General features: G+C 45.1%; 51 protein-coding genes, 1 tRNA gene and 1 pseudogene (1 of these 53 running past the window's edge). 50 read left to right on the plus strand and 3 right to left on the minus strand.

The window, feature by feature from the left end:
• Positions 1-1483: FAD-dependent oxidoreductase (locus QZV24_RS01330; protein ID WP_294519006.1), on the minus strand; the 1483-nt coding region annotated here is incomplete at its 3' end.
• A 577-nt stretch (positions 1484-2060) separates the two neighbouring features.
• Here QZV24_RS01330 and QZV24_RS01335 point away from each other — a divergent pair.
• Entirely contained in the window at positions 2061-3761 is a 1701-nt protein-coding gene (locus tag QZV24_RS01335; RefSeq protein WP_294519009.1) for a carbon starvation protein A, read from the plus strand.
• Positions 3762-3997: 236 nt separating this feature from the next.
• On the opposite strand, the gene QZV24_RS01340 is transcribed toward QZV24_RS01335, so the two are convergent.
• Entirely contained in the window at positions 3998-4540 is a 543-nt protein-coding gene (locus tag QZV24_RS01340) for an ECF transporter S component (protein ID WP_294519012.1), read from the minus strand.
• A 190-nt stretch (positions 4541-4730) separates the two neighbouring features.
• Between QZV24_RS01340 and QZV24_RS01345 the strand changes: the two genes are divergently transcribed.
• The 42 genes and pseudogenes from QZV24_RS01345 to QZV24_RS01540 all read left to right on the plus strand — a co-directional run bounded on the left by QZV24_RS01345 (position 4731) and on the right by QZV24_RS01540 (position 48614).
• A complete protein-coding gene (locus tag QZV24_RS01345; protein WP_294519015.1) occupies positions 4731-5417 on the plus strand; it encodes an aspartate/glutamate racemase family protein in 687 nt (228 codons plus the stop codon).
• 80 nt (positions 5418-5497) lie between these two features.
• On the plus strand, positions 5498-6331 hold the full coding sequence (locus QZV24_RS01350) for a M15 family metallopeptidase (protein WP_294519017.1): 834 nt from the start codon (positions 5498-5500) through the stop codon (positions 6329-6331).
• A gap of 147 nt (positions 6332-6478) precedes the next feature.
• Positions 6479-7012, plus strand: coding sequence for a hypothetical protein (locus QZV24_RS01355; protein ID WP_294519021.1), 534 nt, complete (start codon positions 6479-6481; stop codon positions 7010-7012).
• 130 nt (positions 7013-7142) lie between these two features.
• The gene (locus tag QZV24_RS01360; RefSeq protein ID WP_294519024.1) at positions 7143-7925 is read left to right on the plus strand and encodes an ADP-ribosylglycohydrolase family protein; all 783 of its coding nucleotides are present in this window, start codon (positions 7143-7145) and stop codon (positions 7923-7925) included.
• Between the two features lie 155 nt (positions 7926-8080).
• Positions 8081-8578 (plus strand): nitroreductase family protein, encoded by a 498-nt coding sequence (locus tag QZV24_RS01365; protein WP_294519026.1) that lies wholly within the window; start codon positions 8081-8083, stop codon positions 8576-8578.
• 110 nt (positions 8579-8688) lie between these two features.
• A tRNA-Pro gene (locus tag QZV24_RS01370) sits at positions 8689-8765 on the plus strand.
• A 129-nt stretch (positions 8766-8894) separates the two neighbouring features.
• Positions 8895-9200, plus strand: a complete 306-nt coding sequence (locus tag QZV24_RS01375; RefSeq protein ID WP_294519029.1) for a TIGR04076 family protein — start codon at positions 8895-8897, stop codon at positions 9198-9200.
• Between the two features lie 94 nt (positions 9201-9294).
• Positions 9295-10749: a PTS transporter subunit EIIC gene (locus tag QZV24_RS01380; RefSeq protein ID WP_294519162.1), complete on the plus strand. Its 1455-nt coding sequence runs from the start codon at positions 9295-9297 to the stop codon at positions 10747-10749.
• Between the two features lie 33 nt (positions 10750-10782).
• Positions 10783-12243, plus strand: coding sequence for a beta-Ala-His dipeptidase (gene pepD, locus QZV24_RS01385; protein WP_294519032.1), 1461 nt, complete (start codon positions 10783-10785; stop codon positions 12241-12243).
• A 212-nt stretch (positions 12244-12455) separates the two neighbouring features.
• Positions 12456-13316: an aminotransferase class IV gene (locus tag QZV24_RS01390; protein ID WP_294519035.1), complete on the plus strand. Its 861-nt coding sequence runs from the start codon at positions 12456-12458 to the stop codon at positions 13314-13316.
• A 145-nt stretch (positions 13317-13461) separates the two neighbouring features.
• Positions 13462-14220, plus strand: coding sequence for a LamB/YcsF family protein (locus QZV24_RS01395; RefSeq protein ID WP_294519038.1), 759 nt, complete (start codon positions 13462-13464; stop codon positions 14218-14220).
• A 230-nt stretch (positions 14221-14450) separates the two neighbouring features.
• The gene (gene pxpB, locus QZV24_RS01400) at positions 14451-15131 is read left to right on the plus strand and encodes a 5-oxoprolinase subunit PxpB (RefSeq protein ID WP_294519041.1); all 681 of its coding nucleotides are present in this window, start codon (positions 14451-14453) and stop codon (positions 15129-15131) included.
• Positions 15128-16171, plus strand: coding sequence for a biotin-dependent carboxyltransferase family protein (locus QZV24_RS01405; RefSeq protein WP_294519044.1), 1044 nt, complete (start codon positions 15128-15130; stop codon positions 16169-16171). Before pxpB ends, QZV24_RS01405 begins: the two co-directional genes overlap by 4 nt.
• A 17-nt stretch (positions 16172-16188) precedes the next feature.
• On the plus strand, positions 16189-17001 hold the full coding sequence (locus QZV24_RS01410) for a putative hydro-lyase (RefSeq protein WP_290657657.1): 813 nt from the start codon (positions 16189-16191) through the stop codon (positions 16999-17001).
• 40 nt (positions 17002-17041) lie between these two features.
• A complete protein-coding gene (locus QZV24_RS01415; RefSeq protein ID WP_294519049.1) occupies positions 17042-17917 on the plus strand; it encodes a DUF4392 domain-containing protein in 876 nt (291 codons plus the stop codon).
• A 186-nt stretch (positions 17918-18103) separates the two neighbouring features.
• Positions 18104-18394 (plus strand): Asp-tRNA(Asn)/Glu-tRNA(Gln) amidotransferase subunit GatC, encoded by a 291-nt coding sequence (gene gatC, locus QZV24_RS01420; protein WP_027397042.1) that lies wholly within the window; start codon positions 18104-18106, stop codon positions 18392-18394.
• Positions 18395-18410: 16 nt separating this feature from the next.
• Positions 18411-19880, plus strand: coding sequence for an Asp-tRNA(Asn)/Glu-tRNA(Gln) amidotransferase subunit GatA (gene gatA / locus QZV24_RS01425; RefSeq protein ID WP_294519051.1), 1470 nt, complete (start codon positions 18411-18413; stop codon positions 19878-19880).
• A 2-nt stretch (positions 19881-19882) separates the two neighbouring features.
• Positions 19883-21325, plus strand: a complete 1443-nt coding sequence (gene gatB / locus QZV24_RS01430) for an Asp-tRNA(Asn)/Glu-tRNA(Gln) amidotransferase subunit GatB (RefSeq protein WP_294519053.1) — start codon at positions 19883-19885, stop codon at positions 21323-21325.
• 140 nt (positions 21326-21465) lie between these two features.
• Positions 21466-21999, plus strand: a complete 534-nt coding sequence (locus tag QZV24_RS01435) for a TlpA disulfide reductase family protein (protein WP_294519055.1) — start codon at positions 21466-21468, stop codon at positions 21997-21999.
• A gap of 5 nt (positions 22000-22004) precedes the next feature.
• Positions 22005-22136, plus strand: a complete 132-nt coding sequence (locus QZV24_RS10555) for a CD1871A family CXXC motif-containing protein (RefSeq protein ID WP_363137725.1) — start codon at positions 22005-22007, stop codon at positions 22134-22136.
• A gap of 163 nt (positions 22137-22299) precedes the next feature.
• Positions 22300-22995 carry a 4Fe-4S binding protein gene (locus QZV24_RS10560; protein ID WP_363137727.1) on the plus strand — a complete coding sequence of 232 codons (696 nt, stop codon included), beginning with the start codon at positions 22300-22302 and terminating at the stop codon, positions 22993-22995.
• Positions 22989-23147 carry a hypothetical protein gene (locus QZV24_RS01440; RefSeq protein ID WP_294519058.1) on the plus strand — a complete coding sequence of 53 codons (159 nt, stop codon included), beginning with the start codon at positions 22989-22991 and terminating at the stop codon, positions 23145-23147. The genes QZV24_RS10560 and QZV24_RS01440 overlap by 7 nt, the downstream gene beginning before the upstream one ends.
• A gap of 181 nt (positions 23148-23328) precedes the next feature.
• Positions 23329-23994, plus strand: coding sequence for an amino acid ABC transporter permease (locus QZV24_RS01445; RefSeq protein ID WP_294519061.1), 666 nt, complete (start codon positions 23329-23331; stop codon positions 23992-23994).
• A 6-nt stretch (positions 23995-24000) separates the two neighbouring features.
• Positions 24001-24714, plus strand: a pseudogene (locus QZV24_RS01450) (amino acid ABC transporter ATP-binding protein); the annotation flags it as partial.
• 428 nt (positions 24715-25142) lie between these two features.
• Positions 25143-26024 (plus strand): ABC transporter substrate-binding protein, encoded by an 882-nt coding sequence (locus tag QZV24_RS01455; protein ID WP_294519064.1) that lies wholly within the window; start codon positions 25143-25145, stop codon positions 26022-26024.
• A 120-nt stretch (positions 26025-26144) separates the two neighbouring features.
• Positions 26145-27764 (plus strand): dicarboxylate/amino acid:cation symporter, encoded by a 1620-nt coding sequence (locus tag QZV24_RS01460; RefSeq protein WP_294519067.1) that lies wholly within the window; start codon positions 26145-26147, stop codon positions 27762-27764.
• Positions 27765-27954: 190 nt separating this feature from the next.
• Positions 27955-28719, plus strand: coding sequence for a glucosamine-6-phosphate deaminase (gene nagB, locus QZV24_RS01465; RefSeq protein WP_294519070.1), 765 nt, complete (start codon positions 27955-27957; stop codon positions 28717-28719).
• 16 nt (positions 28720-28735) lie between these two features.
• Entirely contained in the window at positions 28736-29410 is a 675-nt protein-coding gene (locus QZV24_RS01470) for an N-acetylmannosamine-6-phosphate 2-epimerase (protein ID WP_294519073.1), read from the plus strand.
• Between the two features lie 31 nt (positions 29411-29441).
• Complete coding sequence (locus QZV24_RS01475) at positions 29442-31022, plus strand: PTS transporter subunit EIIC (protein ID WP_294519076.1); 1581 nt, start codon at positions 29442-29444, stop codon at positions 31020-31022.
• A 275-nt stretch (positions 31023-31297) separates the two neighbouring features.
• Entirely contained in the window at positions 31298-32842 is a 1545-nt protein-coding gene (locus QZV24_RS01480) for a DASS family sodium-coupled anion symporter (RefSeq protein ID WP_294519079.1), read from the plus strand.
• Positions 32843-33019: 177 nt separating this feature from the next.
• Complete coding sequence (locus tag QZV24_RS01485; RefSeq protein WP_294519082.1) at positions 33020-35089, plus strand: polyribonucleotide nucleotidyltransferase; 2070 nt, start codon at positions 33020-33022, stop codon at positions 35087-35089.
• Between the two features lie 130 nt (positions 35090-35219).
• Positions 35220-36548, plus strand: a complete 1329-nt coding sequence (locus tag QZV24_RS01490) for a cytidylate kinase family protein (RefSeq protein ID WP_294519085.1) — start codon at positions 35220-35222, stop codon at positions 36546-36548.
• A gap of 102 nt (positions 36549-36650) precedes the next feature.
• Positions 36651-37286: an SH3 domain-containing protein gene (locus QZV24_RS01495; protein WP_294519088.1), complete on the plus strand. Its 636-nt coding sequence runs from the start codon at positions 36651-36653 to the stop codon at positions 37284-37286.
• A 16-nt stretch (positions 37287-37302) separates the two neighbouring features.
• Positions 37303-38088, plus strand: a complete 786-nt coding sequence (locus QZV24_RS01500) for a L,D-transpeptidase (RefSeq protein ID WP_294519090.1) — start codon at positions 37303-37305, stop codon at positions 38086-38088.
• Positions 38089-38209: 121 nt separating this feature from the next.
• Positions 38210-39052, plus strand: coding sequence for a DUF3737 family protein (locus QZV24_RS01505; RefSeq protein WP_294519093.1), 843 nt, complete (start codon positions 38210-38212; stop codon positions 39050-39052).
• Positions 39053-39062: 10 nt separating this feature from the next.
• A complete protein-coding gene (locus QZV24_RS01510; RefSeq protein WP_294519096.1) occupies positions 39063-40466 on the plus strand; it encodes an MATE family efflux transporter in 1404 nt (467 codons plus the stop codon).
• Entirely contained in the window at positions 40463-41632 is a 1170-nt protein-coding gene (locus QZV24_RS01515; protein ID WP_294519099.1) for a MalY/PatB family protein, read from the plus strand. Before QZV24_RS01510 ends, QZV24_RS01515 begins: the two co-directional genes overlap by 4 nt.
• Before the next feature lie 40 nt (positions 41633-41672).
• Positions 41673-42095, plus strand: coding sequence for an ATP-binding protein (locus QZV24_RS01520; protein ID WP_290657372.1), 423 nt, complete (start codon positions 41673-41675; stop codon positions 42093-42095).
• Between the two features lie 69 nt (positions 42096-42164).
• Positions 42165-42464, plus strand: a complete 300-nt coding sequence (locus QZV24_RS01525; protein ID WP_290657370.1) for an STAS domain-containing protein — start codon at positions 42165-42167, stop codon at positions 42462-42464.
• A 70-nt stretch (positions 42465-42534) separates the two neighbouring features.
• Positions 42535-44748 (plus strand): SpoIIE family protein phosphatase, encoded by a 2214-nt coding sequence (locus QZV24_RS01530; protein ID WP_294519104.1) that lies wholly within the window; start codon positions 42535-42537, stop codon positions 44746-44748.
• Between the two features lie 20 nt (positions 44749-44768).
• Positions 44769-46628, plus strand: a complete 1860-nt coding sequence (locus QZV24_RS01535) for a condensation domain-containing protein (RefSeq protein WP_294519107.1) — start codon at positions 44769-44771, stop codon at positions 46626-46628.
• Positions 46629-46709: 81 nt separating this feature from the next.
• Positions 46710-48614, plus strand: a complete 1905-nt coding sequence (locus QZV24_RS01540) for a methyl-accepting chemotaxis protein (protein ID WP_294519110.1) — start codon at positions 46710-46712, stop codon at positions 48612-48614.
• Between the two features lie 71 nt (positions 48615-48685).
• Here QZV24_RS01540 and nadE read toward each other — a convergent pair whose 3' ends face one another.
• Positions 48686-50572, minus strand: coding sequence for an NAD(+) synthase (nadE, locus tag QZV24_RS01545; protein WP_294519112.1), 1887 nt, complete (start codon positions 50570-50572; stop codon positions 48686-48688).
• A gap of 196 nt (positions 50573-50768) precedes the next feature.
• On the opposite strand from nadE, the gene QZV24_RS01550 reads away from it, so the two are divergent.
• The 7 genes from QZV24_RS01550 to speB all read left to right on the plus strand — a co-directional run.
• Entirely contained in the window at positions 50769-52058 is a 1290-nt protein-coding gene (locus tag QZV24_RS01550) for a DUF2939 domain-containing protein (protein ID WP_294519115.1), read from the plus strand.
• Between the two features lie 30 nt (positions 52059-52088).
• Positions 52089-53585: a DNA methylase gene (locus QZV24_RS01555; protein ID WP_294519118.1), complete on the plus strand. Its 1497-nt coding sequence runs from the start codon at positions 52089-52091 to the stop codon at positions 53583-53585.
• Positions 53582-53824 (plus strand): hypothetical protein, encoded by a 243-nt coding sequence (locus QZV24_RS01560; protein WP_294519122.1) that lies wholly within the window; start codon positions 53582-53584, stop codon positions 53822-53824. Before QZV24_RS01555 ends, QZV24_RS01560 begins: the two co-directional genes overlap by 4 nt.
• Positions 53825-54040: 216 nt before the next feature.
• Positions 54041-54841: an adenosylmethionine decarboxylase gene (gene speD / locus QZV24_RS01565; protein WP_290657354.1), complete on the plus strand. Its 801-nt coding sequence runs from the start codon at positions 54041-54043 to the stop codon at positions 54839-54841.
• A 10-nt stretch (positions 54842-54851) separates the two neighbouring features.
• The gene (locus QZV24_RS01570) at positions 54852-56300 is read left to right on the plus strand and encodes an aminotransferase class I/II-fold pyridoxal phosphate-dependent enzyme (RefSeq protein ID WP_294519126.1); all 1449 of its coding nucleotides are present in this window, start codon (positions 54852-54854) and stop codon (positions 56298-56300) included.
• A gap of 10 nt (positions 56301-56310) precedes the next feature.
• Positions 56311-57165, plus strand: coding sequence for a polyamine aminopropyltransferase (speE, locus tag QZV24_RS01575; protein ID WP_294519128.1), 855 nt, complete (start codon positions 56311-56313; stop codon positions 57163-57165).
• On the plus strand, positions 57152-57671 hold the 5' portion of the coding sequence (gene speB, locus QZV24_RS01580) for an agmatinase (RefSeq protein WP_294519131.1). Its footprint extends 359 nt past the window's final position; 520 of the gene's 879 nt are visible here — the first part of the coding sequence; the start codon lies at positions 57152-57154; the stop codon falls past the right edge of the window. Before speE ends, speB begins: the two co-directional genes overlap by 14 nt.

Here is a 57671-nt window from a genome sequence, read left to right on the forward strand (position 1 = left end):
TACTTACATAACTTCTGATGTTTTCCGGGATTTCCTCCCAGCGAATGTTGTTGGGGGAAATTCCTTTTTTTATGCCCCAGGCGGCGGCAATACCAGCAGCTTCGCCAATGCTCATACAGGTGAGCTGAATGCGCATGGAGGCCTGCAGGATAAAGCTGGCGCTGATGCAACGGCCGGCCACAATAAGATTTGGTACCTCATTGGTAATGAGTGAGCGATAAGGTATTTCGTAATAGGCCCCCTTAGGCAGCTTTTCACTGACCTTTTCTCCGTGGGCATCAATAAACCAGGCAGTTCTGGCTACTGCATCCTTAAACCGGGCCTGATTGTGGTAATCGTCCTCGGTCATATAATATTTGCCCTTTATACGCCATGATTCCCTGGCTCCAAGCATAGAGGCTTCCTTGGCCAGATAAGCATTTTCGAAACCTGGCATATGTTTTATGAAATATTGGCTGATACGATGAATCATTTTGCGGCCAGCCCGCACACCCCGACTGTAGGAGAGGGGGTCAGAGGCGCTGAATTCCAGTGGCAGTTCTGGACAGTTCATAGATACATAGCCCGGTTTGCCTACAATGGCAAAGGCTTGCATATATTCGGCATCTTCCTCGGTAAGCTCACCGGATTTTATGCCATCAACCATAAATTTTTCTAATACAAATTGCTTGGTCCGATGCCTTGCTTCGGCAAATTCATAATGTGGAGGACGGGTAGGGCAGAAGTCGTCACCTAGCTCCAGGGTAACATACTGGTACACCCGCTCCAAATCGATACCGCCCATTTCAAAGCGAAAGCTCATGGGTTGATTTTTGCCGGTTTTTTCAAAACCACATTCACTGGGAACATTGGCACAGCGGGCTAAAATAGCGTCGCCGGAACAGTCGATAAAGGTTTTGGCTTTTACTGCCATCAGACCGGCAATGGTTTGGACAATGCAGATAGAAATGGAGCTGCCATCCATAATTACATCCACCAGGTTGGTGTTGTAGAGGATTTCTACTTGAGCCTCCTGACATAGCTCATCATAAATCAGGCTCATAACCTCCGGATTGGTCCATATCCCCACCTCGCTTTTATCGTTGTGGTCATCGTAGTCAATACCATACGCTCCAAGGCGTTTCTTAACTTCCCGAACATAATTGGTGTCACTGTCCGGAGCCCAAGTGGTCATACATGGGATAACATTGCCCATGGTCTGTAGACCACCCAAGGTGATACCTTTTTCGATGATGACAGCCGAAGTACCATTTTGACTGGCTGTATAGGCTGCTGCTACCCCGGCCGGACCGCCGCCCACTATACATACATCAGCTTCATAGAGCAGGGGGATGCTTCGTCCGGCGTAAGCGATACTGCCCTTAGCCTGAGCTGTCGAAAAAGCATTATTACCGGTGTTGTTCGTAATGGGGGCTAGCATCAGTCCAGCGGCTGCTGCACTGGATATTTTCATAAATTCCCGACGGGACATCTTAAGTTTCATAATACTACCACTCCCGCTAAAAAAATTGTTGAGTACATCATATCAAATTTAGCAGTGGATAACAAATGTGTAGCAGTGTACACTGTGAGCGGACATAAACGGTTTTTGTCCTTTATTTAGGCAAAATTAGGGAATATTTGTCTATGATTTTTATGCGTTAATAGAAAAATATTACATTTTTTAAAAAAATTCTTGACCTGTAAGTGTAAAGGTGTTACTATATGTCACAACGAAACAACACAAATGCAAAGACTCAGGACGCGAGTGCAGATGTAGAGCTTTTCAGCGAGCTTCAGTATGGTGTGAGTGGGGCAAAGCGGATTCTGTATTTTATCACCTGTCAGCAGAGGACTGAACGCAGTGCGTATTGTGACTGTAGTAAGTTGCTCCGGTGTCTTCACCGTTATCAAAAAGGACAGATGTTGGTCTGTTATAAAGTGACTGCGTATTATATGCAGTAAGAGAAGTGGTACCGCGGAGTTAATCCTTCGTCTTCAAGAAATTGGGGATGAAGGATTTTTTGTTTGGTGTTGTTGGGCCTATTATTTCTAAATCACAAGGAAAGAAGGAATTGATTATGAATGGTTTAATGGTCGTTGGTTTTGCGATTGCATTCTTTGCTACTGCCTACTTGGTATATGGTAGGTGGCTGGTAAAGACTTGGGGGGTTGATCCTCTGGCCAAGACACCGGCTCATCAGCTGGAGGATGGTAAGGATTATACTCCTGCTTCTAAATTTACGGTTTTTGCCGATCAGTTTTCCTCCATTGCCGGCGCAGGTCCTATCACCGGTCCGATAATAGCTGCCATGTTTGGCTGGCTGCCAGCTCTTCTGTGGCTGCTGATTGGCGGGGTGTTTTTCGGGGCAGTGCAGGATTTTACCGCATTGTATGCTTCGGTTAAAAATCAGGGGAAATCCATGGGGATGCTGATTGAGGAGTATGTTGGCAAAACCGGCCGTCGTCTGTTCCTGCTGTTCTGCTGGCTGTTTACGCTGTTGGTAATCGCCGCTTTTGCAGATATTGTGGCCAACACCTTCAACGGATTTGCCAAGGATGGCAGTTTGGCTGTACCAAATGCTTCAGCTGCTTCTATATCTATGCTGTACATCTTTGTGGCCATCGCCTTTGGTTTCTTTATTCGTAAATTCCAACCAAAAGAAGGAGTTAAGCTGGCCGTTGGCTTTGTATTGTTCCTTGCTATGATGGCAACCGGTATTGCATTCCCAATGTATTTCGATGCTACTGTTTGGCGTTATGTGGTATTTGGTTATTGCTTCGTTGCTTCCGTGCTCCCTATGTGGCTTCTTATGCAGCCACGGGATTATTTGTCATCCTTCCTGCTCTTGGGGATGCTGGCCGGAGCTATTATCGGTGTTCTGGTAGCCAATCCTACCATCAATATGCCGGCCTTTGTTGGTTTTGAAGTGAAGGGCCTCAGTCTGTTCCCAATTCTGTTTATCACCGTGGCCTGTGGGGCTGTTTCCGGTTTCCATAGTTTGGTTTCTTCCGGCACTTCTTCCAAGACTATCGACAATGAAAAAGATATGCTCAGTGTTGGTTATGGTGCTATGTTGGTTGAATCCCTTTTGGGGGTTGTGGCTTTGGTAATTGTTTGTTCCGCCGCTACTGATGGGGTATTGCCAAGTGGTACACCTTTCCAGACCTTTGCCGGTGCAGTAGGTGGGTTCTTTATGATGTTTGGCCTGCCTAAGCATGTGGCTGTATGTTTTATGACTATGTGTGTATCTGCTCTGGCCATGACTACTATCGATTCAGTAGCTCGCATCGGCCGTATGTCCCTGCAGGAATTATTTGCACCTGAGGAAGGGTCTGAGATGGGACTTGTGGCCAAGTTCTTCAGTAATACTTATGTTTCTACCACAGTTACCCTGATTTTGGCGTATATGCTTTGCCTGGCCGGTTATATGAATATCTGGCCTCTCTTCGGTGCAGCTAATCAGCTGCTGTCTGCACTGGTACTTATTGCTTTGGCAGTATTCCTTCGTACCACCGGACGGAAGGGTTGGATGCTTTATGTGCCAATGACCTTTATGTTCCTCGTAACTATGAGCGCATTGGTTCTCAGTGTTATGGGAATTTACAACAAGCTGGGGACTGACAGCTTCGTATTTATGGTAGATGGACTGCAGCTGATTATCGCATTGGCACTTATGACATTAGCGGTTCTGGTAGTTGAGCATTGCGGTCTAGAACTGTTTAGCAACAAGCATAAAGAGCTGGAAGAAGAGGAGAATGAGCCGGTGGCTAGTGTATAACGAGCTTTAAGATGTCCCCCACCTCTTTAGGTGGGGGGAAACAAACTTTAACAGCTGGCGAGCACATCTCCCAGCTCGTTGAAACGCTAATTGGAAGATTTTCCTTCTTAAAGAAGAAAAATTTGAACAATGGCGTTATAATGTGTATTATTAGTTGGTAATATTAAAATTGACCCCCAATGTCAGGTTGTGCCTGATGCTGGGAGTCAATTTTTTTATGGAGAATTATTCAGTGACTATTTTAAATTTATGGCTTTTTTCAGAGATGGCAGAGCCAACAGGGCGGCAACGATATTGACCAGGCTCTTTACCAGCAGACCGTAGCCGGAGGCCAGACCGGCAGCCAGGCTATCGTAAATCAGGGCTCCAAAGGCAACATAACCTGCCGTCATCCATAAGGACGCAATCACGAAGGCGATTGCAGTCTTGATGTAACTAAATTGAGCTTCATCTGGCTTGGCAATTACATATACAATGTAGGCCATAATGAATTTAATAAATAGAGTAGGCATTATCCAAAGATAAAAACCACCTATAAAATCTGCCAGAGCGGAGCCAATGCAGGCCGCTAATAAGGCCGGGCGCTTGGGTGCCAACAGTGCGATGAGGAAAATAGCTGCATCGCCTATGTGGGCATAGCCAAGGGGAATAGGAATTTTCGGAATAAAGGTCATTAGGAATACAATGGTACTCATAATGGCACAGAGACATAATTCCCTGGCAGTAAATTTTAATCCGGCAATGGGTTTGTTTGGGTTTTCTTTTAGTAAACTTGACATGACTATCACTTCTTTCTTGCTTTGTAAAATGTCATAATCCCCATTGGGAAGAGTATAACATATTAAAAAGATAGGTAAAAGGTTTTTTTTGTTTTTTCGGCATATTTATTGTAGTTTTTGCTGTACATGGTGTATTTATGGTGTTATTCTGTAGTAGTGGTTAAAATCTTATAAACGAGGGGGATAAGAAATGAAGCGTATAGGCATTATTGGCGGTATGGGGCCTATGGCATCGGTGGATCTGATGAAAAAGATAATTTTGGCAACTGATGCAGCAACTGATCAGGAGCATATTCCCATGCTTTTGGACAATAATACACAGGTCCCGGATAGAACCAAGGCTATTATGGGACAGGGACCATCGCCTGTACCGGAAATGCTGGCCAGCGCCAAACGACTCGAGGCTGGTGGCGCTGATTTTATTATTATGGCCTGCAATACGGCTCATTATTTTTTGCCGGAAATATTGCCAAAGTTGAATATTCCCGTGGTTTCCATTATTACAACTACAGTTGACGCTGTAAAAAAGCGGGGCTTTAAGAAAATCGGCCTGCTCTGTACCAGTGGCACGGCCCGTACTGGTCTGTATCAAAAGGCTTTGGAAGAAAATGGAATGGAATGTATTTCCCCTGTTGGCGAGGAACAGAAGCTGGTGGATGCCATGATTTACGATGGGGTTAAGGCAAATAACCTGAACTATGATATCAAACCGGTGGAGAATTTGTTGGCCAAGATGCAGTCTCAGGGGGCTGAAGCCTTTATTTTAGGGTGTACAGAAGTGCCGTTGGCGGTGGAAATGTATCATTTGAAGGGTGTATTTATTGACGCTACGGATGAGCTGGCTTTGGCGGCTGTTAAACTGGCCAAAGCAGATTAAAATTATTATCTGAATTTAACGACAAAAATCCGTAGCTGTTATTACTAATAATATTTTTTGTGTAAAAATGGGGAATTAAAATGAGGATAAAAAACAGACTTACAAAACTGCTGGTTGGGATGCTTTTGGTTTCAGGAATATCGATGCTGCCACAGGTTTCTGCTGAAATCTGTTATGGGGCGGAAGTGACGGCCGTAACCGAGTTGCGCAGCACTTCACCATCGGATTCAACCGGCTTTGTGGTTTTAGCTGATGTGGTGCCGGATATTGTTCAGGAAATCCGTTATTATTCGACCTATAATTTTGTAGGGGACAGAATAGACGGTTATACTCAGCCGGTGGCTCTTATGACCCGTGAAGCGGCTTTGGCACTGAAGGAAGTTTCGGATGATGTAAAGGCCCAGGGATATCGCCTGAAGGTGTTTGATTCTTATCGTCCACAAATGGCTGTAGATAATTTTGTCAGATGGGCGAAAAAATTGGATGATAAACGGATGCGGCCGTATTTTTACCCTGATGTAGATAAGACCAGACTGTTTGCTGATGGCTATATTGATGCCAAATCCGGTCATAGCCGTGGTTCGACCATTGATTTGACCCTGCTTGATATGAAGACTGGCAAGGAAGTAGATATGGGTGGTACCTTTGACCACTTTGGCATAGAAAGTCATCCGGATTTTTGTGGCAATCCGGATACCTGTCAATATACCGGTAAATTTGAAGGCAAGGAACCGGCGAAGGGAAAATTGACGCCCCGGCAGTTTAAAAACCGGATGATTTTGCGGCAGGCCATGCTGCGCCATGGTTTTAAACCACTGACAGAGGAATGGTGGCATTTCACCTTGGTAAATGAACCATATCCGGATACTTATTTTACTTTTACTGTTGATGATATGCGAAATGCTCAGAAATAACTTAATAGTAATAGTTTAAAGGAAAATGACTAAAGCTCCACGAATATTATCCGCTGAGATATGTTTGTGGGGCTTTTTGATTGGGGGCTTATATATGCCGTTGGAAATTGTTCGAAATGATATTACAAAAATGCAGGTGGATGTCCTTTGCTATCAGCCGGACAAGGCGGATATCCGGTAGCAAAGGCTTGGCGAATTGCTTTTCAGGCGTGTTACGATTTTTGGGAGGAAGATGGGGATATAGATATTTTATTTGCTGAAAAAAAGATTGATGTGTTTAATATCGGTGTAAAATTATTTGATGAGTATTTTCACACACCGGGAGCTGCTAAAAAAGATGATTGGAAAACCGAGGCCATGCCAGATAGAACGGAAACTTTTATTCTCCAGCGCACAATAACTCAGGAACAGATGGATATATTACGCCTTGGGAATATACCGAAAACAATGGATGACAAGTGGTTCTGGTATATGGAAGGCAGTACACTTTTTGCCCATCGTAGTTGGACTGGATTTTGTATATATGAAATAACTTTTGGCACTGATGGACATCATTTTGTCAAAGTAAACAGATATCCTAAGCAATATAAATGTACCAATATAGGAGAAGATACGGAAACATTGAATATGTTGCTGGATTGGTGGACACAGCCAAAATATGATTACTATAACGAGCTTTAAGATGTCCCCCACCTCTTTAGGTGGGGGAAAACAAACTACAACAGCTGGCGAGCATATCTCCCAGCTCGTTGAAACGCTAATTGATCAGGTTGGATTTCTGACAATGAGGACGATGGGGAGGCGTGATTATATGTATGGTGCGATTATAGGTGATATGGTTGGGGCTCCTTTTGAGTTTGATAGAGGGAATAAAACAAAAGATTTTGTGTTATTTAGTGATAAATCCCATTTTACGGATGATACTGTGATGTTGATTGCCGTGGCAGAAGCGTTGATGGATACCAGATATATGAATGATGAAGTCATAAAAATGACCTTGGTGGATTCTATGCGGAAATGGGGAGCTAAATATCCTAATGCCGGTTATGGTGGTATGTTCAGACAGTGGTTAATAAAAGAAAATCCTCAGCCGTATGGCAGTTTTGGTAATGGCTCCGCAATGCGGGTATCGGCAGCAGGGTGGCTAGCTGCCAGCTTGGAGGAGGCTCTGCATCTGGCCAAGCTGACGGCAGAGGTAACTCACAATCATCCGGAAGGAATAAAAGGGGCCCAGGCAGTGGCTGGAGCAATTTATTTAGCTCGGACCGGTGAGTATAAGGAAACTATAAAGGTATTTTTGACTGAGAAAATAGGCTATGATTTATCCCGCACATGTGATGAGATAAGGCCAAACTACCACCATGATGAAACTTGTCAAAAATCCGTGCCGGAGGCCATGACAGCTTTTTTGGAAGGACAGGATTTTGAAGATGTCATCAGGACTACAATATCCTTGGGTGGCGATACTGATACCCTGGCCTGTATATCCGGCAGTGTGGCCGAAGTCTATTATGCTATTCCTGATGAATTGTTAGGTGAGTGTAGAAAAAGGTTGCCAGAGGAAATGCTGGAAATAATTGGAAGATATAAATGATTGTGTCAAAGAATTATGCAATGATATAGAAAGGACCAGAGATAGTGCGTCTCTGGTCCTATTTTCGTTGGTTCTTTAGGCAGTATTGCAGGATTTACAAAAATATTAGCGAATAGAGAAAGAAGAGAGGTGTTAAATGGCAGGAGGTATATTGAATGAAAGAAGTTTTTAAAAGGGTAAGTATTCGCAAATACGAAGACAGGGAAGTGGAACCGGAAAAGATTGAGAAAATTCTTCGGGCCGCTATGACCGCTCCGTCAGCCGGCAACCAGCAGCCGTGGGAATTTATCGTAGTAAAAGACAAAGAGGTAATTCGCCAATTGTCGGAATGCAGCCAATATGCCGGATGTGCCGCCAATGCCCCGGTGGTTATTGTTACCTGTCGAAAAACAGATGGCTTGATTTTTCCGGAATTGGGTGATATTGATTTGGCCATTACTACAGGTTACATTCTGTTGGAAATAACCTCGTTGGGCCTTGGGGGAGTTTGGCTGGGGATAGCCCCTGTACCTGAGCGGGTGGAAAAGGCAGACGAGATTCTGGGAATTGGGGATAAGCTGCATGCCTTTGCACTGGTTCCGTTGGGATACCCGGCGGAAGATAAGCAACAGCAGGATAGATTTGATGAGAGTCGGATACATTATGTAGAATAAAATGCCTGTGGATAGGCTTTTATAATAATAAGTATCAGTAAAGTATTGGAAATTATATCAAAGTGTGGTACAATCTCTTTCGGAGATATTTATGGTATCTTGTGTGCAAACGGGATGTAGCACAGTTTGGTAGCGCGCATCGTTCGGGACGATGAGGTCGCAGGTTCGAATCCTGTCATCCCGACCATTTGAGGATTAAGCCGGCTTTTTGGTGAGTCGGCTTTTTATTTTGCCAAATAAAAAAGGAAAAAGGGAAGCCCCCGCGAATATTATCCATCGAGGTGTTATTTGCGGGAAGGTTTGAATGGAGGACTTTATGAAAAAGGTTAGGATTACGGTGATGCGCAAAGCCTGTTATAAGGATTTGATGGAAAAATACGAAAATCCTATCGAGCATGCCTGTGATATAGACGAAGGAGCGGTTTTCGTGGCTGATGGTTGGCAACGGCCGGAAGGGATGTGTGAAAGTGCCTGGGAAACGATGTCTCCCTTTGTAATGGCTCTGGCCCACGGGGCAGAGAATTTTTATGACGGCTGGATGAAAAATCCTCGTTCGGCAATGATTTCCTGCAATGATGGCTTTCGGCCAGTGAGCTTCCTGTTGGAGACTGTGGAAGAATAGCCTGTGTAAATGAACCGTATATATAAATATGGTTTCAAATATGAAAGGAGATATACAAGTAATGAAATTTCTTCAAAAAATAGGCAAGTCACTTATGTTGCCTGTCGCGTGTCTACCATTGTGTGGTATTCTAATGGGGCTGGGATATTTGTTATGCCCGGCTTCTATGCAGGGTGGTGAAATAACCGGCATGGTGCCTACCATTGGAATGTTTTTGGTAAAAGCCGGTGGAGCACTAATTGATCATATTGCATTGCTGTTTGCTGTGGGAGTTGGCGTGGGGATGGCTGACGACCAAAATGGAACAGCTGGACTTACGGCATTGGTTTCCTGGTTGATTATTACCAGTCTGCTTCAGGCGGATTTTGTGAAGCTGCTTTTGCCGACTATTGCAGATCAGCCAGCAGCATTATTGGCTTTTCAGAAGATTGAAAATCCGTTTATTGGTATTTTGGCGGGTATTATTGGTGCCCATAGCTATAACCGGTTTAAAAATACCGATTTGCCGGAATGGTTGGCTTTCTTTAGCAGAAAGAGAAGCACCGTAATCGTTTCCGGCTTGGAATCCATTCTGGTTGCGGCAGTTCTTTTCTTCGTATGGCCGATACTGTTTGGGGCATTGGTAGGCCTGGGACAGGGTATTGCCGGAATGGGAGCTGTAGGTGCTGGTATATACGCTTTCCTCAATCGCCTGCTCATTCCTTTGGGGCTTCACCACGCCCTTAACAATGTATTCTGGTTTGATACCATTGGCTTGGGGGACCTCACCCATTTCTGGGCCGGGGAAACCGATGCGGATGTTCCTTGGTCACTGGGTATATATATGTCCGGTTTCTTCCCATGTATGATGTTTGGTATTCCGGGTGCGGCTCTGGCTATTGTTCAGTGTGCCAATAAAAAGCGGAGAAAGTATGTTATGGGCATTTTGGGTTCAGCCGCATTGTGTTCCTTTGTGTGCGGTATTACTGAGCCGTTTGAATTTGCCTTTATGTTCTGCGCACCGTTGCTTTATGTGGTTTATGCCTTGCTGTATGGTTTGTTTAGCTATGTAACTGCTTTGGTAGGCTTCCGGGCTGGGTTTTCCTTCTCAGCGGGTGCTACGGACCTTCTGTTTTCTTCCTCCCTGCCGGCGGCGCAGGATACTTGGCTGATTATACCATTGGGCTTGGCGGCATTTGTGATTTTCTATGTTGTATTCCGGGTGCTGATCAGCAAATTCAACCTTCCTACGCCAGGCAATGAGCCGGATGGCACTGATGCTGAGACTGTTGAAGATATATCGGATGCATCCGTTGAGTCTGCTGATGTGGTGGAAGGGGTAAATATTGCTTCCGTGTTTGCCGGGCTTGGTGGAAAGGAAAATGTCCTTACTTTGGATAATTGTGCCACAAGGTTGCGTTTGGAGCTGAAGGATGACAGCCTGGTGGATGAGAATAAGCTGAAAGAGGCCGGGGCCAAAGGCGTTATGCGAATGGGCCAAAACAGCATACAGGTGGTTATTGGTATGAAGGTGCAGAAGGTAGCCGATGTTATGCGGGGACAGCTGTAAGCAAGAGATAGGAAAAGGTGGGAATTAACAATAATGTTAGAATGGACCGATGATAAAATAATTGATGGTGTGCTGGCGGAATTTGAACAGCTGGCCAAAATTCCAAGGCAGTCCGGTCACGAGAAAGCAGTCAGTGATTATCTGGTTAACGCTTTTAAAAATTTCGGTTGTCAGGTGCAGCAGGATGCAGTTTATAATGTTATAGCTGATTTGCCGGCCAGTCCGGGGTACGAACAGAAACCGGTGATTATTTTGCAGGGGCATATGGATATGGTGTGCGTGGCAGCACCGGGAGTAGGGTATGACCCGTTAACGGATCCGATTAAGCTGATACGGGATGAAAAGTTTCTGTCAGCGGATGGCACCAGTTTGGGGGCCGATGATGGCATTGGTGTGGCTGAAGCCCTGTTTATAATGAAAAATATTAAGGATAAGGACCACGGACCATTGCGGGCCATTATAACTGTGGATGAGGAACAGGGAATGTCCGGAGCCATCAATCTGGACCCAAAGTTTCTCACTGATGCCGCTTACCTGATCAACTGCGATTCGGAAAATTATGATGAGCTTACAGTGGGCAGTGCCGGCAGCGTAAATATTGATTTTAATAAAACAGTTAAATTTGTAAAGCCACATGGAAGGAATGCCTATAAGATTTCCATCAATGGCCTGAAGGGGGGCCACTCCGGTATGGAAATAAACAAGGGGCGGGCCAACGCTATTCGTCTTATGTCTATGCTGCTGCATTCACTAAATAAGGCCGGGATTGAATATGAACTGGCCAGTATTGCCGGTGGCAAGGCCCGCAATTCCATACCGGCCGAGGCTCATGTGGTAATAACAACCAATGGTAATGGAGCTGATATTTTACGGATTATAGACATTGCCGACAAGCAATGTGTCGATGTCTATGACAATACTGACAAGGATATTTCCTTTGATTTTGTACGAGCTGATTTGCCGGCGCAGGTTATGACTGAAGAGGACAGGGACAGCATAATTAACCTGCTGGTTTCTCTGCGTAGCGGTGTATATGCCATGTCCCAGGTCTTACCGAAGCTGGTGGAAACTTCTGCCAATTTGGGAATGATTTCCCAGACAGAGGATTTAATCAATATAAAGTATATGCCGCGTTCCTCCGTTGACAGCAAGCTGGACGATTTTGCGGCACAGGCCGATATCTTGGCTGGTCTTACTGGCTTTACGGCGGATATTGACAAAAAAACACCGGGCTGGAAGGAACGACAGGATAGCAAGCTGGCAAAAATTATGCAGGAGGTTTTCCAGGCACAGAATGGTAAGCCGATGAAGGTGGAATCCATTCACGCCGGGCTGGAATGTGGTTGGCATTTGTTGAAAAATCATAATCTGGATGTGGTGTCCATTGGCGTGAGTACCTATGATATTCACAGCCCGAAGGAACGGCTGGAGCTTTGGACCATCGTGCCTCAGGTAAAACTAATTGTTGAAACACTAAAACGACTATACAATTAAATTTTTAACTAACTAACTTAAAAGACTATTGTATTACCTAGAAAATACAATAGTCTTTTTTACTAAAACATAATTTACATAGAAATGTATTTTAATGTATTTATGTATACATGTAAAGATTTTTAAAAAAGTATAGTATTATAAAAAAACAGATGGTATAATACCAAATATAAATTATTGTTCCCTAATATTTTTATTTATGGAGGGATTACATGTTTAAAGAATTAGCTTATTACGATGGGAAACTTGGTACGCCGGAAGAGGTCATGGTTCCTTTTAACGATCGTTCCCATTTCTTTGGCGATGGTGTTTATGAGGCTACCCCGGCAGGCAATCATGTTCCGTATCTTTTGGAGGACCATCTGGACAGATTTTATAGCAGTGCCAATGCCATGGATATCAAAATTCCAATGGAGAAGGATGAACTGAACAAGCTGCTTCGGGATTTAACCAAACAGGTGGAAGGCCACACGCACTTTGTGTATTGGCAGGTTACCCGCGGTATTGCTGCTAGAGATCATGTTTATGCCAAGGATATGGTAGGTAAGCTTTGGGTGTATATCCGTCCTTCCAAGATTGGTGATATGGAAAACCCTATCAAGGTACACACACATGCGGATTTACGCTTTGAATATGGTAATGCTAAGACCCTGAATTTGTTGCCGGCGGTTTTATATTCTCAGGAGGGGCATGATAAGGGCGTTTCTGAAACCATTTTGCATCGCAATGGTATTGTTACAGAGTGTGCTCACAGCAATGTATCCATTCTCAAGGATGGTAATTTGATTTCCCATCCAAATGATCAGTACATTCTGCGGGGGATTGCCAAGACACATATGATTCAGGCCTGCTATCGGCTTGGTATTCCGGTGTATGAGCGGGAGTATACATTAGATGAATTGATGGATGCGGATGAAATTTTGATAACATCCTCATCAAACTTTATCCTGTTTACAGATAATGTTGATGGTAAGCAAGTTGGTAATAAGGATCCCAAAACCAGAAACCGTATCAAGGATGAGCTGATAAGAGAGTATTTCGCTTATACCGGCTGCACCAAGCTTAACGGTTGATATTTGAATATTTGAGCAATGAGGCTCAAAAAGCACGGTTTTAAGAGCCAATCTCGGTACTTTGTCGGTGATTGGCTCTAATTTTATATTTGGAACAATATTTTATACTTGGAACAATAATTTTGTTAACATTTTGGAGGCTAAAATGAGTACAGTGGATTTGAATTGTGATTTGGGGGAAAGCTTTGGTGCTTATACCATTGGGATGGATGAGGCGGTTATTCCCTTTGTTACATCGGTAAATGTGGCTTGTGGCTGGCACGCCGGTGACCCGCTTATCATGGATCGGACGGTGGCTCTGGCCAAAAAGCATGGAGTAGCGGTGGGTGCTCATCCCGGCTTTCCTGATTTAATGGGATTTGGTCGTCGGCCAATGACCGTAACTCCTCAAGAGGCCGGGGCATATGTTAAATATCAGGTGGGAGCGTTGCAGGCTTTTGCCCAGGGACATGGCTTGGCATTACAGCATGTAAAGCCCCATGGAGCCCTGTATAATATGGCCGCCAAGGATGAGGGGCTGGCTATCGGCATTTGCGAAGCCATAGCCTCGGTGGATAAAAACTTGATTCTCATGGGATTGGCGGGGTCGGTAATGCTGGAGGCAGCGAAAAAGGCAGGTCTGAAAACCGCCAGTGAGGTGTTTGCTGACCGGGCCTATAATGATGATGGTTCTTTGGTCAACCGGAAGCTGCCGGGAGCTGTTATTCATGACCCGGAGATAGCTGTACAACGGGCGGTGAAAATGGCCAAAGAAGGCAAGGTTATCAGCATCAACGGCAAGGAGATAAGCATAACAGCTGACAGTATTTGCGTGCATGGCGACAATGCCCAGGCAGTGGAGCTGGTAAAGAGCATCCGTCAGGCGCTGGAGGCAAATGGCTTGACTGTAAAAAATTTTGGATAACCCCCTCCGTCACTGCGTGACACCTCCACCAAGGGAGGCAAGTAAGAGTGGAAGCGTGACACCTCCCCCAAGGGAGGCAAGTAGGAGTGGAAGCGTGACATCTCCCCCAAGTGAAGTAAGTCAGAGTGGCAATGGCACCTCTTGTTGTAGCAATGTTTTTAGCAAAACTTGTTCCCCCTGGGGGGAATACAAAGGGGGGGACCACGATTCCCAATAAAGGAGCATTCCTTATGAATAATGTGAAAATTCTTACCTGTGGGGACAAGGCTATTTCCGTGGAATTCGGTCAGGAGATCAGTCTGGATATAAATCATCAGGTTACGGCGCTGAAAATGCTGTTGGATAAAGCCTCTATTTCCGGCATAGAGGAAATGGTGCCCACTTATTGTTCATTGATGATTATATATGACCCTTTGGTACTTAATTATCTAACCTTAAAAGATAAACTGGTGTGCATGCTGAAAGATTTAAATTCAGTGGAATTGCCGGAAAAACAGGTGATAGAAATCCCAGTGGCTTATGGGGGGGAATACGGTCCTGATTTGGCAGAAGTAGCAGCGGCCCATAATATGACGGAGGAAGAAGTCATAAAAATTCATTCAGCACCGGAATATCCTATTTATATGCTGGGATTTGTAGCTGGGTTTCCATATTTGGGGGGGATGGACAAGTCTATTGCTACCCCACGAAAACAATCCCCACGCCTAAAGATTGAAAGCGGTAGTGTGGGTATTGCCGGAGAACAGACCGGTATCTATTCGGTGGAGTCGCCGGGAGGGTGGCAGATTATTGGCCGTACTCCGTTAAGACTCTACGATGCTGACCGGGAGAAGCCGGTATTGCTGTCAGCTGGTCAATATATCAAATTTAAGCCGATAACCGAGGATGAATTTAAGGCGATGGTGGAATGAATGTAAAGATTATAAATGGTGGATTGATGACAACAGTTCAGGATATGGGGCGCACGGGCTATCAGGCCAGTGGTATGCAGGTATCCGGCGTAATGGACCAATATTCAGCGGCTATTGCCAATGCCTTGGTGGATAATGATAAATATGCGGCGGTGCTGGAAACTACCTTTTTGGGCCCGGAACTGGAAGCCGAGTCGGATTGTCTGGTGGCGGTAGCAGGCGGAAGTCCCGACATACTGATCGATGGACAGGCCGCTGACTGTTATCGGTCTTTGGTACTTCGTAAAGGGCAAAAACTGAAATTCACTGGTATGAACCACGGTATGCGAAGCTACATTGCTATAGCAGGGGGCTGGGAGGTTCCGCCGGTTTTAGGCAGTCGCTCCACCAATTTAAAGCTAAAGATAGGTGGACTGGATGGCCGTAAGCTGGCAGCGGGGGATGTTCTGCCCGTGGGTGAGCCATCCGGGATTGCCAGGGAGATTATTGCTGGAACAAAACCGGCCCGGATTACTACCATGACGCAGCAACCAGGTGATGTGACTGATATAAGGGTGGTCTTGGGACCACAGGATAATTATTTTGACGATGAGATAATAAAGAAAGTATTTGGCAAAAGTATTTATACTATCGCCAACGAGTCGGACCGGATGGGGTATCGGCTGGAGGGAGAACCAATAAAACGGCGTGATGCAAAGGATATGATAACCGACGGTATTGTATTTGGTTCAATCCAAATTCCACCTAATGGCCAGCCTATAGTGATGATGGCTGATCATCAGACCACCGGCGGATATCCAAAGATTGCCACTGTTATCAGTGCAGATTTGCCAATATTGGCCCAGTGTACGCCGGGGATGAAAATCCGCTTTTGTATAACCAGTGTGGCAGAAGCCCAGACGATATACATCGAATATGTGAAAAAGCTGGCTGCCCGGCTAGAGGAAATACACCATTCCGCTGTAAAACAATCTGCTATTAAGAATTTCAACTTAAAAATAAATGGGCAGCTGTTTCAGGTGTCTGTGGAAGAAATCTAAATGAGGAGGGGCCTTCTATGTCAGAATACGCCGATATGCGGCCGGAGGATATTTGGATAAAGATAAGAAACGGGGAGATAACCGGGCAGACCTCGGGAATGGCCAATGGCTATGCCCAAGCTAATTTGGTAATACTGCCGGAAAAATACGCCAAGGATTTTGAGGCGTTTGCTAAGAAAAATCCGAAGCCTTGTCCACTGTTAGAGGTGATCCATGGTAGTAAATTCGTCAAAGATATGGGTGAGGGAGCCAACATACTCACGGATATTCCTAAGTACCGGATTTTTGAAAATGGAGTTCTCACTAAAGAAGTGACCGATGCTACGCCTTATTGGCAGGATGATTTTGTTGTGTTCCTGATTGGTTGCAGCTTTTCCTTTGAGGAAGCGTTGATGAAAGCCGGCATCGATGTGCGTCATATTTCCATGGGGCGAAATGTGCCAATGTTTAAGACCAATGTGATGTGTGAGCCGGCGGGAATTTTTGAGGGAGAACTGGTGGTCAGCATGCGTCCGATGACTCCTCAGAATGCCATGATTGCTGATGAAATAACCGGACGCTTTCCGAATGTACACGGGGCCCCGGTAAATATTGGCCACCCGGAAAAGCTGGGCATAAAGGATGTATTGAAGCCTGATTATGGAGATCCGGTGGAATTTAAGCCCGGGGAAATTCCGGTGTTCTGGGGCTGTGGCGTAACCCCGCAGGCGGTTATTGAACACGCCAAGCTGCCGTTGGTTATCACCCACGCTCCGGGCTGTATGTTTATCACCAATAAGCTGAACAGCGAAATAAATGATTTTTTGGAGAGCAAAAAGCAGAGTAAGTAAGGGTTTTAAGGCGAGCAAGGAATAGTAAGGAAGTGTAAGTATGGCTTTTTTCGACAAACTGGACAGTATAATGCGGGAGGACCCAGGCAAACGGGGATTGATACCGTCTTTGCCGGCCAATCCGGTGGCAGAGCTGAATGAGGCGCTAGATGGGACCAAACGGGTGATTTTGCTGACAGGCTTTCCAATTCGGTTGGCAGATGACAAGTATATTGGTGAGACCGACGGTCCGCTGGGGACGGCCAATATTGCGGCATCCTTGGAAAAAATGGGGGTAGATATATTGCCGCTTACGGATGATGAGGGCTTTAAGCCATTTACCGCTGCCTTGAAGACGGTTGGCTGTAAAACAACCCCAGTACTGATTCCAGCCATTAACACCGATGAATTTATCCGGCAGCAGCTGGATGAGTTCAACCCAACCCATGTGATTACCCTGGAGCGGCCGGGAAAGGCCCGGGATGGTCATTATCACAATATGCGGGGGAATATAATCGATGATATGCTGGCTGATACCACCATTATTATTGAGGAAGCAAAAAAGAGAGGAATTACTACGATTTCTGTCGGGGATGGTGGCAATGAAATCGGTATGGGGGCCTTGCGGGAGGCTATTGAGGCTCATGTGCCCCATGGCGAAGTGATATGTGCCAGTGAGTGTGCCCAGGTTTCGTTGGTCAGTGGTGTGTCCAACTGGTGGGGCTGGGGCATAAGTGCTCTTTTGTCCCTAAAACATGGTAAAAATCTCCTGCCGGATAAAGAATTGGAGATGGATATGATTAAAGCGGTAGTGGCGGCTGGCAGTGTGGATGGCTGTACCAAGGAGAATGTTATTACCGTGGATAATTTGTCCATGGAGGTGCATCTGGATATTTTGAACAAGGTGCGGGCCGCTCTGGCAGAGGAACTGGGCTGAAATCGCAGCTGAATTTGATAATTGTTTATGTTAGCTCCTGACTTCGGTCGGGAGCTTTTTATTGTACGATGTTTCTGTTGCGGGTGATTTTTGTTCAGTGGTTTAAATTAACGGCATATTATGATATAATTACCCCTGTGTGTTTATATGAAATCTATATCAATATATGATTTGGATGGTGATAAAATGAAGGTTACCAAGAAAGATATGGAAAATGTCGCAGTATTGTCCCGTCTGGATATTCCTGCTGACAAGGAAGCTCAGTATACCCAGCAGCTCAACGATGTTCTGGAGTATTTTGACAATTTGAGTGCCGTTAATACCGACGATATTAAGCCACTGGCCCATGTATTGCCTATCAGCAATGTGTTCCGTGAGGATGTGGTGAAGGAATCCCTTGATCGTGATTTGGCACTGTCCAATGCGCCACTGAAGGAAGATGGCTATTTCAAGGTTCCAAAGGTATTGGAAGACTAAACGAGGAGGCAGTACTGTGAAATTATTTGAACAGCCAGCACATGTCCTGCATGACATGCTTGTTAATAAAGAAATAACCTCTCTTGCACTTACTGAAGCCGTTTTGGCCCGTATTGACGAGGTGGAGGGTGATGTAAAGGCTTATCTGACTATTACCCGGGATGAGGCTATTGCCCAGGCCAAGGCCGTGGATGAGAAGATTGCCAAGGGGGAGACTATTTCCTTTTTGGAGGGTATCCCTGGTGCCATCAAGGATAATATCTGCACTAAGGGAGTAAAGACTACCTGTGCCTCCAAGATTTTGCAGAATTTTGTTGCACCGTATGATGCAACGGTTATGACTAAACTTAAAGAACAGCATCCGGTTATTATCGGTAAGGCTAATATGGATGAGTTTGCCATGGGCGGTTCCACCGAGAATTCCGCCTTCCAGAAGACCGGTAACCCATGGAATACGGAGTGTGTTCCTGGGGGGTCCTCCGGTGGTAGTGCCGCAGCTGTGGCCGCTGGTACAGCTATCTGGGCATTGGGCTCTGATACCGGTGGTTCTATCCGTCAGCCGGCTTCCTTCTGCGGGGTGGTTGGTATGAAGCCGACCTATGGCCGAGTATCCCGTTACGGTCTGGTGGCCTATGCTTCCTCTTTGGACCAGATTGGACCAATAACCAAGGATGTGACCGACTGTGCCAATATTTTGAATGTTATCTGCGGTCGGGATGAAATGGATTCCACCAGTGTAAATGAAGAAGTTCCGGATTTCACCAAGGCTCTGGTAGAGGATATAAAGGGCCTGAAGGTGGGTATTCCAAAGGAATACTTCGTAAAGGGTATGGACCCTGATGTAGAAAAGACCGTTCGTGAGGCTATTGATAAGCTGAAGGAGCTTGGTGCTGAAATCGTGGAGATTTCCCTGCCAAATACCGATTATGCGATTTCTACATATTATCTTATTTCCCCGGCTGAGGCTGCTACCAATCTGGCCCGCTATGACGGTGTAAGCTATGGTGAGCGGGCTGAGGATGCTGCTGACTTGGTGGAGATGATGACCAAGACCCGTACCCAGTATTTGGGTGAAGAGGTTAAGCGGCGTATTATGATTGGTAACTATGCCCTTAGTGCTGGTTACTATGATGCATATTATCTGAAGGCCCTGAAGGTTCGTCGCCTGATTAAGGAAGACTTTGATAAGGCTTTTGAGCAGGTGGATGTAATTGTATGTCCTACCGCACCAACTCCTGCCTATAAAATCGGTGAAAAGATTTCCAATCCATTGGAAATGTATTTGCAGGATGCCTGCACGGTTCCTCTTAATTTGGCAGGTCTTCCGGGAATTTCTGTACCATGCGGTTACAGCTCTGACAATATGCCTATTGGCTTACAGATTATTGGTAAGGCCTTGGATGAGGAGACAATTCTCCGGGTGGCCTATACTTATGAGCAGAGCCAGTCATTCCACAATGACCGGGCTAAGTTGGGAGGTAACTAAGCATGAGCTACGAAGCAGTTATTGGACTTGAAATCCATAGTGAATTAAAAACAAATACCAAGATTTTTTGTGGCTGTGCTACTACCTTTGGCGCTGAACACAACACCCATGTATGCCCGGTATGTCTTGGCCTTCCGGGAGTATTGCCGACTCTTAACAAACGGGTGCTGGAATTCGCCATTAAGGCGGGACTGGCTCTGAATTGTGAGATAAATAAATTTTCCAAGTTTGACCGTAAGAATTACTATTATCCAGATCTTCCAAAGAATTGGCAGACTTCCCAGTATGATTTGCCAATTTGCGAGAATGGTTATGTAGATATCGTAAAGAGCAATGGTGAAACCAAGCGCATCCGCATCACCCGTATCCATATGGAGGAGGATGCCGGCAAGCTGGTTCATTCCGGCAACACCATTAAAGATTCCGATACATCAAATGTGGATTACAATCGTACCGGTGTGCCACTTATTGAGATTGTATCGGAACCGGATATGTCTTCCCCGGAGGAAGCCCGTCTTTATATGGAGAAGGTCAAGTCTATCTTGCAGTACATTGATGTTTCCAACTGTAAAATGGAGGAAGGAAATCTTCGGGCTGACTTGAATGTGTCGCTCCGTCCGGCTGGCAGTGATGTGCTGGGTACCCGCACTGAGATGAAGAACATCAACTCATTCAAGGCAGTAGAAGAAGCTCTGACCTACGAAATTGAGCGACAGGAAGAGGTCCTTGAGGACGGCGGTCACATTATTCAGGAGACCCGTACCTGGGACCCGGACCGTGGGATCACTCTTTCCATGCGCAGCAAGGAAAACGCCCATGACTACCGCTATATGCCGGAGCCCGATTTGGTACCAATTATTACTACTGACGAGGAAATCGAGGCATTTAGAAAGTCTCTGCCGGAGTTGCCGGATGCCCGCAAGGCTCGTCTGGAGGAACAGTTTGGCCTATCGGCCTACGATGCCGGTATTATTACCAGCTCCCGGGAAATGGCTGAGTATTTTGATGCAGTTATTGAGACAGGTGCTGATGCCAAGCTGGCAGCCAACTGGATAATGGGTGATTTGTCCAAGAATCTTAATGCAGAGAATTTGGAAATCGCTGATTCTCCGGTGGATGCAAAGCGTTTAGGGGAAATGATTGGTCTTATCAGCAAGGGAACTATTTCCTCCAAGATTGCCAAGAAGGTATTTGAGGAAATGTGGCAGTGCCCTGACAGCCCGGAGAAAATCGTCAAGGACAAGGGACTGGTGCAGATAACTGATACCAAGGCCATTGAAGAAATCGTAGACAAGGTTATTGCCGAAAACCAGAAGGCAGTAGATGACTACAAGTCCGGCAACAAGAAGGCTATTGGGGCCCTTGTTGGTCAAGTAATGAAGCAGTCCAAGGGCAAAGCAAACCCACAGACGGTAAATCAGATTTTGGCTCAAAAGCTGGGTTAATTAAAGATAAGTATCTATCAAAGCGGAGGTGTGTTGAGCATCTCCGCTTTAGTCTTTTTAAAAATGCTTTACTATAGGACACTGATTTTTGCTATAATTACCATAAATATTAAAATACATTTTTAAGGGAAGGGTTTATTATGAAGAATTTTATTAAGTTAACCAGCATGGCTGTGATAGTGATGACACTTCTGTTATTGTCGGCCGGATGCTTAGCAGAAAATGCTTCATCCACGACAAAGCAGAAAAAGTTTCCTGCCTTTAAAGCTGTTGATTTAGCCGGCAATGTTGTTACACAGGACATCTTCAAGAACAAAAAGGTTTCGGTAGTTAATATTTGGGGAACCTTCTGTCCGCCGTGTATTGGGGAGATGCCGGAGCTGGGGAAATGGGCCCGGCAAATGCCGGCAGATGCGCAGATTATCGGAATTGTCTGCGATGTTAGTGATAAAAATGACAAGAAAACGATAAATGCAGCGAAAAAAATTACTGCCGATGCAAATGTTAAATATGTTAATATCATACCGGACGAGGGCATCATGAACTATCTGGACAGTGTAGATGCGGTTCCGACCACTATTTTTGTGGATTCTGATGGCAATATTATTGGTGAGGCTGTAATAGGGGCAGATGTGCCAAGATATAAGGAGCTTTTGGCGAGGTATCTGAAGTGACAATAGTGGGAAAAATTCGGCTGCTGCTTTTGTTTGTGGCTGTGAGCTGTATGTTCTGCGGCGTATGGCGAGGCGAAGCCGCCCTGGTTTTTCAAACGGCCATTAGAATTTGTATGGAATGTATAGGATTGGGGTGAGGATATGCACTTCACCTTTGGTTTTCGTCGCAGATTCGTGCAGATGTTGACGGTATGTATAACCAACTGGGAACTAACTAATTTGTGGACAGGAAAAATCTACAAAGGTCCATGGAAAAATCTGTGTGCCCCGGGCCTCAATTGTTATTCCTGCCCATCGGCAATGCTTTCCTGTCCGATAGGTGCTCTGCAAACGGTGGGGGGGACAGCAGGCTTTGGCTTTAGTTTTTATGTCAGTGGATTTCTTCTGTTGCTGGGGGTGTTAGTGGGCCGTCTGGTGTGCGGTTTTCTCTGTCCCTTCGGTTTTTTTCAGGAACTACTGCATAAGCTTCCCGTACCCCAAAAGAAATTGTTTTCTCCGTTGATATATGTCAAATATGTTGTGCTGGTGATGTTTGTTTTGTTGGTGCCCTTATGGGGCGTCATTCTCCAAGGCGATGGACAGCCGGTTTTTTGCCAATATATTTGTCCAGCGGGGACATTGGAAGGCGCTATTCCTTTATTGCTCACTCACCCGGAATTTCGACAGGCAGCCGGTGTGCTTTTTGCCTGGAAATTTTTAATTCTGTTGGGGATAATGGTCGGCTGTATATTTATTTATCGCTTCTTTTGCAAGATGCTATGTCCCCTTGGCGCTATTTATGGCATATTGAACCATGTTAGCCTTTACAGGTTACGGTTGGCAGAACAGCGATGTATAGACTGTGGTACATGTCAGGATGTTTGCCCTATGAATATACATCCAGCCCGACAGACATCGTCTGCTGAATGTATAATGTGCGGTAAATGTATAGAAGCCTGTCCTCATCAAGCGTTATATTTGGGAAGGGAAACAAAAGAGAGGTGTTGTAGATGTTAAAGAAAATTTTACTGTTGTTGGCAACTTTTATTTTGTTGCTGACAATGCCGGTGCTGGCTGCTGATGATGACCAATCGGATAATGATGGTTCCCAGAGTGCTTATAGCCAAAGTGATGAATGTCAAGGCGGTGCTTGTACCTGGAAAAGATAATGCAATATTGATTGGGTTTGAACCAGTTTAATAACAGTCCTCAAATGCTTTTTATTTGGCTTTGGGGACTTTTCCTTTTTAAATCAAATTTTTGTTAATTATAAAGGATTTACCATTTATTTGTCGAAGAATAGAAAGGATAAAACCGCAAAAAGCAAATAGAATGGAGGCATTAGGAAATATGGAGATAATCTATCAAATATTTATTGCCAACGGTGCCTTCACGACTATTTGTAAAGGACTTTGGGTAACGGTGGAAATATCGTTGGTCGCCCTGATATTGGGGACTTTGCTGGGAGCTGTTATCTGTTTTTTTAGAATGGGGAATAACAGGCTTATGCGATTTTTGACGGCAGGCTACATCGCTTTGATACGGGGCTGTCCCGTACTGATGTTGCTGATGCTGCTCTTTTATGGTGTATTGGCCCAAAGTGGGCTTTCGCCTATAGCAGTGGCTATTCTTGCCTTCGCGCTCCATACGGCAGCCCATGTAGCTGAACTGCTGCGTTCATCTATTATGGCTACTGATTTTGGACAGGTGGAGGCGGCCAGAACATTGGGGTTTTCCCGTATTCAGGCATTTCGGCTGGTGACATTGCCTCAGATGATGCATATTGCCAGACCGGTTTATCAGTCCACTATTGTGAATTTGATTCAATGGACCAGTGTGGTAGGTTATGTGACCATCACAGACCTTACCAGGGTTATTTATAATACCGCCTCCAGAACTATGCAGCCAATGATAACCATCATTGGTGGGATGATTATCTACATTGCTATATCCTATTGCGTATATGGAATATTCGCTTGGATGGAATGGCGAGATACCAGGGAGGTGGCGGAGTAAATGGGCATTCTTGATGTAAAGGGCCTGTCCAAAGCCTTTGGTGATTTACCGGTATTAAACAATGTAGATCTCAGCGTTCAGGAGGGGGAACGGATTGCCATAATCGGTGCTTCGGGGTGCGGTAAAAGCGTTTTCCTGCGTTGCCTGAATCTTTTGGAAGTACCGGATGAAGGTCATATCACCATTGACGGCGAGGAAATTACGGCCAAAGGGGCGAATATTGATCTTATTCGCCGAAAAATGGGTATGGTTTTCCAGAAATTTCATCTCTTTTCTCACTACAATGTGCTGGATAATTTGTGTTTAGCACCAACCCAGCTTTTGGGGATGGACCGTGTGACAGCGGAAAAAAAGGCCATGTCACTGCTTTCCCAGGTTGGTCTTGCAGCCAAGGCCAAGGTGTTTCCTACGGTTTTATCCGGTGGGCAGCAACAGCGTATTGCCATTTGTCGTGCTCTGATGATGGAGCCGAAGGTATTGCTGCTGGATGAACCCACCAGTGCATTGGACCCTACTATGGTAGGTGAGGTATTGGCGGTTATCCGGATGCTGGCCAAGCAGAAATTAACCATGATTATAGTTACCCATGAGATGAAATTCGCCCAGGAAGTAGCTGATCGTATATTATTTTTTGCGGATCAGGGAATTTACGAACAGGGTTCCCCGGAGGAGATATTCAATTCTCCCCAAAGGGAAAAAACTATATCGTTCATACGCAAGCATACATTTTTCAGTTATGAAATTTCCAAGCGGTCAGAGTTTGACCTGATGAAGCTTCAGGGTGGCATTTGGAGCTTTGCGGAAAAATATGGCATAAATGATAAGCATACTTATTTGCTCCAGCTTTCCAGCGAGGAGCTGATATATGAATTTTTCCATGGCAGCTTTGCCGACGGTGAGGAGGTGGACCTTAAACTGGATGTGACTTATGCTCAAGCCGATGATCGCATCATTATGGAAGTCGTTAGCGGTGGTGCAGAGTATAATCCAATTCTGGCTGAAAGTCAGGATGATGATGGGATGGAGCATATTGGTATCACCCTGTTGAAAAAACGGGTATCCAGTATTTCGTACGCCTATGAGGGCGGAAAGAACCGGGTGCGTGTTGAAGTTGCAGGAAATTGATTTAGATTGAGGAGGAACGAAGAATGAATTGGAAAAAAGCGGTTACAATTATATTGGGTTGTGCCCTTGCCGGGACTGTCCTGATAGGATGCGGTGGTCAGCAGGCCGCCCAAAAGGACAATAATCAGGATGGGAAAAATGCTGTTAAGATTGGTTTGTTGACCAGACAAAATCTTAGCGAGGATAAGCTGAACAGCTTATTAAAAGAAAAAGATTCATCCGGTCAAGCAATGGTAGTCACTTATTATGATAATCTATCCGCTATGCAGATGGGATTGGATGCCGGTAACATCCAGACTATGAGAATTTATAAAAGTGTGGCAAGTTACTTGACAGAGCGAAACAAGAATATGATAGTAAAGGAAGTTGCCGATCATCCGATGGATGAATTTTGTTTTGGTGTAAGAAAAGAAGATGAAACATTAAAGGCAGATTTGGATCGGGTTATTGCTGAAATGAAAGCCGATGGCACTTTAGATAAACTATCAAAGGAATATGTTACCGGGTTAAAGAAGGGTGAAGAGCCACCAGCAGTAACCTTGCCATTCCAGCCAGGGGATGTTCCTTTGAGAATTGCTGTAACCGGTGATTTACCACCACTTGATTTAGTGAAGGCTGATGGAAATGCGGCAGGCTTCAATACAGCTATTTTGGCGGAAATCGGCAAGCGACTGAAGTGCAGCATTGAGGTTGTACAGGTAGCAAGTGGCGGCAGAGCGGCTGCCTTGACCTCCAAGAAGGCAGATGTGGTGTTCTGGACCGTTGTTCCGGTTGAAAAGAAAACCAACAATGAGGCTGTTGGCCTGAAGGGGTTGTTTATGCCACGTGATGCTGATGTTCCGGAAGGAATGAGTCTGACTAATCCATATTTTACGGATGAATTGGTGGATGTAGTAAAGAAATAATTTTTACCTTAAAGGAGCTGCTTCTTTGAAGTGGCTTCTTTTTTTATTAAAGGATTTATCAATAATTTGTCGAAGGAATAAAAGTAAGACCATTTTATGCTTTTTATTGGGGGAAAATACATGAGCCTGCAAACCTGTTCAATTTCTAATAAAAATTATAGAGAAACTATTGAATGGCTTGAAGAACGGCTTACAGAAATGGGCGCTACCAAAAAAGAAATCCTTACAGGGATGCTTTTATTGGAAGAAGCTTTTTTTAGGCTGGAGAAGGCGTCTTCTGCACCGGATCGTTTTGAGGGGAAGATAACCATCCGAAAGCGGTTTGGCGACATCAGCATCAGCGTATCAGCTCGGGGAGAGGCCTTTAATCCATTTGTATCCATGGAAGAAATATCCGATGATGAAGAGGAAATGTATGTATTTGCTCTTTTAAAGGCTCATAAGGATTCCTTAAGCTACAATAGAAGTAACGGGGATAATATCATTTCAATCCGGGTTCATTCCTCCAGTAGCAAAAAAGCCTTTCAAATTATAGCAGGTCTGGTAACAGGACTTATATTGGGGGGTGTACTGAAATATTATTTAAACGAGGCGGGAATTCGTTGGTTGGAGTCAATAATTCTTACCCCAATTCAAAGTATGTTTATTCAGGCTTTAATGATGCTGGCGGGTCCGCTTATTTTCTTTTCCATTATTTCCGGGATAACCGGTATGTCCAATGCAGCGGATATCGGTAAAATGGGCGGTAAACTTCTAGGAGTTTCTGTAATGAAGCTAGCTCTAGTCCTGTTAATCGGTACTGTTTTGGGAGTATGGGTTGGTGCTATACCGGAAATGGCGGAACTGATACAGCAAGGCAGGGAAGAAAATGTAAAAGCCATTACTATGATGGAGTTAATCGTGGGTATTGTGCCCAAAAATGTGGTTGTTCCGTTCGCGTCCAACAATATGCTGCAAATTTTATTTATAGCGCTATTTTTTGGTATTCTGTTGGCCAAAGCCGGGGACAGGGCAGCCCGTGCTAAGGAAGTTGTAGAGTTTTGCAATAGATTTACCATGGATGCCATGGGGGTATTGATGCCAATTATGCCCTTTGTTGTAGCCGTATCCATGACTAAAATGATGCTGCATACGGATTTTTCAATGTTGCTTGCTTATGGCCAAATTATACTTACGGGTTATTTGGCCTTTCCGTTGATAATGCTTGTTTTTTGCATATTTATCGGCGTAGTGGGACGAATATCCCCTATACCGTTTGTCAGGAAAATCCTGCCATATTTGGTTATTCCGTTCTCTATCAGCAATTCCAGTGCCTGTATGCCGGAAACCATACGGTTTTGTCGGGAGAAGCTGGGGCTTGATGAAAAGCTGACCATGTTTGCCATCCCAGTGGGTGCCCAGTTTAATATGACCGGAAGCGGTGCCTACCTGATGATGTTGGTATTTATTATGCGGTTGTCCTGTGGTTTGCCGGTGGATATGGAGTTTATTGTGCCATTCTTTTTGGGGGCTCTTTTGTTGACCTTTACTTTTCCCAGTATACCAGGAGCTTTGGTGATTGTGATGGCCTCTGTTTTTGAAATGGCTGGAGTGCCAACCTCTATCGTAATGCTTTTTATAGGTATTGACCCTATTATGGATTGTATCAGGACGGCCGGCAATGTGTCCGGAGATATTTCCTCGGCTTTTGTTATGGCTCGGCTGGAAAATAAGGTGGATAAGGAAATATATAGTAAATAATGGCCAATCTCCAGTGGGAAAACCACCGCTGCTCAATAGCCGTATATCAAACCCGTCAGTTTTTTAACTGGCGGGTTTTGTGTTGTTGGGAAATGTGTTAAAATTTAAAATAAATGGGATAGGGCATTTATATGGTTAAAAATGTAATTGCTTGATGGTGTAAACTGGATATTTTTAAGGGGGGAGTCAGATGCGGCTGATTATTACCGAGTCCTATGAACAAATGGGCGTGGAAGCGGCCAATATAGTGGCCGGTCAGATTTATTTAAAGCCGGACAGCGTGTTGGGACTGGCTACCGGCAGTACCCCTGTGTCTATGTATCAACGCCTGGCGGCGGTTCATAAGAGTGTTGGACTGGATTTTTCTCAGGTCACCACCTTTAATTTGGATGAATATATTGGCATGAGTCCGGAAAATCCCCAGAGCTATCACTATTTTATGCAGGAGAATTTCTTTCGGCACATTAACATAAGTCCAGATAATGTGTTTCTGCCGGACGGGATGGCTGAAGATATGATTGCCGAGGGGGAGCGTTATGAAAAGCTGATTGAGACCAAAGGCGGTATTGACCTGCAGGTGCTGGGGATTGGGCAAAATGCCCATATTGGCTTTAATGAGCCGGATGTGAAGTTTGCCGCCACCACTCATAAGGTGGAGCTGGATGAAGAAACCATTCAGGCCAATTCAAGGTTCTTTGCCAGTGTTAGCGAGGTACCCAGATATGCTATCAGTATGGGAATAAAAACCATTATGATGGCGGAGCATGTTATTTTGCTGGCTAACGGCCGTAATAAAGCCGAAGCGGTTTATAAGGCGGTTTGTGGCGATGTGACGCCAGAAGCCCCAGCCTCTATTTTGCAGCTGCACCGTGATGTAGCCGTTATCCTGGATAGGGAGGCAGCGGCCCTATTGCCGGAAAATATTCGCGGGGTGAATATTACCAGAAAGTTTTAAGGGGGAAGATTTTTTTATGAGTTTTTTGCCAGATGTGAAGGGTGGGCTTATTGTGTCCTGTCAGGCGTTGCCGGATGAGCCCTTGCACAGCTCCTTTATTATGGGACGAATGGCTCTGGCGGCCAAAGAAGGCGGTGCAGTGGCCATACGGGCACAGAGCAGTGTGGATATTAAGGAAATTCAGAAGGTAACCGGGTTGCCGGTGATTGGGCTTATAAAGAAGAACTATGATGATTCGGAAATCTATATTACGCCGACTATGGCTGAGGTGGAGGATTTGCTGACCACTGATTGCGAAATGATTGCTTTGGATATGACCAATCGGCCACGACCAGCCGGGGAGAAAATTGACAAGCTGGTGGAGCGAATTCATAGTGCCGGGCGGTTGGTATTAGCTGATATTTCTACCTATGAAGAGGGGATGTCAGCAGCAGATATTGGCGCTGACGCGATTTCTACCACCCTGTCGGGCTATACATCTTATTCACCTCAGTTGGAAGGTCCGGATGTTGACTTGGTGGCCAGACTGGCTAAAGATTTGACTGTACCGGTATTTGCTGAGGGGCGTATCAACACACCAGCGGACATTGGCAAGGTTATGGAAGCTGGGGCTTATGCGCCGATTGTGGGGTCAGCTATCACCCGACCGCAGCTTATTACGGCCAAGTTTGCCAAAATGCTGCAAGGTTAGTGATATATATTTTGAGGGGGAATGATTTTTTATGGAGCTGTTTAACAAAGGACAGGGGAGCTCCCTGTTTGCCATGGCACAGCGATTTGGGCGCTCGTTTATGTTGTCTATAGCTGTTCTGCCGGCAGCCGGTATTTTGCTGGGGATTGGGGGAGCTTTATCTAATCCCAATTCCATCAAAGCCTATCCATTTTTGGATATTGCCTGGCTGCAAAATGTATTTGCCGTTATGGCAGCGGCTGGTAATGTGGTATTTGCCAATCTGGCCATCCTGTTTGCTATTGGTATTGCTGTTGGGATGGCTCGGTCTGATAAGGGGACAGCAGGGTTGTCCGCCGCCCTGGCTTTGCTGGTAATGAATGCTACCATCAATGCTATGTTGAAGATAAATGGAACTTTGGCGGAGGATAATCTGGCCAGTGTGGGCCAGGGGATGGCTTTGGGCATTCAGACTTTGGAAACGGGTGTGTTTGGCGGTGTAGCCGTAGGTATTATGACATATTTATTGCATAACCGTTTCAACAAGACTGAGCTGCCGCAGTTTTTGGGCTTCTTTGGGGGCTCCCGGTTTGTTCCAATAGTCACTTCTTTTTCGGCAATTTTTCTCGGGATTATAATGTTTATCATATGGCCACATTTTCAGCAGGTTATCTTTGGCATCGGGGATCTGGTGGAAGCCACGGGCTATATTGGCACATTGATTTATGGCTTTGTGTTGCGGATGCTGGGCCCATTTGGCTTGCATCATATTTTTTATCTGCCGTTCTGGACAACAGCTTTGGGGGGTTCGGAAATTATCGATGGTCAGTTGGTGGAAGGAACCCAGCGAATTTTCTTTGCTCAGTTGGGTGACCCGGACACAACTCAGTACTATATCGGGGTGTCCCGCTTTATGTCCGGCCGGTTTATCACCATGATGTTTGGTTTGTTGGGAGCTTGTCTGGCTATGTATCATACCGCCAAGCCGGAGAAGAAAAAGCTGGTGGGTGGTCTTCTGCTGTCGGCTGGTCTTACTTCCTTTTTGACGGGTATTACTGAGCCGATTGAATTCTCCTTCCTCTTTGTGGCACCGATGCTGTATGTACTGCACGCCTTCTTTGATGGCTGTGCCTTTATGTTGGCTCATATTTTGCAGATTACCGTGGGGCAGACTTTCTCCGGTGGCTGCATTGACCTGATTTTGTTTGGTATATTGCAGGGAGATGCTAAAACCAACTGGATTTATATTCCTATGGTGGGCATTCCGTGGTTTTTCCTGTATTATTTCTCCTTTAAGTTCCTGATTTTGAAATTTGATTTCAAGACTTTGGGCCGGGAGGACGATGAGGAACCGATGGATGCTGTGGATATTCCAGCTGCTAACGACATTCAGGAGCCGAAACGGGCTGATTTGATTATTCAGGGGTTGGGGGGACAGTCCAATATTGTAGAGCTGGGCTGCTGTGCCACCCGTTTGAGGGTAACTGTAAAGGATGGCAGTCTTATCAGTGAACGCCTCCTCAAGGAGAGTGGCTGCCGCGGTGTGTTGCAGAGCGGTACTGGAGTACAGGTAATCTATGGCCCTCAGGTGACGGTAATAAAAAATGAATTGGAAGAAATTTTAAATATTTGATGTTAATCTGTAGACAATTTGCATGAGTAAGAATTTGTAATAAACAAATAGGTTAAGTAAATTAAATTTACACTTGAATGGAGATATTTTATTTAAAAATATCTCCATTTTTTCCAAAAAAAATAATGCAATAATTTTTTGATTTGTAGGAATATGAAATTTTATGTCGAAATATTGCAACAGATAGTTAGAAAAATCCAAGTGTGCTAACCAGATAAGTTAATACTACAGAATATCGTTGCGTTAGTATACCACGCGAAGGAGGAATGTGAGCAATGAGAAAACTAAGTCAGGAAGCCCTTGAAGTGAAACGGGCGGAGCAGGCCTTTGACCGAAAACGGAAAACCATTGGTCTGTTCGGGGCACCATTATTGGCCATATTGGTTTTTATGACCCCAATTGATGGCTTGACGCTGGAAGCCCATAAGTTGTTATCCATTATGGTTCTGGTTTGCCTGTGGTGGATCACGGAGCCGGTGCCGATTCCGGTGACCTCCCTTATCGGTCCGGTACTGGCAGTTGTTACTGGTGTAGTTAATGCATCGTCGGCCTTTGCTGCTTTTGCCAATCCAATGATTTTCCTGTTTATGGGTGGATTTATTTTGGCCAAGGCTATGATGCTGCATGGACTGGATAAGCGGTTTTCTTATTGGCTCCTGTCCATGTCCTGGGTTGGTTCCAATCCTCGGCGAATTTTTCTGGCCATAGGTTTGGCCTCCGCGCTTTGCTCCGGCTGGGTAAGTAATACCGCTACAGCGGCTATGATGTTGCCAATCTGCTTGGGCCTGTTGTCGGCAATCAAGGATATGATGGCAGCCAATGGCAAGGATATTGACCTGTCAGATTATAAATATGCTACCGGACTTATGTTAATGACGGCGTATGCTGCTTCTATCGGTGGTGTTCTTACCCCGATTGGTACGCCACCTAATCTTATTATGTTAGGGTTCCTGGATCAGATGGCCAATATTCATATTTCCTTCTTCCAGTGGATGCTGTGGGGTGCCATTGCAATGGTAGTATATTTTGCCATTGCCTATGTGGTACTGATGAAGCTGTTCCCGGCTGATGTAGAAAAAATTGATGGAGCCGAGGAATTTATTGCCCAGCGCATCAGGGAATTGGGTGCCTGGACCCGGGCCCAGAAAAATACACTGTTCTGCTTTTTGGTGGCGGTTGTTTTGTGGGTATTGCCAGGCTTTATGAGTATGACCCTGGGAACCACTTCAGATGTATTAAAAATGTATAACCGGCTGTTCCCGGAGGCCATTGCAGCAATGGCTGGTGCACTGTTGCTCTTTGTCGTTCCGGTAGACTTTAAAGAGAGAAAATTCACTATGAAGTGGGAGGACGCCAAGGAAGGTATCGAATGGGGGACCTTGATATTGTTTGGTGGCGGCTTGGCCATGGGGTCCATGATGTATAAAACCGGGCTTTCCTCCTGGATTGGTGACTTGATTGTCAATAGTCTTGGTGGCGAGATTTCCCAGATTACCATGGTGGCAATCTTCTCTGTTTTGGCTCTGTGCTTGGCAGAGCTGACTTCCCATACGGCAGCAACCAATATGATTGGTCCATTGGCTATCACCGCAGCAATGTCAGCGGGCCTGAGCCCAATTCCGGTATCAGTAGGTATTGCCTTGGCGGCATCCCTTGGCTTTATGCTTCCGGTATCTACACCGCCAAATGCCATTGTTTATGCCACCGGATACATTCCTATCACCAAGATGCTGCGTACCGGTATCATCATCGACTTTATCGGTATAGCCTTTGTAACTATTCCGTTGGTAGTTTATTTCGTAACCTGGATAGTGGGCTAAGGAGATAATTAGGAATTGGGAATGCTTAATTAAGAAATAAGAAGACTAAAATTTTGGGGTAGGAGTGATACTTCTGCCCCTCTTAATTTGTAGTAAAAATATGTGGAAATTTACTTATTATAATGATATACTATGACGGTTAGAAGGTATAAAGAAGAAAATAGGAGGAAAAACTTAATGCAGAGTTTTGAAATGCAGTTAGGCGGACGCACATTTACGGTAGAAACCGGCAAGATGGCCAAGCAGGCCAATGGTGCAGTATTGGTTCGCTATGGTGAGACTGTTGTTTTGGTTACAGCTACGGCTTCAGATGAGCCAAGAGAGGGTGTAGACTTTTTCCCTCTTACTGTAGATTATGAAGAGAAAATGTATGCCGTTGGTAAAATTCCAGGCGGTTTTATAAAGAGAGAGGGGCGCCCAGGTGAGTCGGCTATTCTGTGCAGCCGACTGATTGACCGTCCTATTCGTCCTCTGTTCCCAGAGGGGTATCGCAACGATGTGCAGATTGTAGCAACTGTTATGTCAGTAGAGCATGATAATGCACCGGAAATTGCTGCTATGATTGGTGCATCCTGTGCTTTGACTATTTCGGATATTCCGTTCCTTGGCCCAATAGCTGGTGTGCGGGTTGGCCGGGTTGATGGCCAGTTCATTATCAATCCTACAGTTGAGCAGCGTGAAAAGTCTGACCTGAATCTGACTATCGCTGGCTCCCGGGATGCTGTAATGATGGTTGAGGCTGGTGCCAATGAGCTGCCAGAGGAAGTAATTCTTGAGGCAATTCTGTTTGGTCACGAGGAAATTAAGAAGATTGTTGCTTTCCAGGATGAAATCCAGAAGGCCTGTGGTAAAGAGAAGCGCGAGGTTAAACTCTTTGCTGTACCGGAGGAAATGGAAAAGGCAATCCGTGAATACGCAACTGACAAGCTGGATCAGGCAGTCCGCAATCCGGACAAGCTGGCCCGGGATGAAGATATTGCCAATGTAAAGGCTGAGGCTTTGGAGCATTTCCTGGAGATTTATCCGGATGCTATTAAGGAAATTCCTTATATGCTTCATAAGATTGTAAAGGAAATCGTTCGCAGAATGATCACAAAGGAAAAAATTCGTCCGGATGGTCGCGAGGTGGAAGAGGTTCGCCCGGTAAGCTGCGAGGTAGGTATTTTGCCACGCACCCACGGTTCTGGTCTGTTTACCCGTGGTCAGACTCAGGTGCTGACAGTTACTACCCTTGGTTCCATGGGAGATGAGCAGGTTCTGGATGGTCTTGGGGTAGAGACCTCCAAGCATTATATTCATCAGTACAATTTCCCTGGTTATTCCGTAGGTGAGGCCCGTCCGGTTCGTGGTCCGGGGCGTCGTGAGATTGGTCATGGTGCCTTGGCAGAGCGTGCTTTGGTGCCAGTTATTCCTTCTGTTGAGGAGTTCCCATACACTATCCGTATGGTTTCTGAAATTCTTGAATCAAATGGATCCAGCTCCATGGGATCCGTTTGCGGCAGTACCTTGTCTTTGATGCACGCCGGTGTACCTATTAAGCGTCCGGTTTCCGGTGTTGCTATGGGATTGGTTAAGGATGGGGATGATTATACTATTCTCACCGATATTCAGGGTATGGAAGATGCTCTGGGCGATATGGACTTTAAGGTGGCTGGTACCACTGAGGGTGTTACGGCTATTCAGATGGACATAAAGATTAAGGGGATCTCCCGTGAAATTTTGTCTGCTGCTTTGGCACAGGCTAAGCGGGGACGGGCCTTTATCCTTGGTAAGATGCTGGAGTGCATTGCTGAGCCAAATGCTGAGCTTAGCCCATATGCTCCACGGGTAACCACCATGCAGATTAAGCCGGACAAGATTCGTGAGGTTATTGGTCCTGGCGGCAAGGTTATCAAGAAGATTATTGAGGACTTTGGTGTTCAGATTGATATTGATGATGATGGTACGGTTCGTATCTGCGCAACCAGCGTGGAGGCCTCTGCTGCAGCTATTGCCTGCATTGAGGATATCGTAAAGGAAGTTGAGGTTGGTCAGACCTATAAGGGCAAGGTAACCCGTATTATGAATTTCGGTGCCTTTGTAGAGCTCCTGCCAGGTCAGGAAGGCCTTTGCCACATTTCCCAGTTGGACAAGAAGCGGGTTGAGAAGGTAGAGGATGTAGTAAATGTTGGTGATGAACTGGAAGTAAAGGTTACTGAAATCGATCAGAAGGGTCGCATCAATGTTTCTCACAAGGTTTTGTTGTAAGGTTAACTAAAAAAGTAACATAAGGCATATGGACTGTTCGGGTTTGTAAGTCGTCATTTTATGTTGTTTTGTAAATGCCCGTTTTGCGTATAGTAAGGCGGGCATTAGCTTATTTTTGGAGAAGTGCAGGATGGTTGAAAAGAAAAAGACAGTGTCAGAGATACTGCGCCGGTATTTGGTGGTTGCAGTGGGGATACTGCTTATTACATTTAGCGTTGCCCTGATGATAAAGGCGAATATTGGCGTTGCGCCTATGGCAGCTCTTCCATATACAATGTCGCTTATTGTGACAAATCTCAGTGTAGGTATGTGGATTGGGCTGTTTAATCTGGTCTTTCTTTTGGTGCAGATGATAATTCGCAAACGGCGTCTGAAAAAACGGGTAGTGATGTTTCAGTTTATTACTGCAGTGGCGTTAGGCCTATTCACTGACCTGGGGCTGGATGCCTTGTCTGATTATTATCATCGGTCGTATAGGGCTGAACTGCTGTCCTGTGTTGGAGCCAGTGCTTTATTGGCCCTTGGCTTTTATTTTTGCCGTATTGCCGATGTGGGGCGGTTGCCCATGGCATCCTTCCTGCGCTTTGTTGGCAAGTTGCGCTTTAAACGCTATGCCCATACACGGATAATTGCCGACATAGTGATGGCTTTGGTTGCCTTGGGCATAAGTGTAATTTTTTTGGGTAATTTTGGTGCTGTCCGGGAAGGGACTGTATTGGCTCTGCTGTGTACGGGTATCTTTTATAAGGTGTTTAACCGCCTGCTGCGGGATTTTGGCTATATTCTTTTGCCGGAAAATCAAGTTAAGGAAATGGCAGCATTTTTGGATGATGCCATATCGGAAAGTCATTTTGTGCTTACCATATCCCATGAATATGGCAGTGGTGGTCGGACTATTGCCAAGCGCATTGCCCATGAGCTGGATTTGCCATATTATGACAGTGAAGTTATTCAGATGGCAACTGAAAACAACGAATTTGCCACCAAATATCTGGAGGACCATGAAAATATGGTTAACAGTAATGCTCTGTATAATTTATATGATTGGTACACTTCCACATTTGATGAAGATGCAGAGCTTACTGCTGAGCAGATTTGTCGGATTGAGGCGCAGGTCATTCAGGAAATTGCCGCCAAGGATTCCTGTGTTATTGTAGGGCGTCTGGCCAATTATGTGTTGCAGAGCCACAAGAACTCCCTGCATATTTTTATCACTGCTGATGAGATGGAGCGGGTAAAACGGATAATGCGCAAGGAAAATCTTGATCAGGATGCGGCCATTGAGCGGATTGAAAAATATACTGAGGAGCGGCAGCGTCATTGTGAAAAATTTTCTGATAATCAATGGGGCAACGGCGATAACTATGATATTGTAATAAAGTCAAGCAAGTATGGAGTAGATCGGACAGCGGCCATTTTGCTTCAGTTAATAAAGGAATTCAGACTGATACAGTTTTAGTATTGCTCCACCGATTATTTGACTTTATCAATTGCAGCTTTGTACTATATATTAGAAAAATATAATATGTCATCAATAATGATGGCAGGATAGGAGTTTATTGTGGGAAAATTTTGTGCAAAATGTGGTACTCAACTAAATGATGGAGTGGCTTTTTGTCCTAAATGCGGTCAGCCAACTCAGGGAGCTGTATCGCATAATAACCCATCACCGGTGAATCAGCCACCGATAAATCAACCGCCGGTGAATCAGCCACCTATAATGAATAAACCGGTTATTCCACCGCAGCATGCTGGTAATATGAATAATGGTTATGCTCCTCCACATATTACTACCACTAATAACAGCAGCAATAACAGTGGCCTGTATATCATATTGGCTGTTATAGCAATTGCAGTTGTGGCTGTTGGGGCGTATTTTATTCTGTTCAATAGCGGGGATGGCAGTAGCAAGCCGGCCAATAGCAAAACGCAGACTGTCCAGGAAACGGATATTAACAAGTCACAGCCTGCTAATAAGCCGGCAGATGTGAAAAAGACCGAGGCTTCCCATAATACCGGTGTTATAACTGGTACTGAGGTAAGAATGCGGGCTAATCCGGGGACTAATTCCAATATCATCGGCTATTTTGACCGGGGCGAAAAGGTTGAAATACTAAATGTACAGTCGGATTGGATACAGGTAAAGCGGTCCAATGGGGCTGTTGGCTGGGTTTCTGCCAAATTTTGTTCATATTGATAGGAATGTAGGATAGATGTATAACAATAATTTCGATAATCGAAGCTATAATTACCGACGGATGCGCCGTCAGGGCGGTAACCGCAAAATTAACTGGTTGCGGTTTTTAGCCGTCATTGTGGCTGGTTTAATGCTGGGGGTTGGCATTACTTGGGTTATGGGCTTAATGAAGGATGATAAAGCCGATAATAATGTGGCCGACAATAATGTTAAGGCAGAAACCAATGTTGAAGTTACCACTAAAGATGTTAGTGATATCAAGGAAAAACAGCAACCGAAAAAAGAAGAAACATCCGGATGGGATTTTGGTGATCAGAGCTATTTTATTGTAATTCATAAGGGTACTCACAAGCTGGAACTATATCATAAAGGCGAGGAAAAGCCAGTGAAGGTTTATGCCTGTGCTATTGCATTAAATAGTGGTGATAAGCATCGGGATGGGGATATGACCACACCGACCAGTTGGGGACATGTTACCGGGTCTATTCCGGGAGCAATGCCAGGGACGGACTCCCAGAAGGTTCCTTTTGTGGTAGAGGATATATATTATGCTGGAGACTGGACCCATGATTTCGGTGATGGCAAGGGGGAAATTGCCGGTGCCTATGGCCGGTGGTTTATTTCCCTCAATACCGGTTGGGATGGAATTGGCATTCATGGAACTCATGATCCATCCAGTATTGGTACCAATGCGTCCGAGGGATGTATTCGCCTGTACAATGAAGATATAGATGAGTTGAAGTCGATTATTTCCCGTAATAACGGCGGCGTAGGGGTCAATGTGGTTATTACAGAGGATTAGTTGTAGAAAAAAAATAAACCATTATTTTATAAAATATGCTAAAATTATATAGCCTAATAGAAATAGGTCGCTTGTAGCGGCCTATTTCTGTCAAAAATAAGTGCTTTAGGGGGTAAGTTTTATGAAGCAGATTAGTGGGGAACGGCTTGTAGGGGAACGGGCCTTGTTTATGTCCAGGGCCTTAACGATAGATAATTGCATTTTTGCCGATGGGGAATCACCATTAAAGGAAAGCAAGGAGCTAGAGATAAAGCAAACCAGCTTTCAGTGGAAGTACCCGCTGTGGTATTGTCAGGATGTAAAGGTTACTGACAGTACTTTTTTTGAGATGGCCAGAGCCGGCATTTGGTATACGGACAATATTTCCCTGACAGATATTTTGTATGAAGCTCCGAAGGGCTTTCGTCGTTGTAAGGGCATTTCCCTTAATAAAGTGCATTTCTTGAATGCAGACGAAACTTTGTGGAACTGCAGTGATATTCAGATGAATAATGTTACGGCCAAGGGAAATTACTTTGCCATGAACAGCCGGAATATCAAGATTGACGGATTTAATTTAGCGGGAAACTATTCCTTTGATGGTTGCGAAAATATAGAGGTAAAGAATGCCAAAATGATTTCCAAGGATGCTTTTTGGAATTGCAATAATGTGGTGGTCAGGGATTCATATATCTGCGGTGAATACATTGGCTGGAATTCGGAAAATGTTACTTTGGAAAACTGCACCATTGAAAGCAATCAGGGGTTTTGCTATATGAAGAATGTGGTGTTGAAAAACTGCCGCCTACTGAATACTGATTTGGCCTTTGAATATGTTTCTGATGTGGATGCGGAAATTACAACAAAAGTAATTAGTATAAAAAATCCAATTTCAGGCAGGATTACAGCTGCGGGGGTTGAAGAAATAATATTTGATGATCCAAACATCGATGCAAAGGCTACCGAGATTTCTTTAACTGATTGAGTGAAGAATTATGAATATAGTCAGCTTAATTCAGCACGAAGACCATCTGGAATGGCGCCAGATGCTGAAATGTGTTTGGGCACTGAGTATACCGGCTATATTAGCCCATGTCACATATATCATCATGGAATATATCGATGCGGCTATGGTGGGGAGTCTGGGGGCTGCTGCTTCGGCTTCCATTGGCTTGGTGGCACCGTTGCTGTGGTTTGCTTATGGTATATGCAGTGCCATGGTGCAGGGCTTTTCTGTGCAGGTGGCTCAATTTATCGGCGCAAAGAAAATTCTGAATTCACGGGATACTTTTCGGCAGGGGCTGATTTTTGTTATGGCCCTTGCTTTGCTGTTCAGTGGATTGGGGATTTATATCAGCCCGGAGCTGCCGGGCTTTTTGGGGGCTACGCCGGAAATTTATCAGGGTTCCTACGAATATTTTTTGGTATTTATGATTGGCATACCGGTGATAATGCTCCGCATACTGGCCACATCCATGCTGCAATGCAGTGGCAGTATGAAATCGGTCAGCTTCTTTAACAGTATTATGTGTGTGCTGGATATACTGTTTAACTTTATGTTTATTTTTCCGTCCCGTTATATATCTGTGGCAGGGGTTGCGTTTTGGGTACCGGGCCTTGGCTATGGAGTGATGGGGGCAGCTATTGGTTCGGTGGCAGCCGAAGGGGTGACAGCCGCAATTTTATCCTATCTTGCTTTTATGCGATCAAATTATTTGCGGCAAAAAGCAGGAATGGCGTGGCATATTACGAAAAGCTGCATAGTGGATGCTTTTAAAATAAGTACACCTATTGCCATGGAGCAGACGATTTTGAGTGGCTCCCATGTGGCGATGATGCTTTTGGTGGCCCCGCTGGGGACAGTGGCTATTGCAGCCAATTCTTTTGCCATAACGGCAGAATCGCTGTGTTACATGCCGGGGATGGGTATTTCCATTGCGGCAGTAACTTTGGTAGGGCAAAGTATTGGTGCCAAAAAAACGGATTTTGCCCGAGGCTTTGCTAAATTTTCCGTGGTGGTTGGCATGGTGACCATGGGTACCTTGGGGGCAATTATGTATCTGGTGGCTCCTTGGGTGTTTGCATTTTTGACACCAGTAGCCGAAGTTCAGACTCTGGGAACGGAAGTATTGCGCATTGCCTTGTATGCTGAACCGCTCTTTGCAGTATCTATTGTCGGGGCAGGAGCACTAAGGGGTGCACGGGATACTTTTTATCCAAGTCTGATAAATTTGGCCAGTGTGTGGGGATTGCGGATGACCTTGGCCTTTATACTGGTTCAGAGCTACGGCTTGCATGGGATTTGGCTGGCTATGTGTATTGAGCTTTATGCAAGGGGACTGCTTTTCCTGTTGCGCATATATAAACAGAAGTGGAATAACAGGGGGTCCATGGAGTGAAATATGATTTTGACAAGATAATAAATCGCCGTAATACCAATTCCCTAAAATGGGATGTGGGTGACAATGAGTTGCCCATGTGGGTGGCTGATATGGATTTTCCAGTGGCAGAGCCCATTATGGCGGCCATCCAAAAGAAGCTTCAGGTGGGTGCGTTGGGCTATTCAATTATTCCAGCGGCTTGGAATGAGGCCTATATGAGCTGGTGGAGAACACGGCATAATTTTTTGATTCAACCGGAATGGCTGGTATTTACCACTGGTGTACTGCCGGCGATATCGTCTGCGGTAAGGAAATTGACTACTCCGGCTGAGAAGGTGCTTATTCAGACGCCGGTGTATAATAATTTTTTTAATTCGATTATCAATAATGGCCGTCAAGTGGTGGAATGCCCATTGCAATATGATGGCAGGAATTATTCAATGGATTTTGAGCAGCTGAAGGAGGGATTATCTGATCCTCAGGTGAGCCTTATGATACTTTGCAATCCACAAAATCCTTCCGGTCATTTGTGGAGCAGCTATGAGCTGTTCAAGGTGGGTGAGCTGTGTGCCAAGCACAATGTGACCGTTATTGCCGATGAAATTCACTGCGATTTGACTGACCCAGGTAAGGATTATGTGCCCTTTGCGTCGGTATCGGATGTGTGCCGGGATATAAGCATAACCTGTATGGCGCCTACCAAGACATTTAATATAGCCGGAGTGAATTCGGCGGCGGTTATGGTTCCCAATGAATTCTTGCGGCATAAAATGTGGCGTCAGTTGAATACTGATGAGGTGGCTGAGCCTAATATTATTGCCATGGAAGCTACTATTGCCGCCTTTAATCAGGGGGAAGAGTGGCTGGACCAGCTGCGGGAGTACATATACGAAAATAAACGGATTTGCCGGGAGTTTTTGCAGGAGAAAATTCCGGAAATATATTTGGTGCCGTCTGAGGCAACATATTTGCTGTGGCTGGATTGCTCCAAATTTTGTGATAATTCCGTGGAGCTTATGGAATACATCCGGAGGGACAGTGGATTGTACCTGTCGGAGGGAGCGGAATTTGGTCAGGCCGGAATTCAATTCCTGCGGATGAATATTGCCTGTCCAAAGGCGGTTTTGCTGGATGGCCTTGCCAGGCTGGAAAAAAGTATAAATTCTTATATTACAAGTAAGTGATTTATATTGTGTCTCGTCAAAACTCTGTGGAGGTTTTAGTATGGACTTACAGGGATACAAGGAAATTACCGTGGATGCAACGGTTAAAAATTTAACAGTGGTCAACGATTTTGTGGAGGAACTGTTGGCGGGGACGGATTGCTCTGTAAAAACAAAATTAAAGATTGACCTGGTGGTAGAGGAGATTTTCGTTAATATTGCCAATTATGCCTATGAAGCTTCAGGCGGAAAAGCGGTCGTTCAGGGATGTATTGAGGAAAACCCCTGTCGTATAATTCTTAGGTTTATGGATACGGGAATACCTTATGATCCGTTGCAAAAGGATCCGCCGGATTTGACTCTCCCACCAGATAAGCGGGAAATTGGTGGTTTGGGAATATTTCTCATAAAAGAAAATGTTGATGAGTTGTCTTATCACTACAAAGACGGTAAAAATATCCTGACTATAACAAAAAAAATATAGCAGGAAATAAATGCATCAATAAAGAATTTAACATAGTTAGAAGTGTTATTGTAAGAAGGAGTAATCATTATGGAAATCAAAAAGGAACAAAATGGGGAAAATTTAAAAATATCTTTAATTGGTCGGCTGGATGCTGTTACAGCAACCAATCTGGATAAGGTTGTCCAAAACGATTTGACTGGTATCAAGGATTTGGTCATGGACTTTAAAGAGTTGGTTTATGTGGCATCGGCTGGGCTGAGAGTGCTATTGATGGCCCAAAAGAAGATGAATAAGCAGGGTAGTATGAAAATTATCAATGTCAGCGATGATGTAAAGGATGTATTTGATATGACCGGCTTCCTGGACTTTTTGAACATTGAGGAATAATTATACTATTGCCCGGTACGGTGGTTGAATTTTGACTGCACCGGTCTTTGGGCTGCTGAGGATGATTTTAATGGATAATCTCATTAAATATTTAAAAAAATATTTAAGAAAAGGAACCATAAGGCAACGGATGTTTCGGCTGATGATTTTGGGCAGTATGTTTACTTTCGTTACCATGCTGGTCTTGTTTGCTTACGGCTTTTTTATGGTCAGTCATGTTTTAGGTGACCAAAGCGAGGAGCTGAGTTCATCATCATCCGATTATATCGAATCAGTAACTGCCAATCAGATAACCTCCCGTTTGGTGGATGTGGCCAGGACAAGAGCCAATACCATTGAAATTGAACTGTTATATGTGGCCAAGGATACAGAATATTTGGCCAATGGTGTGCACAATATCATTGTTAACCCTCAAAACTATAAGCCACGAATATTACCTGACCCGCGGCTGCAACCTATAAAAACCGGTGAAGTATATCTGCATAGGGGAGCAAAGCTGCAGGCTGGGGGACTTTCCCCAGCTGTTGAAAATGAAATAAGGCTCATGGGCAATGTGGAAGAATATATCGGACCTATGGCCAAAAATTATAGCCAATATGAGTCCACGGTGTTTGTGGGGTCCAAGAACGGGTATATTATTGCCGCTGATAATACTCCAGGGCAAAAAAATGTACCTATGACTGAGGAATTTTTAAAATCCTATGAACCAGCGGAGCGCAACTGGTATAAGAATGCCCATAATAATGAGAAAATCACCTTTAATGATATTTATATTGGCTCGGAAGGATTTCCAAGCTTTACCTGTTCAGCTCCCTACACTGATGAAAATGGCTTTGCCGGGGTAGTGGCCATCGCCTGCGCGGTGCATTCCCTGTCGGACATAATGGACAGTGCGGTATTGGGGAAGACCGGTCTCAGCTTTGTCATGAATAATAAGGGAGAAATCATGCTGTCTACCCGCCATGATGGCGTTTTATCAGCAGAACAGGGCAAGGAGCTTAGTAAGAACCGTAGTGAAGGCTTGTCGAAGGCTTTAAAGACAATGAATGAAGGCCATAGTGGCTGGCAGATTGTAGAGCTGGAGGGTGAGGAATATTATCTGGCGTACGCTCCTTTGCTTAAAATGAATTGGAGCTTTGGGACCCTTATTGCCAAGAAAGAGGTTATTACTCCGGCAGTGGAAGCCCGGGGTAATATGGAAAATGAAATGAACCGTTTCCGGGCAATAGTTCAGAATCGGCTTATTTGTCTGTTGGCTACATCAATCCTTATTGTAGGAATAATGTTATGTGTTATGTTTACGCTTAGTTCCTGGCTGTCAAGGCGGTTTGTGAAGCCCATTAATACCCTGACTGAAGGCGTTCAGGAAATTGCCAACGGAAATCTTACCAAGAAGCTGTCCATTTCCAGTGGGGATGAGTTGGAGGCATTGGCTGACTGCTTCAACAATATGACTGATGAATTGCAGAAGTATATGGCCAATCTTACCAAGGTGACTATGGAGAAGGAGCATATTGCTACAGAGCTGTCCGTAGCTACTAATATACAGGAAAGTATGTTGCCACATATTTTCCCTCCTTTCCCTGATAACAGTTATTTTGATATTTACGCAACTATGCAGGCGGCCAAGGAAGTCGGCGGTGATTTTTATGATTTTTACATGCTGGATGAACAACATGTTGTGATAACCGTGGCCGATGTATCAGGTAAAGGGGTTCCAGCGGCTCTCTTTATGGTTATTGCCAAGACCATATTGAAAAACTCCTCCATGAATATGAACAGTATGGACAAGCTGCCGGAAGTGATTGCTTCCACCAACAATCAGCTTTGCCAAAACAATGAGGCTATGATGTTTGTCACCAGCTTTTCCGGTGTTTTGGATTTGCTGACTGGTAGGTTCGTCTTTGTAAATGCCGGTCATAATCCGCCACTGATCTACCGGGCCAAGGAAAAACGGTATGAATATTTGGATGTTAAGCGTAACTTTATTATGGGTGGCATGGAGGATGTGAAATATAAGGGCCAGGAGCTGGTGCTGGAGCCAGGTGACCAGCTGTTTTTGTACACAGATGGTGTAACTGAAGCCCTTAATGAGGCAAAGGAGCTGTTTGGCGAAGAGCGCTTGCTGGCCGCTATAAACAGTTCGGTGGAAAAGAATTTGGACCTGAAGGCAGGTATTATTGAAATTAAACGACAATTGAATAATTATGTGGGAAATGCTGAGCAATCAGATGATATAACTATGCTGGCATTGTTATACAATGGGGAAACCGAAAATCATTAGAATAAGGACGGTTAAAGCGTATGGATACGGAAAAAATACCCTTTGAAAAGTTGAACCCGACCGAACAGGAAACCGTGGCAGAAATTTATGGTATTCAGAAAAAGGAACTGGCCTCCCGTAAAATAGCCTATTTTCGGGAAACTTCATCGATGGAAAAAGGCCGGTTTAGTCGGAAACATACTGCCCATCCCATTGGCTCGGTGTTGCAGGCCCTTTATAAACTAAAAGGCAAGCTGCTGCCAATCAAGTTTAGTGTGGCGGTTTCCAGAGCTTTTGACCAGAATGACTATCTTCGGACTAACTATGTTTATTCCGGGCGCAGATTTTTGGCAGTAGTTTTGCAGAAACGGAGCACAGCGCCTGAGGTGGTTTTTAATAATATTGGCGGAATTGACCGGGATGACTTGGACGGTGAGCTGAGAAAGCATATGGAGGCCGATATACGCCATGGCTTCGATTTGACGCAGGGTCCATTGATTCGTTTTTCCGTTTTCCACACTGGTGAGGATGAATATGCCATTATCGTAACTGCCATTGAGGCTGTTATGCTCAATTTTGATGTCCGTAAAATTTTCCGGGCTGCATTGGAGCTGCCGGAGGCTGATGACATTATGAGTATCGTAGGCAATGTGAAAAATAGCACATTGGCTGGCCCAATCAAGGAGTATTGGAGCAAAATACTCAGCGATTTGCCGGATGCAGCACCTATTCCATACTATGATGCCGGCGAAAAAGTATCAGATCAATCATTGGATGATACTTATTTGATACATGTCCCACGGGATATTTTATCGGATTTACGGTCCAAGGCTGAGGGGAATAAGATACTTCTCATGTCAATCCTGCAGACAGCCTGGGGCTTTTTGTTGCAGCAGGGCAGCAGCCGGCAGGATGTTGGCTACTGCATAATGGTACCAAAGAAGGAAAAGGGCAAGTATTCCACCGGTATGCCAAGTACTGTGCCAATCCGGCTAAAAATCGATGGCGAACCGTTGGTGCGGGAACTGATAATGAATGCCTTTAAGCAGTTTGTTGTTTCTCAACCATATGCTTCAATGGGCCGGGAAGATATTCTTGAAATAATTGGCAACCGGAACGATGCTTTTGACCATTTTCTCAATTTTAATGATTTCTTTGTGGAAACTGACCAATATACCAAGATGGAAGGCAGTCCGGAGGGGAAGCTGATTACCCAGCAATACAGTGATGTGCGATATGTAAAACTGGGGGTTTCCTATCGGTACGATGAGCATCAGGTTATTGTTTCAATCCGGTATAATAAGCAGACCTTTCCACATAACAATGTAACCGCATTGGTTAAGCATTATTTTTTGGTTTTGCAGCGGATGCTGACGGACTGGGACGAAAAATACCAGAAATTTATGGAGCAGCTTCAGAGGCATTGGCAGGCTGAAAAGGATATTGCCGAGCGGGAAGAGGATTCCAGGGCGATTTTGCAGGATGCCCTTTCCAAGCTTACCTTGCTGCAGGAATGTGACAATGGTATTACCCAGCTCTTTATAAGTGGAGCCAAGCTATATACCAAATTTGAGGGAGATCGGATTTCCGGACAAGAAATTGAACAGAATATGATATTCGTCATCAAGGGAAAGCTGGCCCGTAGTATTGAAACTGGCGACGGTTGGTATAATACCTTGGATATTTTAAAGGAAAACAGCTGGGTGAATGAAACGATGTTGTTGCCTCAACGCCGTTGCCATATGTCGGCGGAGGTTCTTACTGAGCAGGCAGTTGTTTTGTATGTACCGCTTAATACGGTTCAAAAGCTGATTATAAAGTCACCCCATCTGGCCCATAATATTATCCAGCATTCCCTGCGTCAGCTGGAGAAGTATCAGCGGCTTTGGATACAGGCGTAATTTTATTCCGAAACGGGATTTGGATGCAAAGGGCTGCGGCTGAACAGCCTCGGCTGAACCCATATTAAGGGAGGTGCGGATATGTTTCGACTTCAGTCAATCCGAACGAAGCTGCTGACTACGATTATCTGCTCAACTTTGTTGTCAGTGCTTATAGTCGGTGCCATGGCCATATATAATTCCCTCAGCGTCACCGGGGATAGTGCGGAGCGGGAATTGATGGCCACCAGTGAAAGCAATGCCAAGGATTTGAACGAAACTATGGCCTGTGTGGAAACAGGGGTCAATTCCCTGGCGGCGGCCGTAATCGGCGATTTGTCCGATTTGGAACGGTTAAAAACTGATCCTGGATATGTTATAGGTGAGGAAGGCAGTGCTGGTTTTATGGCCAAAAACTGCGCCAATAGCGTGGAAGGGACCATGTCATATTATGTGAAGTTTAACCCGGATATTTCAGCGCCTACTGCCGGAGTCCTGGGGACACGAAATGCCACATCCGGTCCTTTTACGGAAATTACCCCGACGGATATTACCCTTTATGAAAAGACTGATATGGCCCATGTAGGCTGGTATTTTATTCCAATCAATAATCACCGGCCGACCTGGTTAAATCCGTATCATAATGCCAATTTGAATGTATATATGATTTCCTATGTGGTACCACTGTTTGCCAGTGACGGGACGGAAATTGGTATTGCGGGTATGGATATTGATTTCACCATTATTCAAAAGAAAATTTCTGAAGCGAAAATTTTTGAAACCGGATTTGCGATGCTGACCGATAATAACAATAACATTATTGCCAGCAGGGAAGCAGATTATCCAAAGTCATTGAAGGAAATTGATGTAGCGCTGGACAGCTTTGTTGGGGACAAAAAACCGCAGGGAATTCGGGAATTTACTTACAAAGGTGAAAGCTATGTGGCCGGCTACTCGGTATTAAAAAATGGCATGAAGTACATTATGGTGGTGCCAACAAGTGAGCTGAATGCCAAATCCCGCAATCTGTTGTTTATGATCGGGCTTGGAATGATAATAACCTTGATTTTGTCGGGAATTTACGCTGGCTGGTTTAGCAGCAGTATTACCAAGCCATTGGTGGATATGGAATACAATGCTAAGAGGATGTCTGCTGGAGACCTTACTGTGGCGATAAATGTGGAGTCTGAGGACGAAATCGGTCGACTGGCCATAGCTTTTAACGATATGAGCAAGCATCTGGTGGAGCTGGTCCGGCAGATTGCTCAGGTGGCGGATCAGGTGGCCAGTGGTGCACAAAATATTTCGGCTTCCGGCAATCAGCTGGCGGATGGGGCCGCGGCCCAGGCTGCATCGGTGGAGGAATTGTCTACCTCCATTGCAGAAATCAATACCCAGCTGGCTTCCACGGCTGGCAATGCAGATGAAGCAAATCGACTGACTGCTTCGGCCCGGGCTATGGCTGACAAGGGAAATAACCAGATGGATGAAATGCTGGTGGCTATTGATGATATTGGCATTTCCTCCAAGAGTATTTCCAATATTATTAAGGTAATAAATGAAATTGCGTTTCAGACTAATATTTTGGCCTTAAATGCAGCCGTAGAGGCAGCCAGAGCCGGACAGCATGGCAAGGGGTTTGCTGTGGTGGCCGAGGAAGTACGCAATCTGGCCGGTCGGTGTGCCAAGGCGGCTCAGGAAACCACGGATATCATTGAAGGCTCCATGAGCAATGTGGAGACCGGTACCAGGTTGGCCAAAACCACCGCTACAGCTCTGCGGGATATAAAGGACGGGGTTGACAAGGTGGCGGAACTGGTAAGCGATATAGCCATAGCTTCGGATAAGCAAAGTACGGCTTTGGAGATGCTTAATCAGGGCATATTGCAGGTTTCCAATGTGGTACAGAACAATTCATCCACAGCAGAGGAAAGCGCCAGTGCCAGTACCGAGCTTAGTTCTCAGGCGGATATGCTACGAAATACCATAAAAAAATTCAAATTCTGATATACAGTAATTTAAAAGCACTGATATGGAGCAAGCTCCATATCAGTGCTTTTGCATTTTAATGATTAGGTTTACTTCAGCAGTTCTTCCTTTAACCGCTTATATTCACGGGTGTAGTAAACACCATTTTGGGCTTCCCGATGGTCAAAGCCGTAAGCCCGGCGGCTAACCGCAATAATTGGTGGTGCCTGAATGCGCTTGGCAACGGCCATACCGGCAAACTGATTCCACCAGCGCTCCAGGTCTTCAATAAAGGCTTTTGGTGTAGGGAAGTATTTCTTTACGATACCCCTTTCACAGCCCAGCTTGTCTTCCAGCATTCCATCCCGATACCAGCGAAGAATATCGGCTGGAGTAGCCTTTTCCCACTTTTCAACAAAGCTGCGGAACAGATAATCGTGATAAGGATATTTGATAGGGTCACCCTGTCCCATATCGATATTCTGTTTATGAGAAAGCTCAGCACTAGGAATAATATCGATAGTGGCCTGAGGAATAACCTCACGCTTGTATATTTCTGTGTTGAGATAACGGGCCAAATCGTAAATCTGGAATTTCCACAAGTCGGCCAATGCACACAAAAAGCCAGCCAAATCGCCGTAGAGAGTGGAATACCCAACAGTGGTTTCGGCCTTGTTGGCGTTGCAGGTAAATCCGCCGCCAAAGGCTGCCGCACAGGCTGCCAAAATGCGTCCGCTACGGTCCCGGGCCTGAATGTTTTCCGCAACGAAGGAGGAAACACTCAAATTGAATTGGCTGTGGTCCTTCAAATATGTAATAGGAATGTTCTCCAGTTGTTTTATAGTTTGTTCAACCGACTCCTGAATTGGAATGGAGGCGTAATTACATTCAAGATTTTCGGCCAGTTCATAGGCCAGATTTTTAGTAGTTTCAGAATTATATACGCTAGGCATATTTAAGAGAAGAATATTTTCCGGCCCCAGTATATGGGTGTACAGGGCAGCTGATACCGCCGAGTCAATTCCGCCGGATATGCCGATAACTACCTTGTTCATATGAATATCGGCCAGGAATGATTTTACACCATAGGCAATGGCATCAAAGATATGGCCAATTTCTTCCTTGTGAGGACGCTTGTAAGGTGGCAATGAATTGATTTCATCCAGGTCTACATAATGAATCCCCTCATTATATTTTTCGATGCAGGCCACTGGATATCCCTGATTGCTGTATACAGTGCTGGAGCCGTCGAAGGCATAGATTGTTTTGCCGTTGTTCTGAATGCCTGTATTGTTCACATAAAACAGTGGAATGTTGCTTTCCTTGGCTTGCTTGCCAAATACCCGGTGGCGTTTATGGGTCTTGCCAAAGGTATAAGGGGATGAGGAAATATTTACGAAGAAATCCACGCCTTTTTCCCTTAAAATATCTACCGGTGAGAAGCTGTAATCATCACTCCAGCCATCCTCACAGAGATAACCACCAATGGAATAGGTTTTGCCCTTCAGGCTGAGATGAATTGGAGAAACCAGGTCCCGTACATTCTTTCCCATTTCCTCAGCCAGCTTTTTTAGGCTGAAAAAATGACGGGTGTCGTCAAATACCCGGTAATTTGGCATCAATGCCTTTATCACGAATGGATATGGCATATTGTCAGGTTTTACCAGCTTGCCCTTGTACGCAGTGAACAGGGCATTGAATTTGCGCGGACGCCCGTCATTATTTCTGTTGTCCCAGTCTACAGCCACATTTCCGAAAATGATGGCAATGTCTTTGGATGCATCGATGATATCTTGGCCACATTCTTCGCAGTCCTTAATGAAGGCTCGCTGCTCCCAAGTATCTCCCAGCAAATATCCTGGAATGGCCATCTCCGGGAAAATGATCAAGTCGGCACCATTTCCCTTTGCTTCCTCAATGAAGCGAAGCATTTTTTCTGTGTTTTCGCTTGGATGGCCTGGAGTGACACGAAGCTGTGCCATTGCAATTTTAACCATTTGTAATACACCTGCCTTATATAAAATTATTCCTGTACACAATTATATCAAACTTTAGGTTAAATAACCATATTTGTAAATTAAACTTATATTTAAGAAAAAAGGAAATTGTGCTAAAATGTTAACTATAGAGATTACATAGGTAAGGAATTATCTTTTTGAAGTATAAATATTGAGTTGGAAGAAGTGGTGAAAAATGGGATATAAGGGTGCAATAATCGTTGGCATATTCTTGGAAATACTTCTTGGTGCAGCCGCAGCGGCTTTTTATTTTATGTATTATGTTCATACACCAACTTATTCGATAAATGCTTTGCAGAAGGCCATTCAAAGCAATGATGTGGAGCAATTCCAGCGGTATGTGGATTTGGATGCTATCTTGAATAAGGCCACTGTTGATTTGGAAAAGATTGCACCGCCAAACAGCAGCTTAAAGGCTAAGATGCGGGATGGTTCCTTTGCCAAATTGTGCAAGGAAGATATTTTATCCTGCATTGCCAATGATGGTTGGAAGGAAGTAAAGGAAATTACCGAGGAAACAGAGTTTCAGGATAAAATTGGTTTAAAAACAATGAGTATACGGCGTATTGAGTATGTGGTACAGGATAAGCCATTTAAGTTGCCATTTACTATACCGTATATTTTAGAACAGCCGGAGGAGCCTGACCAAACCGAGGCTGAATCAGAATATCCTACAGCTACCGTTGGTGTCAGAATTTATGAACCGAATCTGGGGGATACCTATGTGGTTCATATGAAAATGCGTAAAATAGATGAGGACACCTGGCAGATTTATGATGTTTTGAATTATGGTGATTTCGTTGATGCACTGGTTAAGCAAAATGAACGGGATATGAAGCGGTATATTGAAAAGGTACGGGTCATTATCAAAAATACTGAGGAAAAGTTTGCTGCTTTGAAAAAGAAAATGCCACAAATAAACAAGGAGTGGATTATCGAGTCCCAGAAGATTATGAAGGAATCCTGTGAAGAGCTGGATGAACTGAAGGTTCCGGTGGCAGGCGCCAAACTGGAACAGCTGTTGCGAGACCGCAAGGCCATTTTCTACGATATGATGGATATGTATTATGAAAGTGTGAACTTCAAAGAAAGCATATCTGATTATAATAAATCAGTAGAGGAGGCCAAAAAGGCAGCCCAGGAAAAGGGAAAGAAGTTCAAGCAAAGGAAAGCGCCTAATTTTGATAAAAAGGCCGGAGAAATTGATGGCCGGTTGACGGCAGTCAATAAGCGCTGGGAAACCAATAAGGCCGAAATAGCCAAGATAATCGGTCCAACGGTGCGGGAGCAGCCACAAAAAGGCGTGAAGGGCTTGAAGGAGCTCCGGAATAATGATGATGATGCTGTGCGTCGGGCGAATTATCCGGGAGCAGACCGGAGCGGAGACGGCGATGGAGTAAATCCACTGCGGCCGGAAACCCTGCCGGAAATGTCCGCCTTTGGTGAAGGTCAAGTGGCACAGTAATTGTAGTATGGGAAATAGGCGATATTAAAGGTGTATATTGCTATTGATTTAAAATCTTTTTATGCCTCCGTGGAGTGTATGGATCTGGGGTACGACCCGCTGACTACTCACTTGGTGGTGGCTGATGAAAGCCGCTCGGCAAAGACCATTTGTCTGGCGGCTTCGCCATCTTTAAAAGCATATGGGGTGCCGGGCCGGGCCCGGCTTTTTGAAGTTGTGCAGAAAGTTAAGGAAATCAACCTTCGACGCAAAGCCCAGGCCCCTAACCATATTCTTAAAGGCAAGTCCAGTGATGCAATAAAACTTGCCGAGGATTTGTCTTTGGCCCTTGATTTTGTTATTGCTAAGCCACGGATGGCTCTGTATCTGGAAAAAAGTGCGCAAATATACGGTATTTATCTAAGATATATATCTCCGGAGGATATTCATAGCTACAGCATTGACGAAGTTTTTATTGATGTGGCACCATATTTGAAGACTTATAATATGACGGCCCGGGAACTGGCGGTAAAAATGATAAAGGATGTGGAACGGGAAACCGGGATTACGGCTACAGCAGGTATCGGCACCAATTTATATTTGGCTAAAATTGCCATGGATATTATGGCCAAAAAAATGCCGGTAAATGAAGATGGTGTGCGGGTAGCCGAGCTGGATGAAATGACTTATCGACAGCAGCTGTGGACTCATATGCCAATAACTGATTTTTGGCGGGTTGGCAAAGGATACGCCAGAAAACTGAAGGAGCATGGACTGCATACCATGGGGGATATTGCCCGTTGTTCTGTTGGCAAGGCCAATGAGTATTATAACGAGGAGCTTTTGTATAAACTGTTTGGCGTGAATGCTCAGCTGCTTATTGACCATGCCTGGGGCTATGAGCCGTGTACTATGCAGGACATAAAGGCTTATAAACCGGTGGCCAACAGCCTGAGTTCCGGCCAGGTTCTTCAAAGTGGTTATAGCTATGAGAAGGGGCGGCTTATTGTATGGGAAATGACGGATGTGTTGGTGCTGGACCTGGTGGAAAAGGGCCTGGTGACGGACCAGATTGGTCTGTATGTCGGCTATGATGTGGAAAGTATGAAGAACTATCAGGGAGATGTTCATCGTGACCATTATGGTCGTACGGTACCAAAACCAGCTAACGGTTCCGTCAAGCTGGGGCGGCATACTTCCTCCGGCCGACAAATTTTGGCCACTGTTATGGAGCTGTATGATAAAATTATCAATCCAAGACTGTTAATCCGTCGGGTCAATGTTACAGCCAATAATGTTTTGCCGGAGGCGATTGTCCGGCAGGAGAAAAATCAGCCGGAGCAGCTGGAGCTGTTTACGGATTATGAGGAGCTGGACCGGGAACGGGCTCAGTCAGAATACGCGGAGGAAAAAGAAAAATCATTGCAGCATACCCTGATTGATCTAAAAAACAAATACGGCAAGAATGCCATTTTGAAAGGGGCTAATTTTCAAGAAGGGGCCATGACCAGAGAGCGAAATCAGCAGATTGGGGGACATAAGGCGTGAGAGAAGGCTTGGATAATTATCAGGATATTATAAATTTGCCCCATCCGGTTTCCAAAAACCATCCGCCGTTGCCTATGTCGAGCCGGGCAGCCCAGTTTTCGCCTTTTGCGGCGGTGGTGGGGCACGATGAAGCCATTAGGAAGCAGATGCAAAAGCATGAGTATGCAGTGGAGCATCCTTACGATGAAGATTATTTTTATCAGGAAAGCATTATTGAACAACGACTTAAAGAAGAGTAGGTAATGCTTGCTTTTAAACGCTATTTTTACTATAATAATAATGCTTAAGAGGGAGAAATACCCAAATCAGCAATAATTGTCGAAGCAGTATCCACTGTTCTATAGCACAATGGCTCATTTGTGGTTATTTGCAATTTCTCAGGGAGAACAGGGCGTACGCTGTTTTTCCTGATTTTTTTATGTATAAATTTATTAAAATAGGGGCGTGAGATCAGATTGGAAGGAAAGCTGAAATTGTATGGGTTTAACAACCTGACCAAATCCCTTAGCTTTAATATCTATGATATTTGCTATGCTAAGACACCTAGAGAACAACAGGATTATATTAAGTACATTGACTCACAGTATAATTCTGAGCGTCTTACTAAAATCATGTTCAAGCTGACAGAAATGATTGGTGCACAGGTTTTGAGCGTGTCCAAACAGGATTATGACCCGCAGGGTGCCAGTGTGACTTTGTTGATTGCCGAGGAAGCAGCAGTTGCCTCCGGCCATAAAAAGCCATTGGGCAATACTGTGGTCAAGCAGGTGGGGGACACTGTATTGGCCCATCTTGACAAGAGCCATGTTACCGTTCATACCTATCCTGAGTTTCATCCGGAAACCAGCATAGCTACCTTCCGAGTTGATATTGATGTAGCAACCTGTGGTGAAATCACCCCGTTGAAGACCTTGGATTATCTTATCGGAATGTTTGATTCTGATATTATTACCATGGATTATCGGGTACGGGGCTTTACCAGGGATTTGTCCGGCAAAAAGCTTTTCATGGACCATGATATTACTTCCATTCAGAACTTTATTGATAAAAAGACTATTGATAAGTATGATACAGTGGATGTAAATGTTTATCAGGCCAATTTGTTCCATACCAAGATGCTCATCAAGGAGCTGGATTTGAAGAACTATCTCTTTAATACAGACATTTATGAAATACCGCCAAAGACCAGATTGGAAATTCACGATAATCTGCGTAAGGAAATGATTGAAATTTTCAGTGGCGTAAATGTTTTCTAAGGAGTTAGGGATGGAATATTATTCGCAGGATCGGGCCCCCATATTGGAGGCCCTGGAAAAAATGAAACGGGCCCGTCTGGTACCCTTTGATGTACCGGGGCACAAGCGGGGCCGTGGCAACCCGGAGCTTACCGAGTTTTTAGGCGAGCAGTGTCTTTCCGTGGATGTTAATTCCATGAAGATGCTGGATAATCTCTGTCATCCGGTGTCGGTTATCCGTGATGCCGAAGCACTGGCGGCGGATGCTTTTGGGGCTACCCACGCCTTCTTTATGGTAGGTGGCACTACTTCAGCAGTACAGGCCATGGTATTGACTGCCTGCAAGCGTGGTGACAAGATTATTATGCCACGAAATGTGCATCGCAGTGCCATCAATGCCATGATACTGTGTGGGGCTTTGCCTGTTTATGTAAATCCGCAGATGGATTCCATGCTGGGGATTTCTTTGGGTATGAGCGTTGCGGATGTGGAAAAGGCTATTTTGGAAAATCCAGATGCCAAGGCCGTGTTTGTGAACAACCCGACTTATTACGGTATTTGTTCAGACATTAAGTCCATTGTGAAGCTGGCTCATGATCATAATATGCTGGTGCTGGCTGATGAGGCCCATGGGTCCCATTTGTATTTCAGCGACCGGCTGCCAGTAGCTGCCATGCACGCTGGGGCAGATATGGCGGCTATTTCTATGCATAAATCCGGTGGTTCCCTTACTCAAAGCTCTATGCTGTTGATTGGGGAAAAGGTACCGGTGGGGTATGTACATCAGATTATCAACCTTACCCAGACTACCAGTGCGTCATATCTGCTTTTGTCCAGTCTGGATGTGTCCCGTCGCAATATGGCACTGCGGGGCAAGGAAATGGTTGATAAAATCATTGATCTGGTGGAATATGCCCGGGACGAAATAAATACCATCGGTGATTATTATGCCTACTCCAAGGAAATGATAAATGGGGATTCTATCTTTGATTTTGATATAACAAAGCTGTCGGTATATACCCGCTCCATCGGATTGGCCGGCATTGAGGTGTATGATTTGCTGCGGGATGAGTACGATATTCAGACGGAATTTGGTGATATAGCCAATCTGCTGGCCTATGTTTCTGTGGGAGACCGGCCAAAGGATATTGAACGGCTGGTATCGGCTCTGGCGGAAATCCGCCGCAATTATCGTCAAACCGGTCGGAAGATGCTGAAGGCGGAATATATCAGTCCTCAGGTGGTGGCACCGCCTCAGGAGGCTTTTTACAGTGCCAAGGAATCCCTGCCGATTGATAAAACATTGGGGCGGGTGTGCAGTGAGTTTGTTATGTGCTATCCGCCGGGAATACCTATATTGGCACCTGGGGAAATTGTCACAGAAGAAATTTTGCAGTATATACATTATGCCAAAAAAAAGGGCTGTTCCATGACCGGCCCGGAGGATATGGATATAAAGTATCTTAATGTAATGAAATAAGGTGATTCAGATGGAGCTGTGGTACACAGAACAACATACGGAAAATGTAAATTTTTCCATAAAGGTGGATAAACAGCTGTATTCCGGCAAAAGTGATTTTCAGCGGATAGATATATTTGATTCCAAGGAATTTGGCCGGATTATGACCCTGGACGGGTATTTGATGCTGACGGAAAAGGATGAATTCATTTACCACGAAATGATAACCCATGTGGCTATGTGCGTTCACCCCAATGTCAGGAAGGTGCTGGTAATTGGCGGTGGTGACGGCGGTACAGTCCGCGAGCTGACCAAATATGACTTCATTGAAGCCATTGATTTGGTGGAAATCGACGAAGAAGTGGTGGATATCAGCAAAAAGTACCTGTCCCAGACTGCCTGCAAGCTGGATGATCCGCGGGTACACTGTTACTATGAGGACGGGCTGAAGTATATCCGGCGGGTTGATGACGAATACGATATCATCCTTGTGGATTCCACGGATCCGTTCGGTCCAGGAGAGGGTCTTTTTACCAGGGAGTTTTATGGTAACTGCTTTAAGGCCCTGCATGAGGACGGTATTATGGTCAATCAGCATGAAAGTCCGTTCTACGAAGGGGATGCCTACGCTATGCAACGGGCCCATAAGCGGATTTGCCAGTCATTTCCCATTAGCAAGGTCTATCAGGTGCATATACCAACCTATCCGTCGGGGCATTGGCTCTTTGGTTTTGCTTCCAAAAAATATCATCCGGTGAAGGATGTAAATTGGGACAGGTGGAACAGTCTGGGCATAAAGACGCGGTACTATAATACCCCGTTGCACGCCGGGTCCTTCGCCCTGCCTACTTATGTGGAGGAGATGCTGCGCGATGTTGAGTCCTAATATAGAAAATTTCTTAGGCTGTGAGGCTGATTTGACTGAGGCTCGGATTGTACTGTTCGGAGCGCCCTTTGACAGCACCACATCCTATCGGCCTGGGACCAGGTTTGCCAGCAAGGTGATGCGGGCTGAGTCCTACGGATTGGAAACCTATAGTCCATATCAGGATTTGGATATGGAGGATGCCAAGGTGTTTGACAGCGGCGATTTGGAGCTGTCCTTTGGCAATACGGAACAGGCTTTGGCTGATATTGAGGCACGGGCTGCAGAGATTTTGGCCGCCAATAAGTTACCATTTTTAATCGGTGGCGAGCATCTGGTGTCACTGGGGGCAATTCGGGCGGTACATAACAAGTATCCGGATTTACATATTCTCCATTTTGATGCCCATACGGATTTGCGTGAGGAATATCTGGGGGCCAGATTGTCCCATGCTTCCGTCATAAGGCGGGCCTGGGAACTGGTGGGGGATGATAAAATTTGGCAGCTGGGCATTCGCAGCGGCATGA

This window comes from uncultured Anaerovibrio sp., assembly GCA_902786545.1.
Taxonomy (GTDB): domain Bacteria; phylum Bacillota; class Negativicutes; order Selenomonadales; family Selenomonadaceae; genus Anaerovibrio.

Excerpts from the sequence above, each read along its gene's own strand:
- QZV24_RS01335 (WP_294519009.1), top strand. The coding sequence starts at position 2,061 with ATGAATGGTTTAATGGTCGTTGGTTTTGCGATTGCATTCTTTGCTACT.
- QZV24_RS01375 (WP_294519029.1), top strand. The coding sequence starts at position 8,895 with ATGAAAAAGGTTAGGATTACGGTGATGCGCAAAGCCTGTTATAAGGAT.
- QZV24_RS01510 (WP_294519096.1), top strand. The coding sequence starts at position 39,063 with ATGAATATAGTCAGCTTAATTCAGCACGAAGACCATCTGGAATGGCGC.
- gatB (WP_294519053.1), top strand. The coding sequence starts at position 19,883 with ATGAGCTACGAAGCAGTTATTGGACTTGAAATCCATAGTGAATTAAAA.
- QZV24_RS01530 (WP_294519104.1), top strand. The coding sequence starts at position 42,535 with ATGGATAATCTCATTAAATATTTAAAAAAATATTTAAGAAAAGGAACC.
- QZV24_RS01535 (WP_294519107.1), top strand. The coding sequence starts at position 44,769 with ATGGATACGGAAAAAATACCCTTTGAAAAGTTGAACCCGACCGAACAG.
- QZV24_RS01540 (WP_294519110.1), top strand. The coding sequence starts at position 46,710 with ATGTTTCGACTTCAGTCAATCCGAACGAAGCTGCTGACTACGATTATC.
- QZV24_RS01525 (WP_290657370.1), top strand. The coding sequence starts at position 42,165 with ATGGAAATCAAAAAGGAACAAAATGGGGAAAATTTAAAAATATCTTTA.
- QZV24_RS01340 (WP_294519012.1), bottom strand. The coding sequence starts at position 4,540 with ATGTCAAGTTTACTAAAAGAAAACCCAAACAAACCCATTGCCGGATTA.
- QZV24_RS01405 (WP_294519044.1), top strand. The coding sequence starts at position 15,128 with ATGAATGTAAAGATTATAAATGGTGGATTGATGACAACAGTTCAGGAT.
- QZV24_RS01360 (WP_294519024.1), top strand. The coding sequence starts at position 7,143 with ATGTATGGTGCGATTATAGGTGATATGGTTGGGGCTCCTTTTGAGTTT.
- QZV24_RS10560 (WP_363137727.1), top strand. The coding sequence starts at position 22,300 with ATGCTTTCCTGTCCGATAGGTGCTCTGCAAACGGTGGGGGGGACAGCA.
- QZV24_RS01410 (WP_290657657.1), top strand. The coding sequence starts at position 16,189 with ATGTCAGAATACGCCGATATGCGGCCGGAGGATATTTGGATAAAGATA.
- QZV24_RS01390 (WP_294519035.1), top strand. The coding sequence starts at position 12,456 with ATGTTTAAAGAATTAGCTTATTACGATGGGAAACTTGGTACGCCGGAA.
- QZV24_RS01500 (WP_294519090.1), top strand. The coding sequence starts at position 37,303 with ATGTATAACAATAATTTCGATAATCGAAGCTATAATTACCGACGGATG.
- speE (WP_294519128.1), top strand. The coding sequence starts at position 56,311 with ATGGAGCTGTGGTACACAGAACAACATACGGAAAATGTAAATTTTTCC.
- QZV24_RS01485 (WP_294519082.1), top strand. The coding sequence starts at position 33,020 with ATGCAGAGTTTTGAAATGCAGTTAGGCGGACGCACATTTACGGTAGAA.
- QZV24_RS01460 (WP_294519067.1), top strand. The coding sequence starts at position 26,145 with ATGAGCCTGCAAACCTGTTCAATTTCTAATAAAAATTATAGAGAAACT.
- QZV24_RS01365 (WP_294519026.1), top strand. The coding sequence starts at position 8,081 with ATGAAAGAAGTTTTTAAAAGGGTAAGTATTCGCAAATACGAAGACAGG.
- QZV24_RS01415 (WP_294519049.1), top strand. The coding sequence starts at position 17,042 with ATGGCTTTTTTCGACAAACTGGACAGTATAATGCGGGAGGACCCAGGC.
- QZV24_RS01550 (WP_294519115.1), top strand. The coding sequence starts at position 50,769 with ATGGGATATAAGGGTGCAATAATCGTTGGCATATTCTTGGAAATACTT.
- QZV24_RS01505 (WP_294519093.1), top strand. The coding sequence starts at position 38,210 with ATGAAGCAGATTAGTGGGGAACGGCTTGTAGGGGAACGGGCCTTGTTT.
- QZV24_RS01350 (WP_294519017.1), top strand. The coding sequence starts at position 5,498 with ATGAGGATAAAAAACAGACTTACAAAACTGCTGGTTGGGATGCTTTTG.
- QZV24_RS01345 (WP_294519015.1), top strand. The coding sequence starts at position 4,731 with ATGAAGCGTATAGGCATTATTGGCGGTATGGGGCCTATGGCATCGGTG.
- QZV24_RS01475 (WP_294519076.1), top strand. The coding sequence starts at position 29,442 with ATGGAGCTGTTTAACAAAGGACAGGGGAGCTCCCTGTTTGCCATGGCA.
- QZV24_RS01380 (WP_294519162.1), top strand. The coding sequence starts at position 9,295 with ATGTTGCCTGTCGCGTGTCTACCATTGTGTGGTATTCTAATGGGGCTG.
- QZV24_RS01455 (WP_294519064.1), top strand. The coding sequence starts at position 25,143 with ATGAATTGGAAAAAAGCGGTTACAATTATATTGGGTTGTGCCCTTGCC.
- QZV24_RS01480 (WP_294519079.1), top strand. The coding sequence starts at position 31,298 with ATGAGAAAACTAAGTCAGGAAGCCCTTGAAGTGAAACGGGCGGAGCAG.
- QZV24_RS01445 (WP_294519061.1), top strand. The coding sequence starts at position 23,329 with ATGGAGATAATCTATCAAATATTTATTGCCAACGGTGCCTTCACGACT.
- pepD (WP_294519032.1), top strand. The coding sequence starts at position 10,783 with ATGTTAGAATGGACCGATGATAAAATAATTGATGGTGTGCTGGCGGAA.
- nagB (WP_294519070.1), top strand. The coding sequence starts at position 27,955 with ATGCGGCTGATTATTACCGAGTCCTATGAACAAATGGGCGTGGAAGCG.
- QZV24_RS01470 (WP_294519073.1), top strand. The coding sequence starts at position 28,736 with ATGAGTTTTTTGCCAGATGTGAAGGGTGGGCTTATTGTGTCCTGTCAG.
- nadE (WP_294519112.1), bottom strand. The coding sequence starts at position 50,572 with ATGGTTAAAATTGCAATGGCACAGCTTCGTGTCACTCCAGGCCATCCA.
- pxpB (WP_294519041.1), top strand. The coding sequence starts at position 14,451 with ATGAATAATGTGAAAATTCTTACCTGTGGGGACAAGGCTATTTCCGTG.
- QZV24_RS01395 (WP_294519038.1), top strand. The coding sequence starts at position 13,462 with ATGAGTACAGTGGATTTGAATTGTGATTTGGGGGAAAGCTTTGGTGCT.
- QZV24_RS01435 (WP_294519055.1), top strand. The coding sequence starts at position 21,466 with ATGAAGAATTTTATTAAGTTAACCAGCATGGCTGTGATAGTGATGACA.
- gatC (WP_027397042.1), top strand. The coding sequence starts at position 18,104 with ATGAAGGTTACCAAGAAAGATATGGAAAATGTCGCAGTATTGTCCCGT.
- QZV24_RS01520 (WP_290657372.1), top strand. The coding sequence starts at position 41,673 with ATGGACTTACAGGGATACAAGGAAATTACCGTGGATGCAACGGTTAAA.
- QZV24_RS01570 (WP_294519126.1), top strand. The coding sequence starts at position 54,852 with ATGGAATATTATTCGCAGGATCGGGCCCCCATATTGGAGGCCCTGGAA.
- QZV24_RS01440 (WP_294519058.1), top strand. The coding sequence starts at position 22,989 with ATGTTAAAGAAAATTTTACTGTTGTTGGCAACTTTTATTTTGTTGCTG.
- QZV24_RS01490 (WP_294519085.1), top strand. The coding sequence starts at position 35,220 with ATGGTTGAAAAGAAAAAGACAGTGTCAGAGATACTGCGCCGGTATTTG.